Origin of the sequence: Nocardioides aestuarii (assembly GCF_039527245.1) — a bacterium.
In the GTDB taxonomy this organism is placed as follows: Bacteria; Actinomycetota; Actinomycetes; order Propionibacteriales; family Nocardioidaceae; genus Nocardioides; species Nocardioides aestuarii.
In genome coordinates this window covers 562,870-620,258 of record NZ_BAAAJT010000002.1, presented here as the reverse complement: position 1 = coordinate 620,258, position 57,389 = coordinate 562,870, and the positions used below count along the sequence as shown (strand labels likewise).

The following is a 57,389-nucleotide window of genomic DNA, read 5'->3' as shown; positions in this document are numbered from 1 at the left end:
GCCACCGTCTCGGGTGCGGTGACCTGGCCCGTGCCGTCGACCTCGGCCAGCGGGGGCCGTCGGTCCTGGCCGAGCACCACCGGCACGACCGTGACGGCGACGATCGCCGAGAGGGCGACACCGGCGACGGCCGGGGTCCACGCGAACCGGTCGAGGTACGCCGAGCGCCGGATCGGCGTCTCGAGGACCTGGTAGGACAGTGCCGCGATGGCGGTGCTGATGGGCACCGCGATCGCGGCCACGACGACCGGGCGGGTCGTGACGGTCTCCTCGAGCAGCTTGATGACCGGCCAGTGCCACAGGTAGGTGCCGTATGAGATCTTTCCGAGGTAGACCGGGACCGGGTGGCTGAGCACCTTCGTCAGCCGGCCCTCCTCGGCGAGCACGACGCCGCAGACCAGGGCGCCGGCCGCGACGGTCGCGATCATCCCGCGCCACGAGGGCGACATCGGCACCAGACCGGTGCACAGCAGCAGGAAGACCGGGAGCGCGACCGCGGTCGCCGCCCCCCACCGGACATGGGCCATCCGGTGGCCGCGGCCGAAGACGAGCAGGGCCAGCAGCGAGCCGGCCAGCGGCTGGTAGATCCGGGCGTCGGTGCCGTAGTAGGCGTGGGTCGGGTCGGCCTGGGCCCAGTAGAGCTGGGCGGCGACGGACGCGAGCAGGATCGCCAGCAGCACACCTCCCGTCGTACGACGGCCGCGCTTCATCAGCAGCCAGAGCAGGACCGGGAAGACGACGTAGTACTGCTCCTCGATCGCGAGCGACCAGAAGTGGAGGAACGGGCTCTGCTCGGCGTCGGCGGCGAAGTAGTCGCCCGACTCGGCGAGGAAGTGCCAGTTCGCGACGTAGAGCAGCGCGTGCTGGGCGTCGGAGATCAGCGAGACCCGCTCGGTGACGGGCAGCACCAGCACGAAGGCGATGCAGGTGACGACGATGGCGACGAGGGCGGCGGGCAGCAGGCGGCGTACGCGACGGGCGTAGAAGGAGCCCAGCCGGAGCCGGTCGGTGCGGTCGATCTCGGACAGCAGGACGCCGGTGACCAGGAAGCCGGAGAGGACGAAGAAGAGGTCGACGCCGAGGAATCCGCCCGACGCCCACGGGTGACCGGTGTGGAAGAGGACCACCGCATAGACCGCCACCGTGCGCAGGCCGTCGAGGGCGGGGCGGTAGGACCAGGTCACGGCCGCGAGAATAGGCCCGACCACCGAGTGACGTCGCGTCGAGGACGCTCCATAGGATGGCGCCCATGCCTGAACCCTCCGGTGCGTCCATCACCCGGGAGCAGGTCGCCCACCTGGCCGACCTGGCCCGGATCGACCTCTCCGACGCCGAGCTCGACCACCTCGCCCCGCAGCTGAGCGTGATCCTGGAGTCGATCGCCTCGATCCAGGGTGTCGCGGGTGAGGACGTGCCGCCGACGTCCCACCCGGTGCCGCTCACCAACGTCTTCCGCGAGGACGTCGTCGTGCCCGGGCTGACCCCGGAGGAGGCGCTCTCCGGCGCCCCCGAGTCCGAGGAGCAGCGCTTCAGCGTCCCGCGGATCCTGGGGGAGGAGGCATGAGCCACCCGCGTACGACGGCCGCCTCGCTCGCCGACGACCTCGCCGCCGGCCGGGTGACCTCCGTCGAGGTCACCCAGAACCACCTCGACCGGATCGCCGAGGTCGACGACCGGGTCCACGCCTTCCTCCAGGTCGACACCGAGGGGGCGCTGGCCGAGGCGGCCGCCTCCGACGAGCGACGCGCCGCGGGCCGGCCGTTGTCCGCGCTCGACGGCGTGCCGATCGCGGTCAAGGACGTCCTCGCCACCCGCGGCCTGCCCACCACGTGCGGGTCGAAGATCCTCGAGGGCTGGGTGCCGCCGTACGACGCGACGGTGGTGCGCAAGCTGCGCGAGGCCGGGCTGCCGATCCTCGGCAAGACCAACATGGACGAGTTCGCGATGGGCTCCTCGACCGAGCACTCGGCCTACGGCCCGACCCACAACCCGTGGGACCTCGACCGGATTCCCGGCGGGTCCGGCGGCGGCTCCGCCGCGGCGGTGGCGTCCTACGAGGCCCCGCTCGCGCTCGGCACCGACACCGGCGGCTCGATCCGCCAGCCCGGTGCCGTGACCGGCACGGTCGGCGTGAAGCCGACCTACGGCGGCGTGAGCCGCTACGGCCTGGTCGCGCTGGCCAACTCCCTCGACCAGGTCGGTCCCGTGACCCGGACGGTCGAGGACGCCGCGCTGCTCCACGAGCTGATCGGCGGTCACGACCCGCTCGACTCCACCTCGATCGACGCCCCGGTCGGCGACCTCGTCGGCGCGGTGCGGGCCGGCCAGTCGGGCGACCTGTCCGGCGTGCGCATCGGCGTGGTGAAGGAGCTCGGCGGCGAGGGCTACCAGCCCGGCGTCCTCGCCCGCTTCCAGGAGTCGGTCGACCTGATGGTCGGGGCCGGTGCCGAGGTCGTCGAGGTGTCCTGCCCGAGCTTCGTCCACGCGCTCGCGACCTACTACCTGATCCTGCCCGCCGAGGCGTCGTCGAACCTCGCCAAGTTCGACGCGATGCGCTACGGCCTCCGCGTCGTGCCGGAGGGCAGCCCGAGCGCCGAGGAGGTCATGCGCGCCACCCGTGACGCCGGCTTCGGCGACGAGGTCAAGCGCCGGATCATCCTCGGCACCTACGCGCTGTCGAGCGGCTACTACGACGCCTACTACGGCCAGGCCCAGAAGGTCCGCACGCTCATCACGCGCGACTTCGACGCCGCCTTCGGCCAGGCCGACGTGCTGGTCTCGCCGACCGCGCCGACGACCGCGTTCAAGCTGGGCGAGAAGCTCGACGACCCGCTCGCGATGTACCTCAACGACCTCGCGACCATCCCTGCCAACCTCGCCGGCGTCCCCGGGATCTCCGTCCCGAGCGGCCTCGCCGACGAGGACGGGCTGCCGGCCGGTGTCCAGGTGCTCGCCCCGGCGCTGGCCGACGACCGGGTCTACCGCGTCGGCGCAGCGCTGGAGAAGCTGCTGACCGACCAGTGGGGCGGCCCGCTGCTCGACCGCGCGACCGGACTGGAGTCCTGAGATGACCGACCTGCTCTCCTACGACGACGCGCTGGCGGCGTACGACCCGGCGCTCGGGCTCGAGGTCCACGTCGAGCTCAACACCGCGACGAAGATGTTCTGCGGCTGCCCGGCCACCTTCGGCGGCGAGCCGAACAGCCAGGTCTGCCCGGTCTGCCTGGGCCTGCCCGGCGCGATGCCGGTCGTCAACCGGATCGGCGTCGAGTCGGCGATCCGGATCGGGCTCGCGCTCAACTGCTCGATCGCCGAGTGGTGCCGCTTCGCCCGGAAGAACTACTTCTACCCGGACATGCCGAAGAACTTCCAGACGTCCCAGTACGACGAGCCGATCGCGTTCGACGGCTGGATGGGCGTGGAGCTCGACGACGGTGAGACCGTCCGGGTCGAGATCGAGCGGGCCCACATGGAGGAGGACACCGGCAAGTCGCTCCACGTCGGCGGCTCCACCGGCCGGATCCACGGGGCGTCCCACTCGCTGGTCGACTACAACCGCGCCGGCATCCCCCTGATCGAGATCGTCACCAGGCCGATCACCGGCGTGGGGGAGCGGGCACCGGAGGTCGCCCGGGCCTACGTCCAGCAGCTGCGTGACCTGATCGTCGCCCTCGACGTCTCGGAGGCGCGGATGGACCAGGGCAACCTGCGCGCCGACGTGAACCTGTCGCTGGCGCCGAAGGGCTCCGGCACGCTCGGCACCCGCACCGAGACCAAGAACGTCAACTCGTTCCGCTCCGTGGAGCGGGCCGTGCGCTATGAGGTCCAGCGCCATGCGGCCGTCCTCTCCGGCGGCTCGTCGATCCTCCAGGAGACCCGCCACTGGCACGAGGACACCGGGATCACCACCTCGGGCCGCGAGAAGTCCGACGCCGAGGACTACCGCTACTTCCCCGAGCCCGACCTGGTGCCGGTCGCGCCCTCGCGCGAGTGGGTCGAGGAGCTGCGGGCGACGCTGCCGGAGAACCCGACCGCCAAGCGGGCGCGGCTCCAGGCCGCGTGGGGCTTCTCCGACCTCGAGATGCGCGACACCGTCGGTGCCGGCGCGCTCGGCCTGGTCGAGGAGACGATCGCCGCGGGCGTCGCGCCCCAGGCCGCGCGCAAGTGGTGGCTGGGCGAGCTGGCGCGGCGCGCCAACGACACCGGGGTCGACCTCGCCGACCTCGGCGTCACCCCGGCCCAGGTCGCCGAGGTGCAGGGCCTCGTCGACGCCGGCACCCTCAACGACAAGCTGGCCCGCCAGGTCTTCGACGGCCTGCTGGCCGGGGAGGGGACGCCGCAGCAGATCGTCGAGGGTCGCGGCCTCGCCATCGTCTCCGACGACGGTGCGCTCTCGACCGCCGTGGACAACGCGATCGCCGCCAACCCCGACGTGGCCGACAAGATTCGCGACGGCAAGGTCGCGGCCGCCGGCGCCCTCATCGGCGCGGTCATGAAGGAGATGCGCGGCCAGGCCGACGCCGCCCGGGTCCGCGAGCTGATCCTCGAGAAGCTCACCTGACCGGGCACTTCCCGGCCCTGTGAACCCGTCGACCGGGCACTGTCCGGCCCGCAAGGGCCGGGGAGTGCCCGGTCAGTGGTCTGGGTGGGTCACCGAGTGCCCGGTCGGCGGGTTAGGGTGAGGCTGCTCAACCACTCACATCCACATCACGCGTGTGGTCGGGGGAAGCCGGTCGAAGTCCGGCGCTGACCCGCAACCGTAGGTGGGAGCCCCGATCGGACCCTGGTCCGGCGAGGGTGACCACGAGCCGGAGCACCCGCCACTCGTCGTCCCAATGAACGCTGTCGAGGAAGAACGGCGGGGACCCAGCGAGCGCTGGTCCGCCGTGTGCAGCGGGAAGGACCCACCATGTCCACGTTCAGGCGCACGTTCCTGCGCCCGGTCGCCGTCGTCGCGGCCGGACTTGTCACCGCCACCATGCTCCAGGCGCCCGCCGGGGCGGCTCCCGTCGACGACGGGGCCACGTGGCTCACCACCCAGCTCGACGAGAACTCGGTCGTCTACAACGAGCAGTTCGGCGGCTTCGAGGACCTCGGCCTGACCATCGACGTCGGCCTGGCCCTGCAGCGCGTCGGCGGCCACGACTCCGACGTCGCGGCCGTCCGCGACGCGATGAGCACCCGCGTCGACGCCTACACGACCTTCGGCGACGACGTCTACGCCAACTCCGCGGCGAAGCTGATGACGTTCGCCCAGCGCACCGGGAACGGTGCCGGGAAGAAGTTCGGCGGCGTCAACCTGTTCCGGCGCCTCAACCGCCTGGTCCTGAAGGGCGACCGCCTCGCGGGCCGCATCGCCGACCGGTCGTCCACCGACTACGCCAACACGCTCGGTCAGGCCTTCGCGGCCGAGACCCTCGCGAAGGCCGGCTCGCGCAAGGCGGGCGACGTCCGGAGGTTCCTCCTGCAGCAGCAGTGCGGGCGCGGCTGGTTCCGCCTCGGCTTCTCGGGTCGCAAGGCGGCCGAGCAGGGGTGCCGCGGCAAGAAGGACCAGCCCGACACGGACGCGACCGTCTTCGCGATCGACGCGCTGCGTGCGCTGCCGAAGAAGAACAAGGTCACCCGGGCCGCGATCCGCGAGGGTCTCGACTGGCTCGAGCGCAGCCAGGCCGCGGACGGCGGCCACGGCGGTGGCGTGGCGACCGAGGCCGCCAACGCCAACAGCACCGGCCTCGCCGCGATGATCCTCGGCGACGCCGGGCGCTGCGACTCGGCCACCGACGCGGCCGCATGGGTGGCGGACCTCCAGGTCGCCGGTGACCAGGGCGGCACGCCGCTCGAGGGCGAGGAGGGAGCCGTCGCCTACGACGCGGCGGCCTACGCGGCGGGTCAGGCCGACGGCATCACGGTCGAGACCCGCGACCAGTGGCGTCGTACCAGCGCCCAGGCCGTCCCCGGGCTGCGGTACGTCGCCGGGTGCTGACCGTGCGTCCGCTCCTGCGCCCCGCTGCCGCGGCCCTCGTGGTCGCGGCAGCAGGGCTGGTCTGGACGCCGTCCCCGGCCGGCGCGGCCGCCTGCACCTCGCAGTCGGGCGTCACCGTCGTCGTCGACTTCAAGCAGCTCGGCGGCGGCATCGACCAGGCCTGCGTCTCCGACCAGGGCCAGGCCGACGACCTGTTCGTGGCTGCCGGCCACGCCCTGGAGAACGTCCAGGGCCAGGCCTTCGTGTGTCGTGTCGACGGTCTGCCGTCGGCCGACGACGAGTCGTGCGCGCGGACCCCGCCGGCGAACAAGTACTGGGGCCTGTGGTGGTCCGACGGCACCGACGGTGCCTGGACCTACTCCAGCCAGGGCGCCTACTCGCTCGATGTCCCCGACGGAGGTGCTGTCGCGTTCGCGTGGAACAACACCTCGACCGCGGCCAAGCCGGGCGTCGCCCCGCCGGACCACGACGGCAGCACCAGCTCCCCCGAGCCGAACAACCCCAAGCCCGGCGGCAACGGCGGCGGAGGCGGTGGTGGCCAGGGCGGCGGCACGTCGTCGGGCGACTCGACCGGCACGCCCTCGACGGCGCCGGCCGAGTCCCCGTCCGCCGACGGCGACCGGGAGCGGTCCCGTGACGGCGACGACACGAAGGCCGGCGACGCGAAGAAGAACGAGAAGAAGGACCGCGACGGCACCAGCAAGAAGCGTGACCGGGACGCCGACCCGACCGAGGAGCCGAGCGCCACGTCGAGCGCCGACGCCGACCAGGCTCCGGTGGCGGCCGAGCCGCCGGCCGACGCCGGCAGTGACGGACTGCCCGTGTGGGTGGGCCCGTCGGCGGCCGGTGGTGCGCTCGCGATCGCCGGGCTGGCGGCCTACCTGCGCCGCCGGGCCGCCTGACCGGTCGATGGTGCGTGGGACGGCGCGGCTGCCGAGGGACCTCCATCCCGTGGCCTGGTGGGCCTGGGCCCTGGGCCTGGCGGTCGCCGCGTCGTCCACCACCAACCCGCTGGTGCTGCTGATGGTCGTCGGGGTCGCCGCGACGGCGGTGGCCCTGCGACGCTCCGACCAGCCGTGGGCCGACTCGTTCCGGCTCTACGTCGTCCTCGGGGTCGTGATCGTCGTCGTCCGCGTCGCCTTCCGGCTGCTGCTCGGCACCGGGGTGCCCGGCACGGTCCTGATCGCCCTCCCGGAGATCCAGCTCCCCGAGTTCGCTGCCGGCATCGTGCTGCTCGGGCCGATCACGCGGGAGTCGCTCCTCGCCGGCCTCTACGACGGGCTGCGGCTCGCCGCGATCGTCATCAGCGTCGGCGCGGCCAACGCCCTGGCCAACCCCAAGCGGCTGCTGCGCTCGGTCCCGCCGGCGCTCTACGAGGTCGGCACCGCCCTCGTCGTCGCGGTCACGATGCTGCCGCAGTTCGCCGACAGCGCCCGGCGCGTGCGCGCCGCGCAGTCGCTGCGTGGCGGCGACACGGGCCGGGTCCGCGGGCTGCGCCGCTTCCTGGTGCCGGTCCTCGAGGACGCGCTGGAGCGCTCCCTCGCGATGGCTGCGGGCATGGACGCCCGTGGCTACGGCCGCGCCGGCTCCGCCGGCCGGGTCCAGCGCACCCGGACCGGCGCGCTCATGCTGCTCGGTCTGATGGGGGTCTGCGTCGGCACCTACGCCGTCCTCGACCCGACCGCGCCCCGCTGGCTGGCCCTGCCGATGCTGCTCGGCGGCCTGGCGGTCGCCTGCCTGGGCCTGGTCAGCGCCGGCTCGCGCGTCCAGCGCACCCGCTACCGCCCCGACCGGTGGCAGTGGCCGGAGCTCGTGGTCGTCGCCGGTGGCCTCGTGGCGGCGTACGCCGGGTGGCGGGTCGCCCACGACCGGCTGACGCTCGCCTACCCGCCGCTCGACGCCGTCCCGCAGGTGAGTGCCCTGACCCTCGTCGCCCTGGCGCTCGCCCTCGGCGCCGCGCTGTGCGCCCCCGACCAGCGGCGGGCGGTGGGCGCGTGATCGAGCTGCGCGGGGTCACCTTCCGCTATGACCTCACGACCGTCCTCGACGCCGTCGACCTCGACCTCGAGGAGGGCGAGCTGGTCGTGGTCGCGGGCCGCACCGGCGTCGGGAAGTCCACGCTGCTCGGCGTCGTCACGGGACTGGTGCCGCGCTTCACCGGCGGTGAGCTGATCGGCTCGGTGCTGCTCGACGGCACCGACATCACGCGGACGCCGCCGCGGGAGCGCGCCGACCGGGTCGGCTACGTCGGGCAGGACCCGGCCGCGGGCTTCGTCACCGACACCGTCGAGGAGGAGCTCGCCTACGGGATGGAGCAGCTCGGCCTCCCGCCCGACACCATGCGGCGCCGGGTCGAGGAGACGCTCGACCTGCTCGGCATCGCCGACCTGCGCGCCCGCGACCTCCGGACCCTGTCGGGCGGACAGCAGCAGCGGGTCGCGATCGGGTCGGTGCTCACGATGCACCCCCGGGTGCTCGTCCTGGACGAGCCGACCTCCGCGCTCGACCCGACCGCCGCCGAGGAGGTGCTGGCGACCCTCACCCGGCTGGTCCACGACCTCGGCCTCACCGTCCTGGTCGCCGAGCACCGGCTCGAGCGCGTGCTGCCGTTCGCCGACCGGGTCTGCCGGCTCACCGGCGACGGAGGCCTCGTCGTGGGGGACCCCGCGTCGGTGCTGGCCGACGCACCCGTCGTACCGCCGATCGTCGAGCTGGGCCGCGCCCTCGGCTGGTCGCCGCTGCCGCTGGCCGTGCGCGAGGCCCGCCGCGCCGCCCGGGGCCTCGACCTCGCGCCGCCCACCGACGCCGCGTCGGCCGCAGGGGACGAGCGGGTCGTCGCCTCCGGTCTCACCGTGCGCCACGGCACGACCGTGGCCGTGCGCGAGGTCGACCTCCGGTTGCGCGCCGGGACGGTGACCGCGCTCATGGGCCGCAACGGCTGCGGCAAGTCGAGCCTGCTCTGGACCCTCCACGGCCGGGAGCGGTACGCCGGCCGGCTGGCCGTCGACGGCAGCGATCCCGCGACGCTCGACGCGACGGGTCGTCGTGGGCTCGCGGGCCTGGTGCCGCAGGTGCCGTCGGACCTGCTCTACCTCGAGACCGTGGCCGAGGAGTGCGCCGCCGGTGACGGCGGCGACGGGCGCTGCCGCGCCCTGCTGGACCGGCTGGCCCCCGGCATCCCCGACGACGTGCACCCGCGCGACCTCTCCGAGGGCCAGCGGCTCTCCCTCGCCCTGGCGCTCGTGCTGGTCGGCGCCCCGGGCCTGCTGCTCCTCGACGAGCCGACCCGGGGCCTCGACTACCCCGGCAAGGCCGCGCTCGCTGCCGTGCTGCGCGAGCTCGCCGACGACGGCCTGGCCGTGCTGGTGGCGACCCACGACGTCGAGTTCGTCGCCCAGGCCGCCGACCGGGCGCTGGTCATGGCGGAGGGCGAGCTGGTCTCCAGCGGACCGGTGCGCGAGGTCCTCGCCCAGTCGCCGGCCTTCGCCCCCCAGGTCACCAAGGTGCTCGGCCCGCCCTGGCTGACCGTGGACGACGTGGTGGGGGCCCGATGAGCAGTCCGGCTGCCGTCCGGCTGACGCCGCGCTCCGCGCTGGTGCTGGGCCTCGCGTCGTTCGCGGGCCTGATGATGTTGTGCTGGCCGCTGCTGCTCCAGGCCTCGCCCGGCCAGCGGATCGACCCGCCCTTCCTCTTCCTCGCGCTGCTGCCGCTCGTCGTGATGGTGGTCCTCGCCGAGATCAGCGAGGGCGGCCTCGACCCGCGGGTGCTCGCGATCCTCGGGGTGCTGAGCGCGGTCAACGCCGTGCTGCGCGCGCTCTCGCCCGGCCTGGCCGGAGTCGAGCTGACCTTCTTCATGCTGGTCCTCGCCGGCCGCGTCTTCGGTCCGGGCTTCGGCTTCGTGCTGGGCTGCACGTCACTGTTCGCGTCGGCGTTGCTCACCGCAGGGGTGGGGCCGTGGCTGCCCTTCCAGATGCTCGTCTCGGCGTGGGTCGGCATGGGTGCCGGCCTGCTGCCGCGACGACTGACGGGTCGGGCGGAGATCGTCGTGCTCTGCGTCTACGGCGTCGTGGCGGCGTACGCCTTCGGGATCCTGATGAACCTCTCCGGCTGGCCCTTCGTCGCTGGCATCGCCGTCCCTGGCGAGGAGCGGTCGCTGTCCTACGTCCCCGGGGCGCCGCTGATGGAGAACCTCCACCGGTTCGGCCTCTACACGCTGCTGACCTCGACCGGCGGCTGGGACACCGTCCGCGCCGTCACCAACGCCGTCGCCATCGCCGCGCTCGGCCCGGCGGTGCTCACGACGCTGCGCCGCGCCTCCCGCCGCGCCCTGGTCCGCCCCGCCGACGGTTGAGTGGTGGGGTTGTGACCGTCGAGTCGCGGGACTGTGACGTCCCCCGTGTCACGGACGCGCGACTCGCTTGTCACCAACCCACGACTCACCCCGTCCCGGGGTCGACGAGGAGGATCCGGTCGTCGGAGTCGGAGGGGGCGCCACGGCCGTCGCGGTTGGAGGTCGTCACCCAGAGCATCCCGTCGGGCGCGGTGACCACGGTGCGGAGGCGGCCGTACTCGCCGACGAAGAAGTCGGTGGGGTTCGAGGCCCGGCCGCCGTCGACGTCCACCCGCCAGAGCCGTACGCCGCCCAGCGCTGCCATCCAGAGCGTGCCGTCGACGTAGGTGAGCCCCGACGGGGAGGCCTCGCCGGTCGACCAGACGACGCGGGGGTTGGTGAACGACTCCTCCTGGCTGCGCCCCTCGGCCTCGGGCCAGCCGTAGTTGGCGTCCGGCTCGATCAGGTTGAGCTCGTCGTAGGTGTTCTGGCCGAGCTCGCTGGCCCACAGCCGGTCGTCGTCGTCGAAGGCCAGGCCCTGGACGTTGCGGTGGCCCAGGCTCCAGACGGGGGAACCGGGGTCGGGGTTGCCGGGGGCGGGCTCGCCGTCGGGGGTGATCCGCAGGATCTTGCCGCCCAGCGAGTCGGGGTCCTGGGACAGCTCACCCACGCCGGTCTCGCCGGTGGAGACGTAGAGGAACCCGTCGGGACCGAACGCGAGCCGGCCGCCGTCGTGGATGCCGCCGAGGGGGATGCCGTCGAGGACGACCTCCCGCTCGCCGAGCACGTCGTCCTCGAGCGTCGCCCGCACGACCCGGTTGTCGGTGTCGGTCGAGACGTAGAGATAGATCGTGGAGTCGCGCCGGAAGGACGGAGAGACCGCCACGCCCAGCAGGCCCGCCTCGCCCTGCGGGGCGGCCTCGTCGACGGTGCCGGCCACGACGGGGTCGCCGCCGTCGGGGTCGACCACCAGCACCCGGGCGCTGTCGCGCTCGGTGACCACCGCCCTCCGGTCGGGGAGGAAGTCGAGCCCCCACGGCACGGCCAGCCCGCTGGCGACCGTCCCGACCACCTCGGGCGGGCGGCGCTCGTCCGGCTGGTCGGACTGCTGCGACGGGCTGGGTTCCGACGTCGTGGCGGTGACCGTCGCGGGCCCCGGGCCGGCGTCGGGGTCCTCGCCGCAGCCCGCGAGCAGCGCGAGGGGGAGCGCCAGGGCCACGAGCCGTCGCAGGGGCATCAGCCGACCCGCTCGAGGAACTCCAGCAGCAGCGCGTGGACCTCGGCGGGACGCTCCATCTGGACGAAGTGGGAGCCCCGAAGCTCGACGTAGGTCGCGTCGCGCATCCGCTCGGCGGCGGTGAACATGTCGCGCGACCCCGAGAGCACGTCCCAGCGGCCGGCGACGAAGAACGCCGGGACCGTGAGGCCGCTGAGGCTGACCCGCGCGTGGCGGGAGGTCGAGAGCGCGAGGTGGAAGTACCAGTCGATCGGCGTCGTGAGGAACTCCGCGACCGCTCGGGCAGCCAGGTCCGGGTCGGCCACGGGGAGCATGAAGCCGGTACGGCCGAGAGCGGCCACCGCGCGGCGGCCGACCGGGAGCCGCCGGGCGATCGGCGTGAGTGCGCAGCCGCCGTGCTTGAGCGCCCGGGAGGCGTTGACGGTGACGGTCCGCGCGACGGAGCGGGGGAGCCGGAACGGCGCGAGCATCGTCGCGAAGGTGTCGCCGGGAACGCCCGCGACGGCGAAGAGCCCCCGCACCCGTTCCGGGTGGGTGGCGGCGAGCTCGAACATGGTGTTGACGCCCATCGACCACCCCAGGAGCACGGCCGCGTCGACGTCGAAGTGGTCCATGACCGAGAGGGCGTCCTCGACGAACTCCTCGATCCGCACCCGCGACGGGTCGGTGGGCCGGTCGGAGCCGCCCACGCCGCGGTGGTTCCAGCTGACCACGCGGACGCCGCAGTCGGGGTCGAGGAGCGCCGGCCAGGCCCACGGGTTGGTGCCGAGGCCGTTGCAGAGCACGACCGTCGGCCCGTCGATGCTGCCGTCGGGGTCGTTGGTCCAGGCGCGCAGCCGGGTGCCGTCGTCGGACAGCACGTCGGTGAACGCGAGCCGGGCGTGGGTGGTCTCGCGGGCAGCGGGGGAGGCCATGGCGCCGATTGTGCCCGAGCGACCCCGGCGGAGAGGTCAGGCTGTGGGGGACGTCACCGGCCGACGGCGACCTGGTGGACCACGACCTCGTCGACGGTCGACGCCGTACGCCGGGCAGTCGCGGCGGCCACGTAGGCGGCCGCCTCCTCACGCTCGGCGCGGCGGCGGACGGCCTCGGTCGCGGCGACCATCGCGTTGCGCCGGGCGGCCTGCTGGGAGGCCCGGGCCCAGCGGTCGAGGTGGCGGAGGAGCAGCATGCGGCCATCCTGCCGCGTCAAGGCTTTCCGACACGTCAAGCGTGCGTGACGAGTGTGTGAACTTCCGCCCGTGCCTCGGACGCGCCTAGTCCGGCGCGGGCTCGCCGATGACCTGGCGCTGGCCCGACCGGGTGGCACCGACCGAGGCGACGACGACGCAGGCGACGGCCAGCCACTGGGTGAGGGTGAGCAGCTCGCCGAGCACGACGATCGCCGCCAGTGCGGCCGCGGCCGGCTCGAGGCTCATCAGGATCGAGAAGACGGCCGGGCGGATCGAGCGGAGCGCGACCATCTCGAAGGAGTAGGGGACGACGGAGCTGAGCAGACCGACCGCGGCGCCGAGGCCGATGATCCGTGGGTCGAGCAGCGCCTCGCCCGAGACCAGCAACGCTCCCGGGGTGAGCAGGAGGGTCGCCACGATGCTCGCCACGGCGAGCCCGTCGAGGCCGGGCCAGCGGGTGCCGGTCCGGGCGCTCAGCAGGATGTAGGCCGCCCAGGCCGCGCCGGCCAGGAGCGCGAACGCCACGCCGGCGAGGGTGACGTCGCCGGGCTGGAGGCCGAGGGCCAGCACGCCGGCGGCCGCCAGCCCCACCCAGAGCAGGTCGCGCGGCCGGCGGGAGCCGAGGACGGCGAGGGTGAGCGGCCCGACGAACTCGATGGTGACCGCGATGCCGAGCGGGATCCGGGCGAAGGACTGGTAGATCGCCCAGTTCATGACGCCGAGGGTGACGCCGAAGCCGATGACGACCAGCCAGTCCTCGCGGCTGCGACCGCGGAGGGCGGGACGCGCCAGGAGTCCGAGGACGACGGCGCTGGTGACCAGGCGGAGCCAGACCATGCCGGTCGGGGGGACCTCGCCGAACAGCGTCTTCGCGACCGCGGCGCCGAGCTGGACCGACGCGATCCCGCCGAGCACGAGCCAGACGGGGGACAGCCGGCTCAGCGTTCCTCCTCGCGCAGTCGGTCGAGCACGTGACGGGTGATCTCGGCCTCGCTGTCGAAGTGGGCCAGGCCCCAGTCGGCGACCAGCGAGGGGTGGTGGAAGGGCTCGCCCGGGGCGTCGGCCCCCTCCAGGGAGGAGCGTACGTCGGCGAGGTCGGCGCGCGCGGAGGCGACCTCCCCGGCGTACTCCTCCAGCATCCGCTCGAGGGTCGCGTGGTCGGCCAGGTGGCCGACCATCAGCCGCAGCGCGACGGGGTGCTTGAAGACGGGGAAGCCGGCGGGGGTCTCGCGCATCCACTCCTCCAGCGCGGCTCGCCCCGCGTCGGTCAGCGACCAGCGGGTGCCGCGCCCCCGGCTGTCGGACGGGCCGTCGGGCGCGACGAGGCCGGCGTCGTGGAGGCGGCGGAGCTCGGTGTAGACCTGCGACATCGCGGGGGAGACCCAGTAGAAGCGCAGCGTGAAGTCGGCGCGCTGCTTGAGCTCGTAGCCCGTCATCCCGACGGCGTCCTCGCCGTCGAAGGAGAGCAGGCCGAGCAGCGCCCAGGAGGTGATCGGCAGGTCTTGACTCATCGCTCCCCGAGACTACTGTTCCTAGTAGGAACAACGGGAGGGGTTCACCTGATGGCTGGCACCGTGCTGATGGTCGGCACCAAGAAGGGGATGTGGCTCGGACGGTCCGACGAGGGCCGTACCGACTGGGAGTGGAGCGGCCCGCACTTCGAGATGCAGGGCGTCTACTCCGTGATGGTCGACAAGCGGGGCGGCTCGACGCGGCTGCTCGCCGGCTCGGCCTCGAGCTGGTTCGGCCCGCAGGTCTACCGCTCCGACGACCTCGGCCAGACCTGGGACGAGACCGCCAACGGCGCGATCCGCTTCCCCGAGGACACCGGCGCCTCGCTGGCGTCGGTCTGGCAGCTCCAGCCCGGCTCGGCCGCCGGCGACGACGGCGTCGTCTGGGCCGGCACCGAGCCCGGCGCCGTCTTCCGCTCCACCGACCGCGGCGAGACCTTCGAGCTCGTGCGCGGCCTCTGGGACCACCCCCACCGCACCGAGTGGAACGAGGGCTTCGGCGGCCAGGCCTTCCACACGCTGCTGCCCCACCCCACCGACCCCGACCGGGTGCTGGCGGCGATCTCCACCGGCGGCTGCTACGCCTCCACCGACGGCGGTGAGACCTGGGCGCCCTCCAACACCGGCATCAAGGCCGAGTTCATGCCCGGCGAGCGCTCCTTCCCCGAGTTCGGCCAGTGCGTCCACAAGGTCGCGCGCGACGCCGCCGACCCCGAGCGGCTCTACCTCCAGAACCACGGCGGGGTCTACCGCTCCGACGACGGCGGCGCCTCGTGGAACGACATCGCGCCCGGGCTGCCGACCGAGTTCGGGTTCGCCATGGTCGCCCACCCCCACCGCGCCGACACGGCGTACTCCTTCCCGATCAGCGGCGCCGGCGCCCGCTGGCCGGTCGACGGCAAGGCGCGGGTCGCGCGTACGGCGGACGCCGGCGCCAGCTGGGAGCTCCTCGGCGACGGCAGCCTCCCGGACGCCTACTACGCCGCGGTCATGCGCGACGCGATGTGCGCCGACGACCACGCCACCGCCGGGCTCTACGTCGGTGGCCGCAACGGCTCGGTCTTCTGCTCGCCCGACGAGGGCGAGACGTGGAACGAGATCCACCGCGACCTGCCCGACGTCCTGGTCGTCCGCGCCGCCGCGGTCTGACGGGGTCGGAGGTCTCGACACTCTCCCTCGCCGGGGGCTCGGTCGGCTCGACCACCTCCCGGACCGCGCGGCTCGGTCGGCTCGACCACCTCCCCAGCCAGGTGGTCGAGCAGCGAGCGCCAGCGAGCGGTTGTCGAGACCTCCGGTCGCGCGGAGACTTCACCTTCCTGTCACCCGGCCGACGCCACGGTCGGCTGGTGTGGCGCCATGACCTCTCTCGGGACCGACCGCCGTACCCTGCTCCGCGGCTCCGCCGCCCTCACCGCGTTCCTGCCGGCCAGCGTGCTGGTCGACGCGCGCCCCTCGGCCGCAGCGACCCCGCTGCGCCGGGACCCGTTCACGATCGGGGTCGCCAGCGGCGACCCCGCCCCTGACGGCTTCGTGATCTGGACCCGGCTCGCGCCCGACCCGCTGGCCGAGGACGGCCGGGGTGGGATGCCGGCCAAGGACGTCCAGGTCGGCTGGCAGGTCGCGACCGACGAGGCGTTCACCGACGTCGTGCGGGCCGGCTCGTCGCGGGCCGTGCCGGCGTGGGGCCACTCGGTGCACGTCGAGGTGACCGGCCTCGAGCCGGGACGCGAGTACTTCTACCGCTTCCGCCAGGGCGGCTGGAGGTCGCCGGCGGGCCGCGCGCTCACGACGCCGGCGTACGGCGCCGCGGTGACGTCGCTCGCCATGGCGTTCGTGTCCTGCGCGAACTGGCAGGCCGGCTGGTTCACCGCCTACCGCCACCTCGCCGACGAGCGTCCCGACGTGATCCTCCACCTCGGCGACTACCAGTACGAGGGGCCCGGCAACAGCTTCGACCGTGCCCACGTGGGTGGTGAGACGGTCACCCTCGCCGACTACCGGCGCCGCCACGCGCAGTACCGCACCGACCCGGACCTCCAGGCGGCCCACGCGGCCGCGCCGTGGCTGGCGGTGTGGGACGACCACGAGGTCGACAACAACTACGCCGACGAGGTGAGTGAGAAGCCGGCGGAGCAGGCGGGCTTCCCGGCGCGGCGCGCAGCGGCCTACCGGGCCTACTACGAGAACATGCCGTTGCGACGTGCCTCCGTGCCGAGCGGGCCCGACCTCCAGCTCTACCGGCGCGTGCCGTGGGGGAGCCTGGCGACCTTCCACATGCTCGACACCCGGCAGTACCGCGACGACCAGGCCTGCGGCGACGGCTACAAGAACTGCCCCGACGCCGCCGCGCCGGGCCGCAGCCTGCCCGGCTGGCAGCAGGAGCAGTGGCTGCTCGACGGCTTCCGTGACTCGACCGCGACCTGGGACCTGCTCGGCCAGCAGGTCTTCTTCGGCCGCCGCGACAACAACCCCGACCCGGCCGCGACCGTGGTGTCGATGGACGCGTGGGACGGCTACGCCGCGTCGCGCGACCGGGTCGTCGGCGGCATGGTCGAGCACGGGGTGCGCAACCCGGTCGTCCTCACCGGGGACGTCCACGCCCACTGGGCCTCCGAAGTCTTCCGTGACCAGGACGACCCCGACTCGGGCATCGTCGCCTCGGAGTTCGTCACCTCCTCGATCACCAGCGGCGGCGACGGCTACGACCAGGCGGACGGGCAGCACCCGTGGGCGGCGTGGAACCCGAACCTGCGGTTCTGGACCAACCTGCGCGGCTACGTCTCGACCACCATCACCCCGTCGGAGATGACCGTCGACTACCGCTGCGTGAACTACGTGACCTCGACCGGAGCGCCCGTCTTCACCCGCGCGCAGTACGTCCTCGAGGACGGGGCGCGAGGGATGCAGCAGACGTCCTCCGACCCGCTTATGGCGGTGCGCCGCCAGGCCCCGTCCGACGCGCGGATCATCGCGGACACCCTCCGCGAGGAGACCGGCGACGAGCAGGGCTGAGCGGGTCTAGATTGTCGGCCATGGCCGACTTCTCGATGTCCCGTGCGACGACGGTCGACGCTCCGCCCGAGCGCGTCCATGCGCTCGTCGACGACTTCCACGAGTGGCAGCGGTGGTCGCCGTGGGAGGGGCTCGACCCCGAGCTGCGGCGTACGTTCACCGGGCCCGAGAAGGGGGTCGGCTCCCACTACGCCTGGGCCGGCAACAAGAAGGCGGGGGAGGGGACGATGGAGATCACCTCCTCGACCCCGACCCACGTCGAGGTCGACCTGCGGTTCCTCAAGCCGTTCAAGGCGACCAACGTGACCCGCTTCGACCTCGCGCCGCTCGACTCCGGCACCCGCGTGACCTGGACGATGACCGGCGAGCGCAGTGCGGTCATGTCCCTGATGGGGAAGCTGTTCTTCGACAAGGCCATCGGCGCCGACTTCGAGAAGGGGCTGGCCTCGCTCAAGGCCGAGGCCGAACGCACCGCCTGACGGCGAGACGCGGCGTACGCCGGGAGGGGCGGGGCATAGGCTCGGCCCCATGTCTGAGGTGCCCGACCTGAAGCCCCGTTCGCGCGACGTCACCGACGGCCTCGAGAGGGCCGCGGCGCGGGGGATGCTCCGGGCAGTAGGCATGGGTGACGACGACTGGGAGAAGCCCCAGATCGGCGTGGCGTCGTCGTGGAACGAGATCACTCCCTGCAACCTCTCGCTCGACCGGCTCGCGAAGGCGGTCAAGAACGGTGTGCACGCGGCCGGCGGCTACCCGCTCGAGTTCGGCACCATCTCGGTCTCCGACGGCATCTCGATGGGCCACGAGGGCATGCACTTCTCGCTCGTCAGCCGCGAGGTCATCGCCGACTCGGTCGAGACCGTGATGATGGCCGAGCGCCTCGACGGCTCGGTCCTGCTCGCCGGCTGCGACAAGTCGCTGCCCGGGATGATGATGGCCGCTGCGCGACTCGACCTCAGCTCGGTCTTCCTCTACGCCGGCTCGATCATGCCCGGCCAGGTCGACGGCGAGGACGTCACGATCATCGACGCCTTCGAGGCCGTCGGCGCCTGCCTCGCCGGCAAGATCACGCGCGAGGAGGTCGACCGCGTCGAGCGCGCGATCTGCCCGGGCGAGGGTGCCTGCGGCGGCATGTACACCGCCAACACGATGGCCGCGGTCGCCGAGGCGATCGGGATGTCGCTGCCCGGCAGCGCCGCCCCGCCGGCCGTCGACCGCCGCCGCGACGGGTTCGCCCACCGGTCGGGCGAGGCGGTGGTCAACCTGCTCCGCAAGGGCATCACGGCCCGCCAGATCATGACCCGCGAGGCGTTCGAGAACGCGATCACGGTCGTGATGGCGCTCGGCGGCTCGACCAACGCCGTCCTCCACCTGCTGGCGATGGCGCGGGAGGCCGAGGTCCCGCTGACGATCGACGACTTCAACCGGGTCGGCGACAAGGTGCCCCACCTCGGCGACCTCAAGCCTTTCGGCAAGTATGTGATGTACGACGTCGACAAGGTCGGCGGCATCCCCGTCGTCATGCGGGCGCTGTTGGAGGAGGGCCTCCTCCACGGCGACACGCTCACGGTGACCGGCAAGACGATGCGCGAGAACCTCGACGACATCGCGCCGCCGCCGCTCGACGGCGACGTGATCCGGAAGTTCACCGAGCCGATCCACGCCACCGGCGGACTGACGATCCTCAAGGGCTCGCTCGCCCCGGAGGGTGCGGTCGTGAAGTCGGCCGGCTTCGACGAGTCGGTCTTCGAGGGCACCGCCCGCGTCTTCGACGGTGAGCGCAAGGCCATGGACGCTCTGGCCGCCGGCCAGATCGGTGCCGGCGACGTCGTGGTGATCCGCTACGAGGGACCCAAGGGCGGTCCCGGCATGCGGGAGATGCTCGCCATCACCGGCGCGATCAAGGGCGCGGGGCTCGGCAAGGACGTGCTGCTGCTGACCGACGGCCGCTTCTCGGGCGGGACGACCGGCCTCTGCGTGGGCCACGTCGCCCCGGAGGCGGTCGACGGCGGACCGATCGCGTTCGTCCGCGACGGCGACCCGATCCGGCTCGACGTCGCCGGCCGTACCCTCGACGTCCTCGTCGACGAGGCCGAGCTCGAGGCCCGCAAGGAGGGCTGGGAGCCGCTGCCCCCGAAGTACACCCGCGGCGTCCTCGGCAAGTACGCCAAGGTCGTGCAGTCCGCCGCGCACGGCGCCGTCTGCGGCTGAGGAGGCGGTAGTCCGGTTGATTTGTGTCCTTCTCGGGCTCGGAACCGACACAGATCAACCGGACTACCTCACTCGTGCAGGTGGTCCTGCCAGTCGGCGGGCACGCGGCCGACGGGGCCGGGGACGGACTGGCCGACGGGGCGCGACGTGGGCGGAGCCAGCGTCGGGACGATGACGCCGACCGAGCGCTCGTAGTCCCACGCCCAGTCCTCGCCCGGCTCGAAGCTCTGCACCACCGCGTGGCCGGTGCCCTGGAAGTGGGCGGTGGCGTGCTGGCCGGGGGAGGTGTCGCAGCAGCCGACGTGGCCGCAGAGGGCGCAGCGCCGCAGGTGCACCCACCAGCCGCCCGCCTCCTCGCACTCGAAGCACCCCGTGCCGCTGGGAGGCACAGCCGGGTCGACCTGGTCTCTGGAGGTTGCCATGTGAGGCAGTGTGGCGCACCGGTGGTCGTCTGCCAGAGTGGCGCCCGTGACCGCCGCCGACCTCGACGCCGCTGACCCCCTCGCCCACCACCGCGACCGGTTCGTGGGGGCGGAGACCGACCTCGTCTACTTCGACGGCAACAGCCTCGGTCGGCCGCTGAAGGTCACCGCCGAGCGGCTCGCCGAGTTCGTCACCGGGACGTGGGGCGGGCGGCTGATCCGCGGCTGGGACGAGGGCTGGTTCGACCTCCCGCTCACGCTCGGCGACACCCTCGGGCGCGTGGCCCTCGGCGCCGGCCCCGGACAGGTCACCTTCGGCGACTCGACGACCGTGCTGCTCTACAAGGCGATGCGCGCGGCCGTCGCCGCGCGTCCCGGGCGCACCGAGATCGTGCTCGACCGCGACAACTTCCCGACCGACCGTTACGTCGCGGCCGGGGTCGCCGAGGAGTGCGGGCTGACCCTGCGCTGGATCGACGTCGACCCCGCCGAGGGCGTCCGGCCCGAGCAGGTCGCCACCGTGGTCGGCGAGCAGACCGCGCTGGTGGTGCTCAGCCACGTCGCCTACCGCTCCGCGTGGATCGCCGACGCCCCGACGATCACCGCTCTCGCCCACGACGCCGGGGCCCTCGTGCTGTGGGACCTCTCCCACTCGGCCGGCTCGGTCGTCGTCGAGCTCGACGCCTGGCAGGCCGACCTCGCGGTCGGCTGCAGCTACAAGTACCTCAACGGTGGGCCCGGCGCGCCGGCCTTCCTCTACGCCGCGCAGCGCCACCTCACGACCCTCACCCAGCCCGTCCAGGGGTGGATCGGCGGCGCCGACCCGTTCCTCATGGGCCCGACCTACACCCCGGCCGACGGGGTCCGCCGGTTCCAGTCCGGGACCCCGCCGGTGCTCGCGCTCGGCCCCGTCCGGGACATGCTCGAGCTGGTCGAGGAGGTCGGCATCGAGGCGGTGCGGGAGAAGTCGGTCGGCCTGACCGAGCACGCGGTCCAGCTCGCCGACGAGCTCCTCGCCCAGCTCGGCGTCGAGGTCGCCAGCCCTCGCGACCCCGCGCTCCGCGGAGGCCACGTCACCCTGCGGCACCCGTCGATGAAGGCCGTGACCGAGCGGCTCTGGCAGCGCGACGTCATCCCCGACTACCGCGACCCCGGCGGGCTGCGGATCGGCCTCTCGCCCCTCTCCACGTCGTACGCCGAGGTCGAGCGTGGTCTGGTCGCCGTGCGCGAGGTGCTGGCGCAGCTGGGCTGACCGGGCGCACCATGGAGCATGCGCGCCCCAGGGGTCGCGCTCGTCGCGACGGCCCTGCTCACGGTCGGCTGCACGGGGGAGGGAGGATCCCCGGCGGCCGGTCCGTCCCCGAGCGCGACGACGGGTGGGACCCCGACCGCGTCCGCCCCGCCGGCCGTGGAGCTGCCGGACCCGCTCTCGCTGCGTCGCGTCGACGGCACGGACATCGACGCCGAGCCTTTCGCCGACTTCGCTGTCGCCGCCGGTGACGGGATGTGGGTCTCCGGCGTCGACCCGGGGGCGGTCCGGTACGACGGCCGCACAGGTCGGGTCACCGCGCGCATCCGCCTGGACGGCGCCGTGGAGCAGGCGCTCGAGCAGAGCGGCGGGAGAGTCTGGCTGCCGACCTCCACGCCGGAGCTGGTCGAGGCCGACGCCACCACCGGGGAAGTGCTCTCACGCGTGCGGCTGCCGGGCCGGCCGATCGGCGAAGGCGGCCTGGGCGCGGTCGGCGACGTCGCCTACGTGCTGGTCGCGAGCCGCGGCCCCACGATCGTGGTCGTGTCCGACGGCCGGGTGAGCGACCGGATCCCGGCGCCCCGGTCGGCCGTCGCGGTCCGCGCCGGGTACGGCGCACTGTGGGTGCCGACGGGTCGGGACACCGTCGAGCGCTACGACCTCGCGACGGGTGAGTGGAGCACCATCGAGAGCGGACCGGGTCCGCGATTCCTCGACGTGGGCCTCGGCGCGGTGTGGGTGATGGACCAGGGCGACGGGTCGGTGACCCGCATCGACGCCCGGACCGGCGAGCCGGAGGTGCTCGCGGCCTACTCCTACCCGATCCGCGGGGGCGACCTGACCACCGGCGCGGGTGCGGTCTGGCTGCGCACCGACGACTCGGTGCTGCGACTCACGCGCAGCGGCGAGGTGACTCACGTGCTCGAGCTGCCTCCCGGTAGCGGCAGCGTCGCCGCGACGGGGGATGCGGTGCTGATCACGAACCACGACCACGTCGTCGTCCACCGGGTCCCGCTGCCGTTGCCGCGCTGAGGTGCGGCAGGCTGGTGACATGGAGCTCCGCTTCCCCGCGCCCCTCCGACCGGGCGACACGATCGGCGTCACCTCCCCCTCGGCCGGGGTCGAGGGAGCCGGAGCACGGCGGATCGAGTTCTGCGTGTCGTGGCTGCGGGAGCGCGGCTACGAGGTCGTGGTGGGCGACTGCATGGACGGCAGCGGCCACGTCAGCGCCCCGCGCGAGCAGCGCGCCGCCGAGCTCACCGCGATGCTCACCGACCCCGCGATCCGGGCGGTCGTCCCGCCGTGGGGCGGCGTCACCGCCATCGACCTGGTCGACCTCCTCGACCACGACGCGATCGCGGCGGCCGAGCCGACCTGGGTCGTGGGCTACTCCGACTCCTCGACGTGGATGCTGCCGCTCCTGCTGCGCAGCGGCCTCGCCACCATCCACGGCGACAACCTCGCGGACACGCCGTACGCCGTGCCGCCGGGCCTGGCGCACTGGCTCGACCTGGCCACGGCGACGGGTCCGGTGACCCAGCGCTCCTCCGGAGTGGTGTCGAGCTGGTGGCGGTTCGAGGAGGACACCGAGGCGACGACGTGGCAGCCGGCAGGGCACGGTCGGTGGTCGGTGGTCGGCGGCGGTGGCGTCGACCTGACCGGCCGCCTCGTCGGCGGGTGCGTCGAGACGCTCGGCCCGCTGGCCGGCACGCCCTACGGCGACGTGCGGGCCTTCGGCGAGGAGCACGGTCCGCTCCTGGTCTACGTCGAGGCGGCCGAGGACGACGCCCCCACGATCTGCCGGCACCTCCACGGGCTGCGGCTCGCCGGCTGGTTCGACCACGCCGTGGGGATCCTCGTCGGACGCACGAGCGCCGCTGACGTCGACGGCTTCACCCAGCGCGACGCCGTCGTGGACGCACTCGGGATGCTCGACCTGCCGATCGTCCTCGACCTCGAGATCGGCCACGTCCCGCCCCACCTGCCGCTGGTCAACGGCGCGACCGCGCGCGTCGTCGTCGACGGGCAGCACCAGGAGATCACCCAGGAGTGGTCGTGACCCGGACCAACGAGCACGGCCAGCCGATCGGCGACGCGCTCGACTGGACGGCCCGGGAGGAGCCGTCACCGGTCACCCTCACCGGTCGGCACGTGGTGGTCGAGCCGGTGGCCGAGCGCCACGCCGTCGACCTCCACGCCGCGCTGTGCGGACCCGACGACGCGTCGCTGTGGACCTACCGGCCCGACGACGCGCCCGGTGACGAGTCCGCGATGCGGGCGCGCTGCCGGCAGTGGGCGGCCCAGCCGGGCTGGTGGACGTTCGCGCTGGTCCCGCGCGGCTCCGGACGCGCTGCCGGGCTCGCGAGCCTGCTGCGGGTCGACGCGGCCCAGGGCAGTGCCGAGGTCGGCGCGATCCTGTTCGGTCGCTCGCTCCAGCGCACCCCGGCCGCGACCGAGTCGATCGTCCTGCTGGCGGCCCACCTCTTCGACGACCTCGGCTACCGCCGTCTCGAGTGGAAGCTGGACAGCCTCAACGCGCCGTCCGCGGCCGCCGCACGACGGCTCGGGTTCACCTACGAGGGGCGCTTCCGCAAGGCCGTCGTCTACCAGGGCCGCTCGCGCGACACCGACTGGTTCGCGATGACCGACGACGACTGGCGCGCGCTGCGCCCGGCGTACGACGCGTGGCTCGACCCGGCGAACCTCGACGACGACGGCCGTCAGCGCAGCCGGCTCTCCGACCTGACCGCCTCAGCGCTACCGCGACCCTGAGAGGCTGGGCGGGTGCGCCGCCGGACCCGTGACCCCCAGCGGCCGCCGATCCCCGGCGAGATCCTCGTCCTGGTCGCGTCGGCGTTCGTCATCGCGATCGGCTACGGCCTCGTCTCGCCCGTCCTCCCCGCCTACGCCCGCAGCTTCGACGTCGGCGTCGCGGCGGCCTCGATGGTGGTCTCCGCCTTCGCCTTCTTCCGACTCGTCTTCGCGCCCGCCGGCGGGTGGCTCGCGACCCGGCTGGGGGAGCGACCGGTCTACCTGACCGGCCTGCTGATCGTCGCCGCGTCGTCGCTGGCGACGGCGTTCGCGCAGTCCTACACCCAGCTCCTCGTCGTCCGCGGCCTCGGCGGCATCGGCTCGACCATGTTCACGGTCTCGGCGATGGCGCTGCTGGTCCGGCTCGCGCCGCCGGAGATCCGCGGCCGGGTGTCCTCGGCCTACGCCAGCGCCTTCCTCGTCGGCGGCATGCTCGGCCCGGTCCTCGGCGGCCTGCTCGCCGGCTTCGGCCTCCGCCTGCCCTTCATCGTGTACGCCGCCGCGCTGGTCGTCGCCGCGACGGTGGTCGGGCTGCGGCTGACCGGTGCCCGGCTGCGCCCCGCAGGGACCGGACCGGCGCAACCCCCGATGCGGTTCCGGGAGGCGCTCGGCGACCGGACCTACCGCGCCAGCCTGGCCTCGGCCTTCGCCAACGGCTGGTGCAACTTCGGGGTCCGGGTCGCCGTGCTGCCGCAGCTGGCCGTGGCCCTCCACGACGACACCTGGGTGGCCGGCGTCGCCCTCGCCCTCGCGGCGCTCGGCACGGCGCTCACCCTGCAGGTCGCCGGCCGGGTGTCCGACACGGTCGGTCGGCGCCCGCTCGTGCTCGGCGGGCTCGTCGTGACGGCGGTCGGCCTCGGCCTGCTGGGCCAGAGCGGCTCGCTGGCCGTGCTGCTGGTGCTGTCGGTCGTCTCGGGCGTCGGGGCGGGCCTGGTCAACCCCGGTCAGCAGGCCGCCGTGGCCGACGTCATCGGCAACCAGCGCAGCGGTGGCACGGTCCTCAGCGGCTTCCAGATGGCCCAGGACGCCGGTGCGATCCTCGGGCCCGTCCTCGTCGGGCTGGTCGCCGACGCCGCCGGCTTCGGGTGGGCCTTCGCGCTGACCGGGGCCGTGGCCCTCGTGGCCGCGCTCCCGTGGCTCACCGCCCCCGAGACGCTGCACCGACCCGTGGCAGGGTGAAGCGCATGGAACAGCGCGTCTCGTTCATCACCCTGGCCGTGGCCGACCTCGGCGCCACCCGGCGCTTCTACGTCGACGGACTGGGCTGGGAGCCCGAGCTCGAGGCCGACGACGTGATCATGTTCCGCGTGGCCGACAAGGTCGTCCTCTCGCTGTGGGCCGAGTCGGGCTTCGAGCAGGAGGTCGGCCCGGTCCGGCGGGGGAGCGGCCTCGTCCCGATCACGCTCGCCCACAACCTTGCGACCCCGGACGAGGTGGACGCGGTCCTCGCCGACGCCCGGGCGGCCGGTGCCACCGAGGTGTCGGCCGGCGAGCAGCGCGAGTGGGGCGGCTACACCGGCTACTTCGCCGACCCCGACGGCTTCCGCTGGGAGGTCGCCTTCAACCCCGGCCCGATCGGCCGGACCGTCCTCTGACCATCCATTTGCTGGGATTCGCGTCCCATCATCTGGGACGGTTGGCAGGGTGGGCTGACGGCCCGACGAGCCGGGGCGTACTGTGACGGCATGCACGAGCTGCTTCTTGTACGCACCGGACGCGCCGACTGACCAGTCCATGAGCTGACCAGCCGCCGCGTCCACCCCTCGTTGCCTCCGCAACCGAGGGGTTTTTTTGTGGGGCTCCACCCCGGGGCGAGGCGGGACCAGACCGACACGAAGGACACACCACCCGATGAGCGAGATGACAGGCGCCCAGAGCCTGATCAGGTCTCTGGAAGCGGCCGGGACCGAGACGATCTTCGGCATCCCCGGCGGCGCCATCCTCCCGGCGTACGACCCGCTGATGGACAGCTCGATCCGCCACATCCTGGTCCGCCACGAGCAGGGAGCCGGCCACGCCGCCCAGGGCTACGCCGCCGCGACCGGTCGGGTCGGGGTCTGCATGGCCACCAGCGGGCCCGGCGCGACCAACCTGGTGACGCCGCTCGCCGACGCCCACATGGACTCGGTGCCGATGGTGGCCGTGACCGGGCAGGTCGCCGCCAACGCGATCGGCACCGACGCCTTCCAGGAAGCCGACATCCGCGGCATCACGATGCCGGTGACCAAGCACAACTTCCTGGTCACCGACCCCGCCGACATCCCGCGCACCGTGGCCGAGGCCTTCCACATCGCGAGCACCGGCCGCCCCGGCCCGGTCCTCGTCGACGTCGCCAAGTCCGCCCTCCAGGCGACCACCACCTTCGCGTGGCCCTCCGAGCTGCTGCTCCCGGGCTACCGGCCCGTGACCCGGCCCCACTCCAAGCAGATCCGCGAGGCGACACGGCTGCTGCTCGAGGCCCGGCGTCCGGTCCTCTACGTCGGCGGCGGCGTCATCCGCGCCGGTGCGAGCGCCGAGCTCGCGCGGCTCGCCGAGCTGACCGGCATCCCGGTCGTCACCACCCTCATGGCCCGCGGTGCCTTCCCCGACAGCCACCCGCAGCACCTCGGCATGCCCGGCATGCACGGCACCGTCGCCGCGGTCGCGGCGCTCCAGAAGAGCGACCTGATCGTCAGCCTCGGTGCCCGGTTCGACGACCGCGTGACCGGAAACCTCGACACGTTCGCCCCCGGCGCCCTCGTCGTCCACGCCGACATCGACCCCGCCGAGATCGGCAAGAACCGCCACGCCGACGTCCCGATCGTGGGCGACGCGAAGGAGGTCATCTCCGACCTCCTCGTCGCGCTGCAGACCGAGTCCGACGCCGGTCACACCGGCGACTACGAGGCGTGGGTCGAGTTCCTCGCCGGGGTGAAGAGGAAGTACGCCCTCGGCTACGACCAGCCCGCCGACGGGTCGCTCGCCCCGCAGTACGTCATCGAGCGACTCGGGGCGATCGCCGGCCCGGACGCGGTCTATGCCGCGGGTGTCGGACAGCACCAGATGTGGGCCGCCCAGTTCATCGGCTACGAGAAGCCGAACACCTGGATCAACTCGGGCGGGCTCGGCACCATGGGCTACGCCGTGCCGGCGGCCATGGGCGCCAAGGCCGGCCTGCCCGACACCACGGTGTGGGCGGTCGACGGCGACGGTTGCTTCCAGATGACCAACCAGGAGCTCGCGACCTGCGCGATCAACGACATCCCGATCAAGGTCGCGGTGATCAACAACGAGTCGCTCGGGATGGTGCGCCAGTGGCAGACGCTGTTCTACAGCGAGCGCTACTCCAACACCGACCTGCACAGCAAGCGGATCCCCGACTTCGTCAAGCTCGCCGAGGCCTACGGCTGCGTCGGGCTCGCGTGCGAGACACCGGGCGACGTCGACGCGACGATCCAGAAGGCGATGGAGATCGACGACGTCCCGGTCGTGGTCGACTTCCGCGTCCACCGCGACGCCATGGTGTGGCCGATGGTCGCCGCGGGTGCGAGCAACGACGACATCAAGTACGCCCGCGACCTGGCCCCCGACTTCGACGAGGACGACGTCTGAGATGACCACGCACACCCTGTCCGTCCTGGTGGAGAACAAGCCCGGCGTCCTGGCCCGGATCGCCGGCCTGTTCAGCCGCCGCGGCTTCAACATCCACTCCCTCGCGGTCGGGCCGACGGAGCACCCCGAGGTCTCGCGGATGACGATCGTGGTCAACGTCGAGGAGTCCCCGCTCGAGCAGGTCACGAAGCAGCTCAACAAGCTGGTCGAGGTGATCAAGGTCGTCGAGCTCGACACCGCCGCCTCGGTCAACCGCGAGCTGCTGCTGGTCAAGCTCCGGGCCGACGCCACGACCCGCGGACAGGTGCTCGACGCCGTCCAGCTCTTCAAGGCCCGCGTCGTCGACGTCGCCCCCGACTCGGTGACCGTCGAGATCATCGGCAACACCGACAAGCTGGCCGACTTCCTCAAGGTCGTGGAGCCCTTCGGGATCCGCGAGCTCGTCCAGTCCGGGATGGTCGCGATCGGTCGCGGCTCCCGGTCCATCTCCGAGCGCAGCCTGCGCCCGGTCCCGATCCCCGCCCCGCCGGCCGCTGCTCCGCAGCGCGCCGGGGCGTGACACCCAACAGAACCCGAAGAAGGAGAGCCACCAGTGGCTGAGATGTTCTACGACGACGACGCCGACCTCGCCCTGATCCAGGGCAAGAACGTCGCCGTGATCGGCTACGGCAGCCAGGGCCACGCCCACGCCCTCTCGCTGCGCGACTCCGGTGTCGACGTCCGCGTCGGCCTCCAGGAGGGCAGCCGGTCGCGCGCCAAGGCGGAGGCCGAGGGGCTGCGGGTGGTGACCCCGGCCGAGGCCGTCGAGGAGGCCGACCTCGTCGTGATCCTCGCGCCCGACCAGGTCCAGCGGAACCTCTACCGCGACGAGATCGAGCCCCACCTCGCCCCCGGCGACACCCTGGTCTTCGGTCACGGCTTCAACATCCGCTTCGGCTTCATCGAGCCGCCCGAGGGCGTCGACGTCTTCATGGTCGCCCCCAAGGGTCCCGGTCACCTCGTGCGTCGTGAGTACGTCGACGGTCGCGGCGTGCCCGTGCTCGTCGCCGTCGAGAAGGACGAGTCGGGCAAGGCCTGGGACGTCGCGCTGTCCTACGCGAAGGCGATCGGCGGCCTGCGCGCCGGCGGCATCAAGACCACCTTCGCCGAGGAGACCGAGACCGACCTCTTCGGTGAGCAGGCCGTCCTCTGCGGCGGCGCCTCCCAGCTGGTGATGTACGGCTTCGAGACCCTCATCGAGGCCGGCTACCAGCCCGAGGTGGCCTACTTCGAGTGCCTCCACGAGCTCAAGCTGATCGTCGACCTGATGTATGAAGGCGGCATCGCCAAGCAGCGCTGGTCCGTCTCCGACACCGCCGAGTACGGCGACTACGTCTCCGGCCCGCGGGTCATCACGCCCGACGTGAAGGCCAACATGCAGACGATCCTCGCCGAGATCAAGGACGGCACCTTCGCCAACCGCTTCATCGCCGACCAGGACAACGGCGGCACGGAGTTCGCCGAGCTCCGCGCGAAGGGCGAGCAGCACCCGATCGAGAAGACCGGCCGCGAGCTCCGCAAGCTCATGGCGTGGGTGAAGTCCCACGACTCCGACTACGTCGAGGGCACCGCCACCCGCTGACACTTCGCACCGATAGTCCCTAACGAAACCGTCGAGGACGCCGTCCGTTCGGAACGGTTTCGTTGGGGACTATCCGATTTCCGAGAGGTTCCACCATGGCGCGCTACACCCACGGGCACGCGGAGAGCGTGCTGCGCTCCCACCGGCGGCGTACGGCGGAGGACTCGTGCGGCTACCTGCTGCCCCACCTGCGCCCCGGCGACCGGCTGCTCGACGTCGGGTCCGGACCGGGCACCATCACCGCCGACCTCGCGGGGCTGGTGGGGGAGGTGGTCGCCCTCGAGGCGACCGAGGAGGCGGCCGCGCTGACCGCGGCCGAGCTCGACCGGCGGGGCGTCACCAACGCGACCACGGTCGTCGGCGACGTCCACGCGCTCGACCTCCAGGACGACGGGTTCGACGTCGTCCACGCCCACCAGGTCCTCCAGCACGTCGCCGACCCGGTCGGCGCGCTGCGGGAGATGGCCCGGGTCTCGCGACGGGTGGTCGCCGCCCGCGACAGCGACTACCAGTCCTTCGCCTGGCACCCCGACCTGCCCGTCCTCGACCGCTGGCTCGCGCTCTACGACGCCGCGGCCCGTGCCAACGGCGGTGAGCCCCAGGCCGGCCGCCGGTTGCTGGCGTGGGCGCACGCCGCAGGGCTCGACGACGTCACCCCGTCGTCGTCGACGTGGTGCTTCGCGACGCCGGGGGACCGGGAGTGGTGGGGTGGCATGTGGGCCGACCGGATCCTGACCTCGGCCCTGTCCGACCAGCTGCTGGACCAGCGGATGGCGACCGCTGCGGAGCTGGAGCAGATCGCCGACGGGTGGCGGGCGTGGGCCGCCGACCCGGACGGCTGGATCTCGCTCCACCACGGAGAGGTGCTGGCCCGGGTCGACCGGTGACCGGTCGACCCGGGCCCTGCGGCACGGACCCCCACCCGTGCCGCGTGGCGCGCCCTCCCCCCGGTGGGCGCGGCCGGCCCGGGAGATCCCTCGGCCCGGGCGGCTCGTGGGTCAGGAGCGGTCCGGGACGCGGGCTGATACCTCCCGCCGCGAGAAATCACTAGAGTGACCGGCGGGGCGGCGGCACACCGGGTGCCGTCGGGGAGGTATCAGGGCTGTGGGCTGCTGCCTCCTCCCCGCATGACCGTGGTACTCGAGGACCGCATGGCCGTTCATGAGCCTGCTGCAGCGCCGCCGACGACGGGGGCGCCTTCGTCGCGCGCGACGTGGGACCAGGCGGCTGCGCTGTGCCGCCGCTGGCTCGACGGCGACGACGTTGCGCTCGACGGCCTCGTGCGGCTGATGACCCCCGTGCTCTGGCACGTCGGACGGGCCTGCTCGCTGTCGGAGCAGGAGGCGGAGGACGTCGTCCAGACCACCTGGGCGGCCTTCGTCCGCTCCGGTGACCGGCTGCGCGACCCGCAGGCCGTCGGGGGTTGGCTCACGACGACGGCCCGTCGCGAGGCGTGGCGGGTCTCGCGGGCCGGTGGCCGGGCGTCACTGACCGAGGACGACGTCCTCGACCGGGTGGCCCCGCCGCAGGCGTCCGCGGAGAGCGAGGCCGTGGCGCACGACGAGGACGACCGGCTCTGGGGAGCCGTGCGGGCCCTCGACCAGCGCTGCCAGACCCTGCTGCGCATCGTCGCCTTCGCCGACCGACCCGACTACGCCGGCATCGCCGCCGACCTCGGGATGCCGGTCGGCAGCATCGGCCCGACCCGGATGCGGTGCCTGCGCAAGCTGCGCGCACTGCTGGACGAGAGGAGCGAGCGATGAGCGCCGACGTCCCCGAGCGCGACCCCCTGCTCGACGAGCTGGCGGCCGCCTTCGAGCTCCACGACCCCGCGCCCGACGGGCTCGCGGAGCGGGCCCTGCAGTCCGTCCACGCCGCCCTCGAGGCCGACGACCTCGACCTGGAGCTCGAGCTGCTCGTCCTCCTCGACCGCAGCACCGAGCTGGCCGGCACCCGCGCCGGCGCGGGCCCGGTGACCCTGCAGTTCGCGGCCGACGAGCTCCAGCTCCTGCTCCGCGTGACCCCGGTCGATGCCGGCCGCTGCCGCGTCGACGCCTGGCTGACGCCCGAGGAGGGCTGGTCGGTCACCGCGGTGCAGGGCCGGCGGCACACGCCCGCCGTCGTCGCCGCTCCCGGCCGCTTCGAGTTCCCCGACCTCGCCCGCGGGGCCACCCGGCTGGTGGTCACGGCCACGGGGACCGATGTACGACTCCTGGGCACCAGCCCGTTCGACCTCTGAGGGAGGCTCCATGCGTCCGATCGACCCCGCGCGGGACCGGCACGAGCTCGTCGTCGAGCGTGAGCCGCTGCTGCCCCCGCCCGACGCCCTACGAGGCACCGGCGGCCGCGCCCTCGACCCCGAGTCGGCGGTCAGCCTTCCCGACCGCGGCGAGGGCAACGGCCCTGTCGACCCTCGCCCCACCGTCTACGTCGCCAACCGGCTGCTGGTCAACGTCGAGGCCGCGCAACGCGTCGTACGTACCGACGATGGGACCGAGCTCCCGCTGGTCGAGTGGCTCGACCGGGAGGTGGCGCGCAGCTTCGGCTGGACGCTTGTCTTCGACGGCGGCTACCCGCTGCGCCAGACGTCCCGCGACGGACAGGTCGTGGGGCTCACCCGCTACGAGATCGTCGTCCGGACCACGGAAGGCCAGGGGCCGGCCGAGCGCGACCAGCCCCTCGTGCCCAAGCAGGAGGCGCCGCTGCTGCTCACCCCCGATGCGTGGCGACTGCTCCAGCAGGCCCGGCTGCTCCGCGGCAACCAGACGCTCGCCGGCGTGGCCCTCGACCACCTGCTGACCGGGATGGTCGGGCTGTCCGCATCCCCGTTCCACTCCTCCAACCCGTTCCACTCGTCGAACCCCTTCCACTCCTCGAACCCGGTGGCGGGTTACACGAGCGTCGACGGTGGTCGTACGCCGGTGGCGTGGACCGGCAGCGCGCCGGCCCGGCGCGAGGACAGCGAGGTGAAGGGCCGACGGCCGGCCGTCGGGATCCTCGACACCGGCTGCGGGAGCCACCCCTGGCTCGACGCCGTCGTCACCCGCGACGTGCCGCTGGACGACGACACGATCGGCCACGCGTCCGTCGTGGACCCGCCGCGGCCCGAGATCGGCGGCGACTGGGTCGGGCCGCTCGACGGCGTCCTCGACGCCCTGTCGGGACACGGCACCTTCATCGCCGGACTCATCCACCAGGCCTGTCCCGACGCCGACCTCTACACCTGGCGGATCGTGCCCTCGGAGGGGCCGATCGTGGAGAGTGACCTGGTGCTCGCGCTCACCGGCATCGCCGAGCTCGTCCGCCGTGACGGTGCGGGCGAGGAGGGTGGGCTGCGGCTCGACGTGCTCAACCTCTCGATGGGCTACTACCACGAGACGCCCGACGACGATGCCCTCTTCGACTCCACGATGCTCGACCTGCTGCGCATCCTCGGCGAGAACGGCTGCGCCGTGGTGGCCTCCGCCGGCAACGACGGGATCGCACGCCCGCAGTTCCCGGCGGCCTTCGCCCCGTGGACCAACGGCGCCACCGGCCCGGTCCTCGATGACCCCGCACGCGTGCCGGTCACCTCCGTAGGAGCCCTCAACCCCAACCTCGACTCCGTCGCGCTCTTCAGCAACACCGGCGACTGGGTGACCTGCTACGCCCCCGGCGCGGCGGTGGTCAGCACGATGCCGCCGTTCCAGGGCGGGCTCGAACCGAGCGCCCGGACCACGGCTTACGGCTGGGACCGAGAGGCGATCGACCCGGACAACTACGGCCGGCGGGGCGAGGACTACCGCGTGGGTGGCTTCGCCACCTGGAGCGGGACGTCGTTCGCCGGTCCGGTGCAGGCCGGACGCATCGCCCAGCAGCTGGTCGACCGGCTGCCGGAGCCCGGCCCGTCCGGTCGCTCGAGCCTGGTCGACCTGCTCCGGGACGCGCGCACGCAGGCGATGCCACCGGGGGCGCCGGGGGCCTGAGTGCTGGACGCCGAGGAGCTGAGCCGTCGCGGTCGCGCCGCGAGCACGGCGGGGCGGCACGCCGAGGCCGTCTCGTTGCTGACGCGCGCGGTCGAGCGGGCCGCGGACGATCGTCAACGGGCAACGGCGCTCCAGTCGCTCGCCCACGCGACGGCCGAGCGGGGTTCACCCGACGACGGCATCGCGCTGTGCCGCGAGGCACTCAAGCTCAAGGGCCTCGACGCCACCGTGCTCGGCACCGTCCACTCCCAGCTCGGGCTGCTGCTGATGCGGCGCGGCGAGGTCGAGGCCGCGCTCGCGGAGATGGCCACGGCGCTGCCGCTGGTCGCCGACCAGCCCGACCTCCGGGGCCGGCTTCACCTCAACCGCGGCAACATCCACCTCCAGCGGCGTGACGCCGACCGGGCCGCCGCCGACTTCGAGGATGCCCGGACCCGGACCCAGGACGCGGTCGACCGGGCGATGGCGACCCACAACCTGGGCTACGTCGAGCTGATGCGGGGCGAGCTGGTGGGCGCCCTGCGCCTGATGGACGAGGCGGCCCCGGTCCTGGCCCCGTTGTCCCCGGTCTCGGAGGCCGTCGTCGAGGTCGACCGGGCGGAGGTGATGATCGCCGCCGGGATGCCGCGGGCCGCTGCGGACGCGCTCGACCGCGCCGTGCGCACCTACGCGAGCCGGCGCCTGCGCCAGTTCCAGGGCGAGGCGCTCGTCGTGCGGGCCCGGGCGCTGCTGCTGGTCGACCCGAACGCCGCCCGGGCCGACGCACGCCGGGCCGCCCGGGTCTTCGAGGCGCGCGGCAGCACCACCTGGGCGCTGCGGGCCGAGGCGCTCGCTCTCTGCGCCGACGTACGCCGCCACGTCGGTCGACCGCTCCGGGCGACCTCCTGGTGGGAGCGGACCCTCGTCGCGGGGAAGGACCTCGCCGATCGCCTGGCCGCACGGGAGATGCCCGAGCGCACCGAGGTGCTGCTCCACCTCGCGCTGGCGTCCGAGCAGGTGACCGGAGCCGTCCCCGTGCCCGCGCCCCGCGCGCCGCGCCGCGGTGAGGAACCCGTGGGCGTCCGGCTGCTCCGGCAGGAGGTCCGGGCGCGTGCGGCCTGGCGTGCCGGCCGCCGCGCTGCGTCCTTCGGCCTCGTGCGCGACGGGCTGGCCGACCTGCACGCCTGGCAGTCGTCCTACGGCAGCCTCGACCTCCAGTCCTCCCTGGTCGGGCACGGTCAAGCGCTGGCCAGGGTCGGGCTGCGGCAGGCCGTGGCCGACGGGCGACCCGACGTCGTGCACGAGTGGTCGGAGCGGGCGCGCGCCCTGGTGGCGCGGGTGCCTCCGGTCAGGCTGCCGGCGGACCCGGACGCCGCCGCGCGGATCGCCGCGTTGCGCACCCTCCCGGCTGACGCGACGGACGACGCCGCCCGGCTGCGCGACCGGGTGCGCGAGGACTCCTGGTACCGCCCGGGTGCGGGCACGGTCCTCGAGCCGCTGCCGCTCGACCGTGTGAGGGAAGCACTGGGCGACGCCACGCTCGTGAGCTACCTGCTCGCCGACCGGGTGCTGCACGCGCTGGTGGTCGGACCGGACCGGGTGGTCCTCCGCCGGGTGGGCCCGGTCGCGGCGGTCGACGCGGCGCTGCCGGGCCTCGCGGCGGACCTGGACCTGGCGGCCACCACCGGGCTCCCCGACGCACTCGCTGCGGGCGTCCGCGCCGGGCTCACGGCCCGGCTCGCGGCCCTGCAGGAGCACCTGCTCCGACCCGTCGCCGGCGACCTGGGGGAGGGACGGCTCGTGGTCGTGCCCTGCGGTCGGCTGGCCGCCGTCCCGTGGTCGATGCTGCCGGCCCTCGTCGGCCGGCCGGTCACGGTCGCCCGCTCCGCCTCGATGTGGGCCGCGGCGGCGCCGCCGGACGCGGTCGCCCGGGTCGGCCTCGTCGCGGGCCCCGGCGTACCCCGGGCGGAGGAGGAGGCCACCGCCTGCGCCGCCGCGTGGGTCGGCCGCGCGAGGGTGCTGGGAGGGCCTACGGCGACGGCCGCCGCGGTCTCGTCCCTGACGTCCGACGTCGACCTCCTCCACGTCGCGGCCCACGGCCACCACGCCGACGAGCAGCCGCTCTTCTCGGGTCTCGAGCTGGTCGACGGACCCTGGTTCGGCTACGACGTCGAGCTGCTGCCCCGGTTGCCGTCGCTGGTGGTGCTCTCGGCCTGCGAGCTCGGGCGCTCGACCGTCCGCGCTTCGGAGGAGCTGGTCGGCATGACCGCCGCCTGGCTCCACGCCGGCGTCCGCTGCGTGGTCGCCTCCCAGGCGGCGCTCTCCGACGACCTCGCGGCCACCGTCCTGCCAGGCCTCCACGCGGGTCTCGCCGCGGGTCGGGCACCCGCCGACGTCCTCGCCGACCTCGCGCCCGCCGACGGCCTTCCCCTCACCTGCTTCGGCGCCGGCTGGTGATGCGCAGCGTCATACGGTCCGGTCGCCATGGCGACCGGACCGTATGACGTCAGAGGCCTACTTCACCTCGGAGCGGTGGAGCATCACCAGGCCGACCGCGAGGGGGAGGGCCAGCCAGGGGAGGGCGGAGACGCCCAGCTGGGCCCAGTTCTCCGCGTCGGGGACCCGGTCGTAGAGCATCGTCTGGTTGTACTGGAAGTCGACCCACGGCTGCAGGTCGCGGAACCAGTCCTGGAAGGCCGCGAGCATCCCGAAGGCGGTCGGCAGCAGCAGGGAGTAGACGAAGTAGCCGACGATCGCCGCGGCCGAGCTGCGCAGCACGACCCCGAGGGTGAAGCCGACGACCATGCCCAGCACGGTGGCGAGCACGATGCTGGAGAACTCCGCGACGGAGACGTCCCACGTCGTCGGGGCGCCGCTGATGGCGGTGCCGACGATGTTGCCGAGCGCGCCGATGCCGAGGGCGAGGAGCATCGACACCACGCCGATCCCGATCGCACCGACGGCCTTCGCCGCGATCACGCGGCCCCGGCTCGGGACGAGGGTGAAGGTGGTGAGCCCGCTGCGCTGGCTCCACTCACTCGTGACCGAGAGGATCGCGACCATCGGCAGCACCACGGCCATCGGGAAGCCGATGGCGGCGGCGAAGTTGCCGTAGGTCTGGGCCTCCTCGGGCGCGAAGGCGATCGTCGCGCCGGTGGCGAGGAGGGCGAGGATGCCGATGCTCATCACGAGCCAGAAGCCCGAGCGGGTGTCGAACATCTTGCGCAGCTCCACGGCGAGCACCCGGGTCGCGGGGATCGGGGCGTGGGCCTGTCGTTCCCGTCGTACGACGGGAGCCGGGGAGGTGGCGGTCAGGGTGCTCATGCTGCTGCTCCTTCGTGGATGCGGTCGCGCTGGGACTCCGCGGTGAGCTGGAGGAACATCTCCTCCAGGCCGGCCCCGTCCGCGGCGCGGAGCTCGGTGAGCGGAACGCCGGCGGCGTGCGCGACACGGCCGACCTCCGCGGCCTCGGCGTCGGCGTGCAGGGCGCCGCTGCCCGAGACCTTGCTGGTGATGCCGGCTCCGGAGAGGGCGCTGGCGAGGGCGCGGGTGTCGGCGGCCGCGCACACGGTGCCGGCCCCGGCGAGGAGCTCGGCCTTCGTGCCCTGGGCGACGATCCGGCCGTTGCCGATCACGACCAGGTCGTCGGCGACGACCTCGATCTCGTGGAGGAGGTGGCTGGAGAGCAGCACGGTGCCGCCCTGGTCGGCGTACTCGCGCAGCAGGTCGCGCATCCACCGGATGCCGGCCGGGTCGAGGCCGTTGGCGGGCTCGTCGAGGATCAGCACGTCGGGGTCGCCGAGCAGTGCGGTGGCGATGCCGAGCCGCTGCCGCATGCCGAGCGAGTAGCCGCGGACGCGGCGGTCGGCCTCCTTGCCGGTCAGCGAGACGCGGGCGAGCATCTCCTCGACCCGCTCGGAGCGCAGGCCCATGGTGCGGGCGGCGACGGTGAGGATCTCGCGCCCGGTGCGGCCGGCGTGCTGCGCGGAGGCGTCGAGCAGGACGCCCACCTCGCGGCCCGGGTTGGGCAGGTCGGCGTAGCGGCCGCCGAGGACCTCGGCGGAGCCGGAGGTGGGCGGGGTGAGGCCGACCAGGATCCGCATCGTCGTCGACTTCCCGGCCCCGTTGGGTCCGAGGAAGCCGGTGACGCGGCCCGGCCGGGCGGTGAAGGAGACGTCGTCGACGGCGGTGACGCCGCGATAGCTCTTGGTCAGGTGGTCAGCGGTGATCATGCCGAGAAGCCTCGCGGCACACGGGCACACCTGACATCGGGGAGCGACCCTGACCCGACCCCGGAGGTGACCCCGAGGTCCCCCGACGGCAGGCCCTCCTCTGGGAGCATCGGGGCATGAGCACCCTGGAGGAGACCCGGCGCCTCGGCGTGGAGACGACCGGCATCGAGATCGTCGAGGAGTCGGAGCGCACCGCGCGCCCGGCCGACCTCTTCTGGCCGTGGTTCGCGGCCAACGTCAGCGTCTTCGGGATGAGCTATGCCGGCTTCATCCTCTACTTCGGCATCTCCTTCTGGCAGGGCGTGCTCGTCGCGCTCGTGGGGATCGTCGTGTCCTTCGCGCTCTGCGGGGTGATCGCGATCGCCGGCAAGCGGGGGTCGGCGCCGACGATGGTCCTGAGCCGGGCCGCCTTCGGCGTCACCGGCCAGAAGGTGCCCGGCGTCATCTCGTGGCTGGTCTCGATCGGGTGGGAGACCTTCCTCGCGATCCTCGCCGTCCTCGCCACGACGACGGTCTTCACCCGCCTCGGGTGGGCCGCCGGCACCGGGACCCAGGTCGTCGCGACGGTCCTGGTCGCCGCACTGATCGTCGCCGCCAGCGTCGCGGGCTACCACGTCATCATGACGCTCCAGTCGTGGCTGACCTGGATCACGGGGGCGGTGACGCTGGTCTACGTCGTCCTCACCGTCGACGAGATCTCGTGGGACGCGGTGACGGCAGTGCCCTCCGGCTCGAGCCAGGCCGTGATCGGCGCGCTGGTCATGGTGATGACCGGTTTCGGCCTCGGCTGGATCAACATCGCCGCCGACTGGTCGCGCTACCAGTCGCGCGACGCCTCGGGTGGCGCCATCGTCGGATGGAACACCTTCGGCGGTGCGATCGCGCCCTGCCTCCTCGTGGTCTTCGGCCTCGCGCTGGCCAGCTCCTCCCCGGAGCTCCTCGACGGCATCGCCGCCGACCCGATCGGCACCCTCTCGACGCTGCTGCCCGACTGGTTCCTGGTGCCCTTCCTGCTCGCCGCGATCCTCGCCCTGGTCAGCGGCGCCGTGCTCGGCATCTACTCCTCGGGGCTCACCCTGCTCTCGCTCGGTGTCCGGATCCCGCGGCCGGCCGCAGCGTTCGTCGACGGTGTGATCCTCACGCTCGGCACCATCTACGTCGTCTTCTTCGCCGAGGACTTCCTCGGGCCCTTCCAGAGCTTCCTGATCACGCTCGGCGTGCCGCTCGCGGCGTGGGCCGGCATCATGATCGCCGACATCGCCAGCCGTCGCCGCGACTACGACGAGCCGGCGCTCTTCGACGCCCGGGGCCGCTACGGCGCCGCCGACGTCGTCTCGCTGGGCACCCTCGCCGCCGCGTCGCTGGTGGGGTGGGGCCTGGTCGTCAACACGTTCTCCGACGCCGCCTCCTGGAACAACTGGCAGGGCTACCTGCTCGGCCCCCTCGGCCTCGGCGGCCGCGACGGCGCGTGGGCCTTCGCCAACCTCGGCGTCCTCGCCGCCCTCGTCATCGGCTTCGTCGTCACCTTCCTCGCCCGTCGCGGCACGATCCTCCGCCAGGAGTCCGGCACCGTCGCCTGACCAGACGTCAGCCTCGGGGGCGCTCGCCCAGGGCCGACTTCTCGGCGACGTCGTCGACCCGGCGGGCCCGGGTGGCGGGCTGCTTGGCCAGCACGATCCAGGCCAGCGCCTGCTTGCGCACCGACGGCGGGAAGGCGTCCCAGTGCCCGCGGGCGTCGGGGCGCGCGTCCAGCGCGGCCGCGAGGTCGTCGGGCACGACGAGGTCCTCGACGTCGTCCATCAGGGTCCACATGCCGCTCTCCTGCGCCGACGCCACCGCTGCGGCGCCGGCGGGCTCCATCAGGCCGGCGTTCTCGAGGTCGGCGACGCGGCGCTTGTTGTTGCGGGTCCACACGCTGCCGGGCCGGCGCGCGGCGTACCACATCATCGAGCGGTGCTCGTCCACGCCGCGTTGCGTGGAGTCGACCCACCCCCACCGCAGTGCCTCCCGGACCGCCGCCTCGTAGTCGAAGGCGGGGGAGGACGAGGCCTTGCGGGTCACCAGCCACACGCCCGGGGTGTCGGCGTGGTGCTCGCGCAGCCACGCCGACCACGCGGCCAGGTCGTCGGGCTCGAAGCGCTCTGCGTCGTCCATCACACCCATGTCCCCATGGTGCCCGGAACAGGCGACCGCCCCGCGCTGTTGGGCCGGGCATGCAGATCGAGATCTGGTCCGACGTCGTGTGCCCGTGGTGCTACATCGGGAAGCGTCGGCTCGAGCGCGCGCTGGCCGAGTTCCCCCACGCCGATCAGGTCGAGGTGACCTGGCGCTCCTACCAGCTCGACCCCGGCGCCCCGACCGAGCCGACGGAGGGCACAGCGGTGATGCTCGGCCGCAAGTACGGCCAGTCGCCTGCCGGTGTCCAGCAGATGCAGGACCGGGTCGAGGCCCAGGCGGCCGAGGAGGGGCTCGTCTACCGGTTGTCGGAGACGCTGCACCTCAACACCGTCGACGCCCACCGGCTGATCCACCTCGCCCATGAGCAAGGCGGCAACCGGCTCCAGGGCCAGGTGAAGGAGGCGCTGCTCGCGGCGTACTTCACCGAAGCCCGGAACGTCGCCGACCGCGCCGTGCTGCGGGACGTGGCGATCGCCGCCGGGCTCGACGCGACACGCGTCGACGAGGTGCTCGGGGGAACCGAGTTCACCGCCGAGGTACACGCCGACATCGAGCAGGCCCAGGCGTTCGGGGCGACCGGCGTCCCGTTCTTCGTCGTCGACCGGAAGTACGGCGTCTCCGGGGCCCAGCCGGTCGAGGTGTTCGCCCAGGTGCTCGACCAGGCGTGGGCCGAGGCCCACCCGCAGCTCCAGGTCGTGCCGGGCGCTGCGGACGCCGATGCCTGCGGCCCCGACGGCTGTGCCGTCTGACGAACCACGATCTGACCCGGTGACGGTCGTCGGTTACGCTGATTGGGCACAGCGTCGTGCGACCTCAGACCCCCTTGATCGAGACCCTTCGAGGACCCCGCTGTGACAACTGACAAGCCTGTCGTGCTCATCGCCGAGGAGCTCAGCCCCGCGACCGTCGAGGCGCTGGGACCGGACTTCGAGATCCGCCACGCCAACGGCGCCGACCGTGCCGAGCTGATCCCTGCGATCGCCGACGTCGACGCGATCCTGGTGCGCTCGGCGACCAAGGTCGACGCGGAGGCGTTGGCCGCCGCGCAGCGGTTGAAGGTGATCGCCCGCGCGGGCGTCGGGCTCGACAACGTCGACGTCAAGGCGGCGACCCAGTCCGGCGTCATGGTCGTCAACGCGCCGACCTCCAACATCGTCAGCGCCGCCGAGCTCGCCGTCGCGCTCATGCTCGCCGCCGCCCGCCACGTGAGCCCGGCCCACGCCGCCCTCAAGAACGGCGAGTGGAAGCGGTCGAAGTACACCGGCATCGAGCTCTACGAGAAGACCGTCGGCATCGTCGGCCTCGGCCGGATCGGCGTGCTCGTCGCCCAGCGCCTCAGCGCCTTCGGCATGAACGTCATCGCCTACGACCCCTACGTCCAGGCCGGTCGCGCCGCCCAGATGGGGGTGCGCCTCGTCGATCTCGACACGCTGCTGGACGAGGCCGACTTCATGAGCGTCCACCTGCCGAAGACCCCCGAGACGGTCGGCCTGATCGGCGCCGACGAGCTCGCCAAGGCGCGCCCCCACCTCGTCCTGGTCAACGCTGCGCGCGGCGGCATCGTCGACGAGGCCGCCCTCTACGACGCCCTCAAGACCGGCCGGATCGCCGGCGCCGGCCTCGACGTCTTCGCCAGCGAGCCGTGCACCGACAGCCCGCTCTTCGAGCTCGAGAACGTCGTCGCGACGCCCCACCTGGGTGCGTCCACCGACGAGGCGCAGGAGAAGGCCGGCATCGCGGTCGCGAAGTCGGTGCGGCTCGCCCTGTCGGGTGAGCTCGTGCCCGACGCCGTCAACGTCCAGGGCGGCGTGATCGCCGAGGACGTCCGTCCCGGCCTCCCGCTCACCGAGAAGCTGGGCCGGATCTTCACCGGCCTCGCCGGCGAGGTCGCCCAGCAGCTCGACGTCGAGGTGCGCGGCGAGATCACCGAGTACGACGTCAAGGTGCTCGAGCTGGCTGCCCTCAAGGGCGTCTTCTCCGACGTCGTGGAGGACGCCGTCTCCTACGTCAACGCTCCGCTGCTCGCGGCCGAGCGCGGCACCGCCGTCCGGCTCGTGACCGAGGGCGAGAGCCCCGACCACCGCAACCTGATCACGCTGCGCGGCACCCTCGCCGACGGCTCGCAGGTCTCGGTCAGCGGCACGCTCGTCGGCATCGCCCAGAAGGAGCGGCTGGTCGAGGTCAACGGCTTCGACGTCGACCTCGAGCCGACCGACCACCTCGCCTTCTTCACCTACGAGGACCGGCCCGGCATGGTCGGCACCCTTGGCGGCATCCTCGGCGACGCCGCCGTCAACATCGCGGGCATGCAGGTGTCGCGGTCGGCCCGTGGCGGTGCCGCCCTGGTGGCGCTGTCGGTCGACTCCGCCATCCCGGCCGACACCCTCACCGAGATCCAGGGCGCCATCGACGCCACCGCAGTGCGTCACGTCAACCTGGTCTGAGTGAGCCTCACCGACCTCGGCCCGGTCGCCCAGCTGCGTGCGGGGCGGCTGGGCCGTCGGTTGACCCAGCTCTACGCCGGCCTGGTGCTCTACGGCGTCTCGCTGGCGCTGATGGTGCGTGGCGAGCTCGGCCTCGCGCCCTGGGACGTCCTCCACTCCGGCTTCATCCGGCACGTGCCGATCACCCTCGGTCAGGCGGTCGTGCTGTTCAGCTTCCTGGTGCTCCTGCTCTGGATCCCGCTGCGCGAGACCCCCGGGCTCGGCACGATCTCCAACGCCGTCGTCGTGGGCCTCGCCGCCGACGCGACGCTCGCGCTGCTCGACGCCCCCGAGGCCTGGGCGTGGCGGATCCTGCTCATGGTCTGCGGCGTCGTCCTCAACGGCCTGGCGACGGCGATGTACATCGGGGCCCAGTTCGGGCGGGGGCCGCGTGACGGGCTGATGACCGGGTTGGCCCGGCGCACGGGCGGCTCGCTGCGTCTGATCCGCACCGGGCTGGAGGTCGGCGTCGTCGTGGTCGGACTCCTGCTGGGTGGCGCCCTCGGGGTGGGGACCGTCCTCTACGCCGTCGCGATCGGTCCGTTGACCCAGCTGATGCTCCCCGGCTGGACCGTTCCGGTGACGCCGCCGCCGGCGCGACGGGGGACAGGCCGGCCCTGACGCGGACCTGTCCGCTATCCGTGATCCAGGTCACGGTGTGGTAACGATGCGGATTTCTCCTACGGAACATCTACCGCGAAACGGGGTACCGGACGTAGGTATGTCCTGCCCCGGCCCACTCCTGGACCGGGTCTTCTCACGTGTCCGATCGGGCACGCGTGACGAACGAGGGAGCATTGTGAAGAACAGACTCTTCAGTCCCAGGACCCCGGTGGCGCTGGCCGCCGGCGCCCTGGTCATCTCGGGCCTGGCGGTCTCCGCAACCGCTGGTGCCACCCCGCCGAGCGACTCGGGTGTCCCCGGGCCCCGTGGTCTCGACAAGTCGAGCCTCGGCCACGAGCCGGAGCACCCGCTGCCGATCAAGGCCAAGCAGGACGCCATCAAGCAGAAGGCGCTCCAGCGCGTGCTCGAGGGCAAGCGGCCCTACGCCCGCGGTGCCGACGACACCACCGAGGTGCCGCTCGAGGTCGAGGGCAGCGACCGGATCTTCACGATCCTCGTCGAGTTCGGCAAGAAGGAGTACGACGACAGCAACCTGCCGTCGAACGTCGCGCCCGGCACCTTCGACGACGACGCCGAGGTCCCCGACCCGCAGCCGATGCGCTTCAACGGCCCGCGCCACAACCAGATCCCGGCTCCTGACCGGTCGGTCGACAACTCGACGATCTGGAAGAAGAACTACAGCAAGAAGCACTACAAGGACATGTACTTCAACCGGATGAAGGCGTACTACAAGCGCCAGTCGTCCGGCCGTTACACCTTCACCGGAGACGTGCAGGGCTGGGTGCGGGTTCCCTTCAACCAGGCTCTCTACGGCCGCGACTACTGCGGTGGCATCGTCTGCGGCTCGACCCAGGCGCTCGTCCGTGACGCCCTGGCCGTCTGGGTCCAGGACCGGCTCGACTCCGGCATGAAGATGCGTGCGATCCGCAAGTACCTGCGCTCCTTCGACCAGCAGGACCGCTACGACATCGACGGCGACAACAACTTCGACGAGCCGGACGGCTTCATCGACCACATGCAGATCGTCCACGCCGGTGGCGACGAGGCCGCGGCCGACCCGATCTACGGCTCCGACGCGATCTGGTCGCACCGCTGGTACGCCGCGCTGCAGAACACCGACACCCCCGGTTTCCCGGGCGTCGACATCGGCACCCGCCGGGGCGCGTTCTCCAGCAAGAAGATCCCGAACAACTCCACGGGCATCTACGCGGGTGACTACACCATCCAGCCGGAGAACGGTGGCCTCGGTGTGTTCGCCCACGAGTACGCCCACGACCTGGGCCTGCCCGACCTCTACGACACCTCCGGCAACACCGGCGGTGCCGAGAACAACACCGCGTTCTGGACCCTGATGTCCTCCGGCGCCAACATCGGCGACGGCGGCAACACCACCGGTGACGACCCGACCGACATGGGTGCCTGGGAGCTCTTCCAGCTCGGGTGGCTCAACGGTCAGGGCGACAACGGCCGGTTCTACGACGTCTACCTCCCCGGTGACGACACCAGCGGCACGCTGTCGCGCAACGTCCCGGCCACCAACGAGGGCGCGCAGGCCGCGTTCGTCGTCCTGCCGGACAAGGCCGTCTCCGAGCAGATCGGTGAGCCCTTCGAGGGCAACGGCATGTTCTGGTCGGGCTCCGGCGACGACCTGCGCAACACGATGACGAAGACCGACGGCATCACCGCCGGCCAGCTCACCGCCAAGGTCGACTACGAGATCGAGGAGGGCTGGGACTACGCCTACGTGGAGGCTTCCTCCGACGGCGGCCAGACCTGGACCAAGCTCGACACCAACCTGTCGACCGACGAGGACCCCAACCAGCAGAACGAGGGCAACGGCATCACCGGCTTCAGCGAGGGTTGGGTCGACCTGACCGCCACCCTGCCGGCCGGCACCAACGCGCTGCGGTTCCGCTACTGGACCGACGTCGCCGCCGTGGAGCGGGGCCTGCTGGTGGACAACATCGCCATCGGCGGTACCCCGATCGGGACCGCCGAGAACGAGACCGAGGGCTGGGTGTTCGACGGCTTCAAGATCACGTCGGGCACCGAGGAGAACGACTACTTCAACGCCTACGTGCTGGAGAACCGCCAGTACGACGGTGACGACGACTCGCTCGCCACGGCCTACAACTTCTCGTTCCCGTTCTCGAAGCCGGACTTCGTGGAGACCTACCCCTACCAGAACGGTCTCCTGATCTCCTACTGGAACGAGCAGTACGCCGACAACAACGTGGGCGACCACCCGGGCGGCGGGGAGATCCTGCCGGTCGACGCCCACCCGGAGCTGGCCGACCTCCACTGGCCCAACGGTGACCTCGCCCGTCCGCGGATCGCGTCGTTCGACTCGACCTTCGGGCTGGAGAACACCGACCAGGTCACGCTGCGTCGCGAGATCTCCGACGGCGAGGGTGGCTACGAGACCGAGAAGCTGGTCATCCCGACCCGCGACGCCACGTCCACCTTCGACGACACGATGGACTGGTGGATCGGCGACGACGGTGACCTCGACGGTGAGGGCAACCACTCCGGGCGCTACCAGCCCGGCTGGTACAGCGTCGACGTCCCGAAGACCGGCACGACGATCGAGGTGACGGAGACCGACGGTTCCTTCATCTCCTTCAACGTCGTCGTCGGTGAGGGCATCAACTGACCTGAGGGTCTGACGCACCACTGAACACCCGCACGACACAGCACGACACCACGGCCCGCCCGGTCCTCCGGGCGGGCCGTGGTGCGTCGCGGCCACGACGGTGCCTGTCTCCGGCGACCGGCATGATGGCCCCGTGGCCCTGGACGTCGAGCTCGCCGAGATCCGTGACTTCCTCGCGTCCCACCCGCCCTTCGACCACGTGCCGGTCGAGGAGCTGACGCCGCTGCTCTCGCGGCTCAGCATCGACTACCGACGTCGCGGCAGCCTCGTGCTGGCCGGGGGCAGCGAGGTCTCCGAGCTGCTCGTCGTGCGCTCGGGCGCGGTCGAGCTGCGCGACGCTGCCGACCGGCTGGTCGAGCGGGGCGGGGCGGGGACCACGGTCGGGGGCGAGGCGCTGGTCACTGGTGCCCCGCAGAGCGGTGACGTGACGGCGATCGAGGACACCCTCCTCCTCGTGGTCCCGGCCGACGTCCTCGCCACCCTGCGCGGGGCACACCCCGCCCTCACGACGTGGTTCGCCAGCCAGGCCGGCTCGCTGCTGCGCCAGGCGGTCGCCCGGCCGGCCCCGGGGACGACCGGGTCGACGGGGGAGGTGCTCCGCACCCGGGTCGGCGACCTCGTCGGCCGACCGCCCGTCACGGTCGGGCGTGACACCACCGTGCGCGACGCCGCACGTCTCATGGACCGCGAGCGGATCTCGTCGGTGCTCGTCACCGACGGCCCGCGCCTGGTCGGGATCCTCACCGACCGTGACCTGCGCAGCCGGGTGGTCGCCCGGGCGCGGGAGCTGACGACCCCGGTGTCCGAGGTGATGACGCCCGACCCGGTGACCGGCAGCCCCGACCAGCTCGCGCTCGAGGTGCTGCTCGAGCTGGTCCGGCGCAACATCCACCACCTGCCGCTCGTCGACGGCGGGGTCCCGGTCGCGATGGTGACCTCGACCGACCTGCTGCGTCTCGAGCAGGCCGATCCCGTCCACCTCGTGGGCGAGGTCGCGAAGGCGGCCGACACCGAGGCCGTCGCCGCCGTCGCCCGGCGGCTCGAGCGCGTGGTCGCCGGACTCGTCCGCCAGGGCACCTCCGCCCACGACACCGGCCGCGTGGTGACCAGCGTCGGCGACGCCGTCGAGCGCCGGCTGATCGAGCTCGCCGAGGCCGAGCTCGGTCCCGCCCCGGTGCCGTGGGCGTGGCTGACGCTGGGCTCGCGGGCGCGGTTCGAGCAGGCCCTCGGAGGAGACCAGGACCACGCGCTGGTGCTCGCCGACGACGCCGTCCGCGACGGTGGTGTCGACCCCCACGTGGCGGCCTGGTTCGCGGCCCTGGCCGAGCGGGTGACCGCCGGGCTCGAGACCGCGGGCTACCCCCGGTGCCGTGGCGACAAGATGGCGACCAACCCCCAGTGGCGAGCCCCGCTCGCTGCGTGGCTCGACCACGTCGACCGCTGGGTGTCGGCCCCGGCTCCGGCCGCCGTCCTCGACGCGTCGGTCTTCTTCGACCTGCGTCACCTCGCCGGCGACCCCGACCTCACCGCGACGTTGCGCGACCACCAGGTGCGGGCCGCGCGCGGCTCCTCGCTCTTCCTCGCCCACCTCGCCGGGGCGGCCGCGACCCGCAACGTCCCCGTCGGCTTCTTCCGCAACCTCGTGGTCGAGCGGTCGGGTGACCACCGCGACACCCTCGACCTCAAGAGGGGTGGCCTGCTCCCGCTCGTCGAGGTCGCCCGCCTGCACGCGCTGGCCGCCGGCTCGGCCGAGACCGCGACGCTGGCGCGGCTCGACGACGCCGTCGCCGACGGCCGTCTCAGCGCCCCGCTGGGCGCCGACCTGCGCGACGCCTGGGAGTTCCTCTCCCTGCTGCGGCTGCGCCACCAGGCCGGCGAGGTCGCCGCGGGCCGCGCGCCGGACAACCACGTGGCTCCGTCCGGGCTCAGCTCCTTCGAGCAGCGGCACCTGCGTTCCGCCTTCGGTGTGATCCGTCAGGCCCAGTCGGCCCTCGCCCAGCGCTATCCCGTGCGCGCGGTGACATGACTCCCGACGACCGCACACCGGTCGCCGACCTGCCGCTGCTCGCCGTCGACCTCGAGACCACCGGGCTCTCCTTCGCCCACGACTCGATCCTCTCCGTGGGGGTCGTCCCCGTCGACGGCGGTCGCATCGACCTCGGCGGTGCCCGCCGCTGGCTGGTCGCCCACGACGAGCCCGGCGACGCGGTCACCGTCCACGGACTCACCCACGACGACCTCGAGGGCGGTCGCCCCTTGCCCGAGGTGCTGGCCGACCTCCGCGAGGCGCTGGCGGGACGCGTGATGGTCGCCCACCACGCGCCGTTCGAGACCGGGTTCCTCCGCACCGCCTGGCGTCGCATCGACGAGGAGCCCCCGCCGCTGACGGCCGTCTGCACCCTGCGCCTCCAACGTCGCGTCCTCGCCCGCGCGGGCGTCCACGAACCGCCGCGAGGGGCGCTGCGCCTCTGGCAGGCGCGAGCACGGTTCGGGTTGCCCGCCGTGCGGGCCCACGACGCCCTCGGCGACGCGCTGGCCAGCGCCGAGCTCTACCTCGCCCAGGTCGCCGAGCTGGGGGAGGGGCGGTCGCTGGTCCTCGGCGACGTCCGGCTCCGTACGCCGCCGCGCTGGCGTCGCCGGCTGCGGCGCTGGTGGTGGCGGCTGCGCCGACGGCTCAGCGCCGGGTCGCGATGAGGGTCGAGGCGTCGGGCGCCACCATGACCTCGACGGTGGTGAACCGGTCGTCGGTCAGCCACTCCTCGCGCAGCGTGTCGACCCGGCCGTAGGTGATCGGCGGCCAGATCTCGCAGGGGGTGAAGTCGTCGAGGACCACGATGCCGCCCTCCTCCACGAGGTCGGCGACGGCGTCGACGCGCACCGAGTCGGGGTCGCCGGAGTCGAGGTAGAGGAGCGAGAACGGAGCGGCGTCGGTGAGCGTGGCCCAGTCAGCCGCCCTCACCTCCACCTGCGGGTCGTCCTCGAAGATCCGGGCGGCGGCCCCGGCGAGCTCGGCGTCGAGCTCGGCGGTGAGGATGTGGGCGTCGTCGCGCACGCCCGAGCGCAGCCAGGCGGTGCCGACCCCGGTGCCGGTCCCGAACTCGGCGAGGGTCCCGGACCGGGTCGCAGCCAGCGTCGCGAGCAGCCGGCCGGTCTCGTTGCGGCAGAACGAGGCGTAGCCGGCCTGGCGGGAGACGTCGAAGGCGCGGCGGACGACGTCGGGCAGCTCCGGTGGGGCACTCATGGGGCGGAGTCTCGCATCCGGCGGTCTTCCATTCCGGTACGGGCGTCTCGCATTCCGAACGGGTCGGGGAAACCGGTCGCACCCGACCGCGACACGACGTACCGTTCATCCATCATGCGGAGCGTGTTCGTACTTATCGACTGCCGCGGCGAGGCCTGACAGCGGGCCACCTCGCCGCGGTGTCGGCGTTGCGGGCCCACTGACTCATCTGTTCCAGCCTCGTTCGACCACTCTCCGCGGCGGGCTCCGGTATCAACGCGTGACCCGCACTCTCCTGGACGACGTCAGGTCCACCCGCGCGACCCGCGGCACGACCGACGCACCCGCCGCGGGGACGGCCATCACTCATCACCGTCACCAGGAGATCCACCATGTACGAGATGTACCCCGACTGGGGCCCGTCCAACCACGACCCCGACAACCCGCACAGCCACGAGGCCGTCCAGGCGTCTCTCGACCTGCGGGACAACGGCGGCCAGCGGCCCGACGACAACTAGCCTCGCGCCCCATGACGAGTTCTCACCGGATCGCGGTCATCGGCGGCGACGGCATCGGGCCCGAGGTGACCGCCGAGGCGGTCAAGGTGCTCGAGGCCGCGTCCGAGGCCACCATCGAGCAGACCCGCTACGACCTGGGGGCCGAGCGCTACCTCGCCACCGGGGAGGTGCTGCCCGACAGCGTGCTGGAGGAGATCCGCACGCACGACGCGATCCTGCTGGGGGCCGTCGGCGGCAAGCCGGGTGACCCGAACCTGCCGCCGGGCATCCTCGAGCGCGGCCTGCTCCTCAAGCTCCGGTTCGCGCTCGACCACTACGTGAACCTGCGACCGTCGCGGATCTTCCCCGGCGTCGAGACCCCGCTCTCCGAGGCGGTGCTGGCGAAGGGTGACGTCGACTTCGTCGTCGTCCGCGAGGGCACCGAGGGCCCCTACACCGGCAACGGCGGTGCCGTCCGGGTCGGGACGCCGCACGAGATCGCCACCGAGGTCTCCCTCAACACCGCGTTCGGCGTCGAGCGGGTCGTCCGCGACGCCTTCGCCCGCGCCCAGGCGCGGCCGCGCCGCAAGCTCACCCTGGTCCACAAGACCAACGTCCTCGTCCACGCCGGCGCGGTCTGGAGCCGGGTCGTGGGTGAGGTCGCGCAGGAGTTCCCCGACGTGGAGGTCGACTACCTCCACGTCGACGCCGCGACGATCTTCCTGTCGACCGACCCGGCGCGGTTCGACGTCGTCGTGACCGACAACCTCTTCGGCGACATCATCACCGACCTCGCGGCGGCGGTGACCGGAGGCATCGGGCTCGCGGCGAGCGGCAACGTCAACCCGGACCGCACCGCGCCGTCGATGTTCGAGCCGGTCCACGGGTCGGCGCCCGACATCGCCGGCCAGCAGAAGGCGGACCCCACCGCGGCGATCCTGTCCTCGGCCCTGCTGCTCGACCACCTCGGTGAGTCCGATGCGGCGGCGCGGGTGGAGAAGGCCGTGCTGTCCGACCTGGCCGAGCGAGTACCGGGCACCCCCCGTCGTACCGCCGAGGTCGGCGACGCCATCGCGTCGCGGCTCTGAGCGCGGGTCGGCGGGGGGTGCGACCGCCCCTGTGAGCCCGCCCACGCTTTCGTTAGGTTGACCCCATGCAGATCAGCACCACCGCCAACACCACCCCGGTCGACGACGCCCGGCTCGCCGAGATCCTGGCCAACCCGGGGTTCGGCACCCACTTCACCGACCACATGCTGACGGTCGAGTGGACGCCGGAGGAGGGATGGCACGGTGCGCGGGTCGAGCCCTACGGCCCGCTCACGCTCGACCCGGCCACGGCCGTCCTGCACTACGCGCAGGAGACCTTCGAGGGCATGAAGGCCTACCGCCACGGCGACGGCTCGGTCTGGACCTTCCGCCCGGAGCGCAACGGCGAGCGCATGGTGCGCTCCTCCCAGCGGCTCGCCTTCCCGGAGCTGCCGGTCGACGACTTCGTCGCGTGCGTCGACGCCCTGGTCGAGGCGGACCAGCGCTGGGTGCCGGACTCGGCCGGCGAGAAGTCCCTCTACCTGCGGCCGTTCATGTTCGCGTCGGAGACGTTCCTGGGCGTGCGACCCGCCCAGCACGTCACGTTCATGGTCATCGCCTCACCGGCGGGCGCCTACTTCAAGGGCGGCGTGAAGCCGGTGAACCTGTGGCTCTCGGAGACGTTCACGCGCGCCGGCCGCGGCGGCATGGGCGCGGCCAAGACCGGCGGCAACTATGCCTCCTCGCTGGCCGCCCAGCGCGAGGCGATCGAGCAGGGCTGCGACCAGGTCGTGTTCCTCGACGACCAGGAGTTCCGCTACATCGAGGAGCTCGGCGGGATGAACCTGTTCTTCGTCCACGCCGACGGCCGCATCGTCACCCCCGAGACCGGCACCATCCTCGAGGGCATCACGCGGGCCTCGATCATCGAGCTCGCGGGCAAGCTCGGTCACTCGGTCGAGGAGCGGAAGTTCTCCATCGACGAGTGGCGCGACGGCGTCACCAGCGGCGAGATCACCGAGGTCTTCGCCTGCGGCACCGCCGCCGTCGTCACCCCGGTCGGCGAGCTGCGCTCGCCCCACGGCACCACCCCTGCCCCGACCAGCACCGACCTCACGATGCGGATCCGCGAGGCCCTCGTCGGGATGCAGTACGGCCGCGCCGAGGACACCTTCGGCTGGATGCACCGCGTCTGCTGAGGCTCGTCGCGCGGGAATCCGGGGCGCGAGGGGCCGCACGTCGTACCCTGCAACCGTGACGACAGCCCCTCGCCCCGAGCAGGCGCCGCCCGGGCTCCGGGTGGGTGGCTACACGCTGCTGGCGAGGCTCGGCGAGGGCGGGATGGGCGTGGTCCACCTCGCCCGTCGGCCCGACGGTCACCGGGTGGCGCTGAAGGTGATGCGCCCCCACATCATCGGTGACGAGGAGGCCCGCCAGCGGCTCGCCCAGGAGGTCAGCTCGCTCTCGCGGGTGCGTAGCCGCTGGGTCGCCGAGATCGTCGACTCCGACCCGTGGGGCGACATCCCCTTCGTCGCGACCCGCTACGTCCCGGGACTGAGCCTCCACGAGCACGTCGCGGAGGAGGGCCCGGTCGGCGGTGACGACCTGCGCTGGTTCGCCGAGTGCCTGGCCGAGGGCATCGCGTCGGTCCACGACGTCGGCGTGCTCCACCGCGACGTCAAGCCCTCCAACGTGCTGATGGAGGGCCGCACCCCGATCCTCATCGACTTCGGGCTGGCGCGCGTCGCGGACGACCCACGTCTCACCCACACCGGGTGGTTGCTCGGCACCCCCGGCTACCTCGCCCCCGAGATCCTCCACGGGGACGACGCCTCCCCGGCGTCCGACGTCCACTCCTGGGCCGCGACGGTCGCCTTCGCCGGCACCGGCAGGCCGCCCTTCGGACGCGGTCCGTCGATGGCGATCATGGACCGCGTACGCCGTGGCGAGCACGACCTGACCGGTCTGCCCGACGACCTCCAGCAGATCGTCCACGCCGCGCTCCACCCCGACCCGTCCCAGCGGCCGACGCTCGACGAGGTGCTCGACTGGCTCGTCGACGGCCCGCTCCCGGTCGTCGCCGATCCCGTGTCCCACGCTCCGGCCGACGACCTCTACACGGTCCCCCTCGCGCTGGCGGGCAGCGCCCACGAGCGCACCATCAGCTTCTTCGACGAGGACGAGGAGGGCGACGGCACCCGGCTGCTGGAGGAGGAGCCGCCGCCTCCGCGGGCGAGCCTCGCGGAGCGCTCCCGGCGCGGCGCGCTGTTCGTCGGCCTCGCCGTGGGTGCCTCCGTCGGGATGGCGGCCTACCCGTGGCTGACGCTGGTGCTGCTGGCGCTCGCCACCTGGTTCCTGCGCGGCGCCTCGCTCGCCGGTTCGGCCGCCGGTCTCCGGCGCTCGGTCCGAGGGGCGAAGTGGTACGACGGCCCGCAGCTGCTGCTGGCCTCGCCCTGGCACCTCGTCCAGGCGATCCCGAGAGCGCTGCTGCTCGTGCTCTGGAGCCTCGGGCTCGGCCTCGCGTGCGCCCTGATCTGCTACGCCCTCTCGGCCGCGCCCGAGGTGACCCTGCTGGCGAGCGGTCTGGTGACCGGGATGTCGCTGTGGCTCGGGCCCGGCGGCTCGCGGTTCCGGGGACCCGTCATCCGGATGGTCCAGCCGCTCGCGCGCCGGACCGGTCCGTGGCTGGTGGCGTTCGCGCTGGTGGTCGGCGGCACCGGAGCGGTCGGGGCGCTGCTGGCCCAGCACGGCACCCACTGGGAGCCGGTCGGCAACCCGGCCGAACGCCTGCCCTGACCGGATCGCGAGAAGCCGGTCTCGTCTCGCGGTCAGCGGTGGCACACTGACCACATGAGCTCACGCTCCCGCATCATCATTCGCTAGCGCGTCGACCCCGTCGACGCGCCCACCTCCTGCACCCACAGGAGGTTTTTTGTTGCCCCGACCAGCCCGACCTGAGGACCCCGATGGACCTGCACGGCGACTTCCACGTCTACGACACGACGCTGCGCGACGGCGCCCAGCAGGAGGGGCTCAACCTCTCCGTCGCCGACAAGCTGACCATCGCGCGCCACCTCGACGGGCTGGGGGTGGGCTACATCGAGGGCGGCTGGCCCGGGGCCAACCCCAAGGACACCGAGTTCTTCCGGCGTGCCCGGGAGGAGCTCGACCTCGGTCACGCGAAGCTCGCGGCCTTCGGTGCCACCCGGCGCGCCGGCGTGGCGGCCGCCGACGACCCGCTGGTCGCGGCCCTGCGCGACTCCGGTGCCAGCGTCGTCACGCTGGTGGCGAAGTCCCACGACCGCCACGTCGAGCTCGCGCTGCGGACCACCTTGGAGGAGAACCTCGCGATGGTGCGCGACACCGTCACCCACCTCCGCGAGGAGGGGCAGCAGGTCTTCCTCGACGCCGAGCACTTCTTCGACGGCTACCGCGCCAACCGCGACTACGCGCTCGAGGTCCTCCGCACGGCGTACGACGCGGGCGCCTCCGTGGTCGCGCTCTGTGACACCAACGGCGGGATGCTCCCGGGGTGGGTCGCCGACGTCGTGCACGACGTGGTCTCGACGACGGGGGTGCGGGTCGGCATCCACTGCCACAACGACACCGGCTGCGCGGTCGCCAACACGCTCGCGGCCGTGGACGCCGGCGCCAGCCACGTCCAGGGCACCATCAACGGCTACGGCGAGCGCACCGGCAACGCTGACCTGGTCAGCGTGGTGGCCAACCTCGAGCTCAAGCTGGGCCGGGAGGTGCTGCCGCAGGGGCTGCTGGCCGATGCCACGCGGGTGGCCCACGCGGTCGCCGACGTGACCAACTTCCCGCCGGCCAGCCGGCAGCCCTACGTCGGCACCAGCGCCTTCACCCACAAGGCGGGGCTCCACGCCAGCGCGATCAAGGTCGACCCGGACCTCTACCAGCACATGGACCCCACCGGTGTCGGCAACGACATGCGCCTGCTCGTCTCCGACATGGCGGGCCGGGCCTCGATCGAGCTGAAGGGTCGCGAGCTCGGCTTCGACCTCTCCGGCGACCGTGACCTGGTCACGCGGATCACCGACCGGGTCAAGACGCTCGAGCAGCGTGGCTACACCTTCGAGGCGGCGGACGCCTCCTTCGAGCTGCTCCTGGTCGAGGAGGTCGAGGGCCGGCGACCGTCCTACTTCGACGTCGAGTCGTGGCGCGTGATCACCGAGACCCGTCCCGGTGACGAGGCGCTCTCGGAGGCGACGGTCAAGCTGCGGGCCGACGACGTGCGCTACGTCGTGACGGGGGAGGGGAACGGTCCGGTGAACGCGCTCGACCAGGCCCTGCGCGACGCGATCGGCCAGGCCTACCCGGAGGTCGCGAAGTTCGAGCTGATCGACTACAAGGTCCGGATCCTCGACCAGGGCCACGGCACCGATGCCGTCACCCGGGTCCTCATCGAGACGACCGACGGCCAGTCGTCGTGGGTCACCGTGGGGGTCGGGGCCAACGTGATCGAGGCGTCGTGGGGCGCCCTGGTCGACGGCGTCACCTTCGGGCTGCGCCGGCACCACCAGGACTGAAACCACCGATCCCGGGTCCGACATCGCTTACCCTCGTGGGGCTCCCTCCTGTCGTCGACCTCTCGGACCCGTCGTGCTGCTTCATCGCCTCTGCGCCCTCGTCCTCCTGCCCCTCGCACTCCTCCTCGGAGGTGTCGCCCCGACGTCGCCCGCCCCGCCTGCCGTCGCGGCGCCGCTCGAGGCCCGTCCCAACGTCGTCGTGGTCATGGTGGACGACATGGCGGCCACGGATCTGAGGTGGATGCCGAGGATCCGCCGCGTGATCGGTGCCCGGGGTGTCACGTTCGCCGACGGGATCTCCCCGAACCCGATGTGCTGTCCGGCCCGCGCGGCGTTCCTGACCGGCGAGGAGTCCCACAACAACGGCGTGTGGTCGAACACCCAGCCCAACGGCGGCTACGCCGCACTCGACGGCGACCCGAGGCTTCCCGAGTGGTTGCAGGAGGTGGGCTACCGGACGGCCTTCTTCGGCAAGCACCTCAACGGCTTCAAGGCCGAGCAGGCGGCGTCCGAGCCGGGGTGGGACGTCCTCGACGCCCTCGTCCGCGGCGTCTACTCCTACCGCAACTTCACGACGTGGAACGACGGCGACCCCGTCGACGTACGCCGCGGCTACGTGACCGACCACCTGAGCGACGCGGCGCGCCGCACCGTGCGCCGGTTCTCACGCCAGGACGCCGACGCTCCCTTCTTCCTGTGGATCTCCCACGTCGGGCCGCACAACGCGCGGACCACCCGCTGCGACCCGGGCTGCTGGGACCCGCCGATCCCCGCTGCGCGCGACCGAGGCGACCTCGCGGGTGTGCGCTCGCCCACGCGCAAGCTCCCCAGCTTCAACCGGGCGAACGGTGAGGACGCCCCACCCTTCCTGCGCGGTCTCGAACGCAGCTCGAGGCGTTCGATCGACACGCTGCACCAGCGTCGGGTCGAGACCTTGAGGTCGGTGGACCGCTCCGTCGTCCACCTCGTCCGTACCCTGCGGAGGACCGACGAGCTCGACGACACCGTGCTCGTGTTCACGAGCGACAACGGCTACCTCCTGGGGCAGTACCGCTACGTCGGCAAGCGACTGCCCTACGAGGACGCAGTGCGCGTTCCGCTCCTGGTGCGCGGGCCGGGAGTCCCGGCCGGTCGCGAGGTGACCGGCACCGCGACGACCGCCGACCTGAGTGCGACCGTGGTCGACCTGGCGGGCGCGCGGCCTCCTGCGCCGCTCGACGGGACCTCCCTGGTGCCGGCCTTCGCCGACGGCGTCACCTCACGCGAATCAGCGCTCGTCCAGACCGGTGCCAGCATCCAGGGCGAGGGTGACGGCGAGGTCGGCCAGGAGCCGGGACTCCGGGGTTGGCTCTACCGCGGCTACCGCGACGAGCGATGGACCTACGTCCGCTACCCCGATCCGGCCGGCCCGGACACGCCGGCGTTCGAAGAGCTCTTCGACCGGCAGCAGGATCCGTTCGAGCTGGAGAACCTGGCCTCGAGCGCGCGTCACGCCGACACGCTCGCCGAGCTGCGCAGCCGCGCCCGCCGGCTCGAAGGCTGCTCGGGATCGTCCTGCCACCCGGTGTGGGGTCCGGTGCCGAGCCCCACCGGATGATCAGGCGCCGACGACCCGGCGCGCGAGGTCGGCCCACCCGGCGTAGACCCGCTCGACGTCGAGTCCCTCGACGGTGACCTGCTGGTCGAGGACCGGCAGCTCCAGCGGCGCCATCAGGGCCACGGCGAGCAGCGGCAGGTCGCCCTCGACGCCGAGCCCGCCGAGCAGGTGGCGGACGTGCGCCATCGCGAACGAGTAGGCCGCGAACGACCGTGTGCCCGCGCGACCCGCGTTGCGGATCAGGTCGGCGTGCAGCAGCGTGGTCTCGAGCCGGCTGCGGCCGAACGCCATCAGCCGGTCCCAGGGGTCCGCGCCCGGCCCGAGCGGGGGAGGTCCGGACATGACCGAGGCCTGCCACTGCGTCTCCGACCGGTTGAGCAGCGCGCCCATCAGGCCCTCCCGCGACTCGAACCGCCGGAACAGCGTCCCCTTGCCGACGCCGGCCGCCACGGCGACGGCGTCCATCGTCAGGCAGTCGGCCCCGCGCTCGTCGACCAGCTCGGCCGCCGCGGCCAGCACCCGCTCCCGGTTGCGCGCCGCGTCGGCCCGCTCGGGGGCGGGCTCGTCGGCGAGCGGGAGCAGGTGGGGCACTCGGTCAGGGTAGTGACACAGATCCCCCCGGGCACCGGAATAGAAACGGACCGCAGTCCGTTTAGACTCGCATGACTACCCCCATCAGTGTCCTCGTCCTGCTCGGCAGTCTCCGGGCCGACTCGCTCAACCGCCGCATCGTCGGGCTGCTGGCCGACCGTGCGCCTGAGGGCGTCACGGTCACGATCGCCGAGGGTCTCCACGAGATCCCCTTCTACAACGAGGAGATCGACGGCGACTCCGTCCCTGCGGCCGCCGCCCGCCTCCGCGAGCAGGTCGCCGCGGCCGACCGCGTCCTGGCGGTCACGCCCGAGTACAACGGCACGATGCCGGCCGTCCTCAACAACGCCCTCGACTGGCTCTCCCGCCCCTACGGCGCCGGCGCCATCGTGGGCAAGCCGTTCGCGGCCATCGGCGCGACCCCCACGCCGTACGGCGGCAAGTGGTCCCACGACGACGCCCGCCGCTCGGCCGGCATCGCCGGTGCCCAGGTCCTGGCCGACGTCGTGGTCTCCCAGTCGGCCCTCGAGGTCGACGTCCTCACCGACGAGGAGGTCGTCGCCAAGCTCGTCGGCGCCCTCGAGGCCCTCGTGTCCGCCGAGGTGCAGCAGGCCGCCTGAGCTCGTCGGTCAGTCGCCCACG

52 protein-coding genes and 1 riboswitch (1 of these 53 running past the window's edge) are annotated in these 57,389 nt (G+C 73.0%); of the genes, 40 read left to right on the top strand and 12 right to left on the bottom strand.

Going from position 1 to position 57,389, the window contains the following annotated elements; genetic code table 11:
• A protein-coding gene (locus ABD091_RS03115) for an acyltransferase family protein (RefSeq protein WP_343915683.1) crosses the window boundary here: on the bottom strand, positions 1-1,184 show its 5' portion. It extends 805 nt beyond the left edge of the window; the window shows 1,184 of its 1,989 coding nt (coding positions 1-1,184); the start codon lies at positions 1,182-1,184; the stop codon falls past the left edge of the window.
• A 65-nt stretch (positions 1,185-1,249) separates the two neighbouring features.
• Here ABD091_RS03115 and gatC point away from each other — a divergent pair, with 65 nt between their 5' ends.
• The 8 genes from gatC (at position 1,250) to ABD091_RS03075 (ending at position 10,334) form a co-directional block, all read left to right on the top strand.
• Positions 1,250-1,564 (top strand): Asp-tRNA(Asn)/Glu-tRNA(Gln) amidotransferase subunit GatC, encoded by a 315-nt coding sequence (gatC, locus tag ABD091_RS03110; RefSeq protein WP_343915682.1) that lies wholly within the window; start codon positions 1,250-1,252, stop codon positions 1,562-1,564.
• Positions 1,561-3,066 carry an Asp-tRNA(Asn)/Glu-tRNA(Gln) amidotransferase subunit GatA gene (gene gatA, locus ABD091_RS03105; protein ID WP_343915681.1) on the top strand — a complete coding sequence of 502 codons (1,506 nt, stop codon included), beginning with the start codon at positions 1,561-1,563 and terminating at the stop codon, positions 3,064-3,066. Before gatC ends, gatA begins: the two co-directional genes overlap by 4 nt.
• A 1-nt stretch (position 3,067) precedes the next feature.
• Positions 3,068-4,561: an Asp-tRNA(Asn)/Glu-tRNA(Gln) amidotransferase subunit GatB gene (gene gatB / locus ABD091_RS03100; protein WP_343915680.1), complete on the top strand. Its 1,494-nt coding sequence runs from the start codon at positions 3,068-3,070 to the stop codon at positions 4,559-4,561.
• Positions 4,562-4,699: 138 nt separating this feature from the next.
• Positions 4,700-4,839: riboswitch (cobalamin riboswitch) on the top strand.
• A gap of 70 nt (positions 4,840-4,909) precedes the next feature.
• Positions 4,910-5,983, top strand: a complete 1,074-nt coding sequence (locus ABD091_RS03095; RefSeq protein WP_343915679.1) for a hypothetical protein — start codon at positions 4,910-4,912, stop codon at positions 5,981-5,983.
• 2 nt (positions 5,984-5,985) lie between these two features.
• A complete protein-coding gene (locus tag ABD091_RS03090) occupies positions 5,986-6,885 on the top strand; it encodes a prolipoprotein diacylglyceryl transferase (protein ID WP_343915678.1) in 900 nt (299 codons plus the stop codon).
• A gap of 7 nt (positions 6,886-6,892) precedes the next feature.
• A complete protein-coding gene (locus tag ABD091_RS03085; protein ID WP_343915676.1) occupies positions 6,893-7,981 on the top strand; it encodes an energy-coupling factor transporter transmembrane component T in 1,089 nt (362 codons plus the stop codon).
• Positions 7,978-9,537 carry an ABC transporter ATP-binding protein gene (locus ABD091_RS03080; protein WP_343915675.1) on the top strand — a complete coding sequence of 520 codons (1,560 nt, stop codon included), beginning with the start codon at positions 7,978-7,980 and terminating at the stop codon, positions 9,535-9,537. The genes ABD091_RS03085 and ABD091_RS03080 overlap by 4 nt, the downstream gene beginning before the upstream one ends.
• Entirely contained in the window at positions 9,534-10,334 is an 801-nt protein-coding gene (locus ABD091_RS03075; RefSeq protein WP_343915674.1) for an ECF transporter S component, read from the top strand. The genes ABD091_RS03080 and ABD091_RS03075 overlap by 4 nt, the downstream gene beginning before the upstream one ends.
• An 85-nt stretch (positions 10,335-10,419) precedes the next feature.
• Here the strand turns inward: ABD091_RS03075 and ABD091_RS03070 are convergent, their stop codons facing one another.
• The 5 genes from ABD091_RS03070 to ABD091_RS03050 form a co-directional block, all read right to left on the bottom strand.
• The gene (locus ABD091_RS03070) at positions 10,420-11,550 is read right to left on the bottom strand and encodes a PQQ-dependent sugar dehydrogenase (protein ID WP_343915673.1); all 1,131 of its coding nucleotides are present in this window, start codon (positions 11,548-11,550) and stop codon (positions 10,420-10,422) included.
• A complete protein-coding gene (locus tag ABD091_RS03065; protein WP_343915672.1) occupies positions 11,550-12,464 on the bottom strand; it encodes an alpha/beta fold hydrolase in 915 nt (304 codons plus the stop codon). Before ABD091_RS03065 ends, ABD091_RS03070 begins: the two co-directional genes overlap by 1 nt.
• A gap of 53 nt (positions 12,465-12,517) precedes the next feature.
• Positions 12,518-12,721: a hypothetical protein gene (locus tag ABD091_RS03060; protein WP_343915671.1), complete on the bottom strand. Its 204-nt coding sequence runs from the start codon at positions 12,719-12,721 to the stop codon at positions 12,518-12,520.
• Positions 12,722-12,806: 85 nt separating this feature from the next.
• Positions 12,807-13,637: an EamA family transporter gene (locus tag ABD091_RS03055; protein WP_343915670.1), complete on the bottom strand. Its 831-nt coding sequence runs from the start codon at positions 13,635-13,637 to the stop codon at positions 12,807-12,809.
• 23 nt (positions 13,638-13,660) lie between these two features.
• Entirely contained in the window at positions 13,661-14,233 is a 573-nt protein-coding gene (locus ABD091_RS03050) for a PadR family transcriptional regulator (protein ID WP_343915669.1), read from the bottom strand.
• A gap of 51 nt (positions 14,234-14,284) precedes the next feature.
• Here ABD091_RS03050 and ABD091_RS03045 point away from each other — a divergent pair, with 51 nt between their 5' ends.
• The 4 genes from ABD091_RS03045 to ilvD all read left to right on the top strand — a co-directional run bounded on the left by ABD091_RS03045 (position 14,285) and on the right by ilvD (position 19,456).
• Positions 14,285-15,382, top strand: coding sequence for a WD40/YVTN/BNR-like repeat-containing protein (locus ABD091_RS03045; RefSeq protein WP_343915668.1), 1,098 nt, complete (start codon positions 14,285-14,287; stop codon positions 15,380-15,382).
• A gap of 207 nt (positions 15,383-15,589) precedes the next feature.
• Positions 15,590-17,245 carry an alkaline phosphatase D family protein gene (locus ABD091_RS03040; RefSeq protein ID WP_343915667.1) on the top strand — a complete coding sequence of 552 codons (1,656 nt, stop codon included), beginning with the start codon at positions 15,590-15,592 and terminating at the stop codon, positions 17,243-17,245.
• A 20-nt stretch (positions 17,246-17,265) separates the two neighbouring features.
• Positions 17,266-17,724, top strand: coding sequence for an SRPBCC family protein (locus ABD091_RS03035; RefSeq protein ID WP_343915666.1), 459 nt, complete (start codon positions 17,266-17,268; stop codon positions 17,722-17,724).
• Between the two features lie 49 nt (positions 17,725-17,773).
• The gene (gene ilvD, locus ABD091_RS03030; protein ID WP_343915665.1) at positions 17,774-19,456 is read left to right on the top strand and encodes a dihydroxy-acid dehydratase; all 1,683 of its coding nucleotides are present in this window, start codon (positions 17,774-17,776) and stop codon (positions 19,454-19,456) included.
• A gap of 68 nt (positions 19,457-19,524) precedes the next feature.
• Here ilvD and ABD091_RS03025 read toward each other — a convergent pair whose 3' ends face one another.
• A complete protein-coding gene (locus tag ABD091_RS03025) occupies positions 19,525-19,878 on the bottom strand; it encodes a UBP-type zinc finger domain-containing protein (protein ID WP_343915663.1) in 354 nt (117 codons plus the stop codon).
• 46 nt (positions 19,879-19,924) lie between these two features.
• On the opposite strand from ABD091_RS03025, the gene ABD091_RS03020 reads away from it, so the two are divergent.
• From ABD091_RS03020 to ABD091_RS02955, 14 genes are all read left to right on the top strand, one after another.
• On the top strand, positions 19,925-21,130 hold the full coding sequence (locus ABD091_RS03020) for a kynureninase (protein ID WP_343915662.1): 1,206 nt from the start codon (positions 19,925-19,927) through the stop codon (positions 21,128-21,130).
• Between the two features lie 18 nt (positions 21,131-21,148).
• Positions 21,149-22,159 carry an outer membrane protein assembly factor BamB family protein gene (locus ABD091_RS03015; protein ID WP_343915661.1) on the top strand — a complete coding sequence of 337 codons (1,011 nt, stop codon included), beginning with the start codon at positions 21,149-21,151 and terminating at the stop codon, positions 22,157-22,159.
• Positions 22,160-22,178: 19 nt separating this feature from the next.
• Entirely contained in the window at positions 22,179-23,186 is a 1,008-nt protein-coding gene (locus tag ABD091_RS03010; RefSeq protein ID WP_343915659.1) for a S66 family peptidase, read from the top strand.
• Entirely contained in the window at positions 23,183-23,899 is a 717-nt protein-coding gene (locus ABD091_RS03005; RefSeq protein ID WP_343915658.1) for a GNAT family N-acetyltransferase, read from the top strand. The genes ABD091_RS03010 and ABD091_RS03005 overlap by 4 nt, the downstream gene beginning before the upstream one ends.
• Positions 23,900-23,911: 12 nt before the next feature.
• Positions 23,912-25,117, top strand: a complete 1,206-nt coding sequence (locus ABD091_RS03000) for an MFS transporter (protein WP_343915657.1) — start codon at positions 23,912-23,914, stop codon at positions 25,115-25,117.
• A gap of 5 nt (positions 25,118-25,122) precedes the next feature.
• A complete protein-coding gene (locus ABD091_RS02995; RefSeq protein WP_343915655.1) occupies positions 25,123-25,533 on the top strand; it encodes a VOC family protein in 411 nt (136 codons plus the stop codon).
• A gap of 256 nt (positions 25,534-25,789) precedes the next feature.
• Entirely contained in the window at positions 25,790-27,529 is a 1,740-nt protein-coding gene (locus ABD091_RS02990) for an acetolactate synthase large subunit (RefSeq protein WP_379189029.1), read from the top strand.
• A 1-nt stretch (position 27,530) separates the two neighbouring features.
• Complete coding sequence (gene ilvN / locus ABD091_RS02985; protein WP_343915653.1) at positions 27,531-28,088, top strand: acetolactate synthase small subunit; 558 nt, start codon at positions 27,531-27,533, stop codon at positions 28,086-28,088.
• Positions 28,089-28,121: 33 nt separating this feature from the next.
• Complete coding sequence (ilvC, locus tag ABD091_RS02980) at positions 28,122-29,150, top strand: ketol-acid reductoisomerase (RefSeq protein WP_343915652.1); 1,029 nt, start codon at positions 28,122-28,124, stop codon at positions 29,148-29,150.
• A 95-nt stretch (positions 29,151-29,245) separates the two neighbouring features.
• A complete protein-coding gene (locus ABD091_RS02975) occupies positions 29,246-30,037 on the top strand; it encodes a methyltransferase domain-containing protein (RefSeq protein ID WP_343915651.1) in 792 nt (263 codons plus the stop codon).
• 240 nt (positions 30,038-30,277) lie between these two features.
• Positions 30,278-30,913, top strand: a complete 636-nt coding sequence (locus ABD091_RS02970; RefSeq protein ID WP_343915649.1) for an RNA polymerase sigma factor — start codon at positions 30,278-30,280, stop codon at positions 30,911-30,913.
• A complete protein-coding gene (locus ABD091_RS02965) occupies positions 30,910-31,389 on the top strand; it encodes a hypothetical protein (RefSeq protein WP_343915648.1) in 480 nt (159 codons plus the stop codon). The genes ABD091_RS02970 and ABD091_RS02965 overlap by 4 nt, the downstream gene beginning before the upstream one ends.
• A gap of 10 nt (positions 31,390-31,399) precedes the next feature.
• The gene (locus tag ABD091_RS02960; protein WP_343915647.1) at positions 31,400-33,115 is read left to right on the top strand and encodes a S8 family peptidase; all 1,716 of its coding nucleotides are present in this window, start codon (positions 31,400-31,402) and stop codon (positions 33,113-33,115) included.
• Positions 33,116-35,551 (top strand): CHAT domain-containing protein, encoded by a 2,436-nt coding sequence (locus tag ABD091_RS02955; RefSeq protein ID WP_343915646.1) that lies wholly within the window; start codon positions 33,116-33,118, stop codon positions 35,549-35,551.
• A 57-nt stretch (positions 35,552-35,608) separates the two neighbouring features.
• Here ABD091_RS02955 and ABD091_RS02950 read toward each other — a convergent pair whose 3' ends face one another.
• The gene (locus ABD091_RS02950) at positions 35,609-36,418 is read right to left on the bottom strand and encodes an ABC-2 transporter permease (RefSeq protein ID WP_343915645.1); all 810 of its coding nucleotides are present in this window, start codon (positions 36,416-36,418) and stop codon (positions 35,609-35,611) included.
• Entirely contained in the window at positions 36,415-37,326 is a 912-nt protein-coding gene (locus ABD091_RS02945) for an ABC transporter ATP-binding protein (protein ID WP_343915644.1), read from the bottom strand. The genes ABD091_RS02950 and ABD091_RS02945 overlap by 4 nt, the downstream gene beginning before the upstream one ends.
• Before the next feature lie 116 nt (positions 37,327-37,442).
• Here ABD091_RS02945 and ABD091_RS02940 point away from each other — a divergent pair, with 116 nt between their 5' ends.
• Entirely contained in the window at positions 37,443-38,906 is a 1,464-nt protein-coding gene (locus ABD091_RS02940) for a purine-cytosine permease family protein (RefSeq protein ID WP_343915643.1), read from the top strand.
• Between the two features lie 7 nt (positions 38,907-38,913).
• Here ABD091_RS02940 and ABD091_RS02935 read toward each other — a convergent pair whose 3' ends face one another.
• Positions 38,914-39,489: a YdeI/OmpD-associated family protein gene (locus ABD091_RS02935; protein WP_343915642.1), complete on the bottom strand. Its 576-nt coding sequence runs from the start codon at positions 39,487-39,489 to the stop codon at positions 38,914-38,916.
• 50 nt (positions 39,490-39,539) lie between these two features.
• Here ABD091_RS02935 and ABD091_RS02930 point away from each other — a divergent pair, with 50 nt between their 5' ends.
• From ABD091_RS02930 to ABD091_RS02905, 6 genes are all read left to right on the top strand, one after another.
• Entirely contained in the window at positions 39,540-40,253 is a 714-nt protein-coding gene (locus ABD091_RS02930; protein ID WP_343915641.1) for a DsbA family oxidoreductase, read from the top strand.
• A gap of 102 nt (positions 40,254-40,355) precedes the next feature.
• Entirely contained in the window at positions 40,356-41,948 is a 1,593-nt protein-coding gene (gene serA, locus ABD091_RS02925; protein ID WP_343915639.1) for a phosphoglycerate dehydrogenase, read from the top strand.
• The gene (gene yczE / locus ABD091_RS02920; RefSeq protein WP_343915638.1) at positions 41,949-42,608 is read left to right on the top strand and encodes a membrane protein YczE; all 660 of its coding nucleotides are present in this window, start codon (positions 41,949-41,951) and stop codon (positions 42,606-42,608) included.
• 178 nt (positions 42,609-42,786) lie between these two features.
• Positions 42,787-45,264 carry an immune inhibitor A domain-containing protein gene (locus ABD091_RS02915; RefSeq protein ID WP_343915637.1) on the top strand — a complete coding sequence of 826 codons (2,478 nt, stop codon included), beginning with the start codon at positions 42,787-42,789 and terminating at the stop codon, positions 45,262-45,264.
• 133 nt (positions 45,265-45,397) lie between these two features.
• Entirely contained in the window at positions 45,398-47,290 is a 1,893-nt protein-coding gene (locus ABD091_RS02910; protein WP_343915636.1) for a putative nucleotidyltransferase substrate binding domain-containing protein, read from the top strand.
• Entirely contained in the window at positions 47,287-47,958 is a 672-nt protein-coding gene (locus ABD091_RS02905) for a 3'-5' exonuclease (RefSeq protein WP_343915634.1), read from the top strand. The genes ABD091_RS02910 and ABD091_RS02905 overlap by 4 nt, the downstream gene beginning before the upstream one ends.
• Here the strand turns inward: ABD091_RS02905 and ABD091_RS02900 are convergent.
• Positions 47,939-48,505 (bottom strand): O-methyltransferase, encoded by a 567-nt coding sequence (locus ABD091_RS02900; RefSeq protein WP_343915633.1) that lies wholly within the window; start codon positions 48,503-48,505, stop codon positions 47,939-47,941. The two genes, ABD091_RS02905 and ABD091_RS02900, sit on opposite strands and share 20 nt — an antisense overlap.
• A gap of 371 nt (positions 48,506-48,876) precedes the next feature.
• On the opposite strand from ABD091_RS02900, the gene ABD091_RS02895 reads away from it, so the two are divergent.
• The 6 genes from ABD091_RS02895 to ABD091_RS02870 all read left to right on the top strand — a co-directional run bounded on the left by ABD091_RS02895 (position 48,877) and on the right by ABD091_RS02870 (position 56,156).
• Entirely contained in the window at positions 48,877-49,002 is a 126-nt protein-coding gene (locus ABD091_RS02895; protein WP_343915631.1) for a hypothetical protein, read from the top strand.
• A gap of 11 nt (positions 49,003-49,013) precedes the next feature.
• Positions 49,014-50,069, top strand: coding sequence for a 3-isopropylmalate dehydrogenase (locus ABD091_RS02890; protein WP_343915630.1), 1,056 nt, complete (start codon positions 49,014-49,016; stop codon positions 50,067-50,069).
• 65 nt (positions 50,070-50,134) lie between these two features.
• Complete coding sequence (locus ABD091_RS02885) at positions 50,135-51,208, top strand: branched-chain amino acid aminotransferase (protein ID WP_343915629.1); 1,074 nt, start codon at positions 50,135-50,137, stop codon at positions 51,206-51,208.
• 55 nt (positions 51,209-51,263) lie between these two features.
• On the top strand, positions 51,264-52,805 hold the full coding sequence (locus tag ABD091_RS02880; RefSeq protein ID WP_343915627.1) for a serine/threonine-protein kinase: 1,542 nt from the start codon (positions 51,264-51,266) through the stop codon (positions 52,803-52,805).
• A gap of 170 nt (positions 52,806-52,975) precedes the next feature.
• Positions 52,976-54,559: a citramalate synthase gene (gene cimA / locus ABD091_RS02875; RefSeq protein WP_343915625.1), complete on the top strand. Its 1,584-nt coding sequence runs from the start codon at positions 52,976-52,978 to the stop codon at positions 54,557-54,559.
• A 73-nt stretch (positions 54,560-54,632) separates the two neighbouring features.
• Positions 54,633-56,156, top strand: coding sequence for a sulfatase-like hydrolase/transferase (locus ABD091_RS02870; RefSeq protein WP_343915624.1), 1,524 nt, complete (start codon positions 54,633-54,635; stop codon positions 56,154-56,156).
• Here ABD091_RS02870 and ABD091_RS02865 read toward each other — a convergent pair whose 3' ends face one another.
• Positions 56,157-56,747, bottom strand: coding sequence for a TetR/AcrR family transcriptional regulator (locus tag ABD091_RS02865; RefSeq protein ID WP_343915623.1), 591 nt, complete (start codon positions 56,745-56,747; stop codon positions 56,157-56,159).
• 71 nt (positions 56,748-56,818) lie between these two features.
• Here ABD091_RS02865 and ABD091_RS02860 point away from each other — a divergent pair, with 71 nt between their 5' ends.
• Positions 56,819-57,367 carry an NADPH-dependent FMN reductase gene (locus ABD091_RS02860; protein ID WP_343915622.1) on the top strand — a complete coding sequence of 183 codons (549 nt, stop codon included), beginning with the start codon at positions 56,819-56,821 and terminating at the stop codon, positions 57,365-57,367.
• Positions 57,368-57,389 lie beyond the last annotated feature (22 nt).

Coding starts and splice junctions, on each gene's coding strand:
- gatC (WP_343915682.1), top strand. CDS start 1,250: ATGCCTGAACCCTCCGGTGCGTCCATCACCCGGGAGCAGGTCGCCCAC.
- gatA (WP_343915681.1), top strand. CDS start 1,561: ATGAGCCACCCGCGTACGACGGCCGCCTCGCTCGCCGACGACCTCGCC.
- gatB (WP_343915680.1), top strand. CDS start 3,068: ATGACCGACCTGCTCTCCTACGACGACGCGCTGGCGGCGTACGACCCG.
- ABD091_RS03095 (WP_343915679.1), top strand. CDS start 4,910: ATGTCCACGTTCAGGCGCACGTTCCTGCGCCCGGTCGCCGTCGTCGCG.
- ABD091_RS03085 (WP_343915676.1), top strand. CDS start 6,893: ATGGTGCGTGGGACGGCGCGGCTGCCGAGGGACCTCCATCCCGTGGCC.
- ABD091_RS03075 (WP_343915674.1), top strand. CDS start 9,534: ATGAGCAGTCCGGCTGCCGTCCGGCTGACGCCGCGCTCCGCGCTGGTG.
- ABD091_RS03070 (WP_343915673.1), bottom strand. CDS start 11,550: ATGCCCCTGCGACGGCTCGTGGCCCTGGCGCTCCCCCTCGCGCTGCTC.
- ABD091_RS03065 (WP_343915672.1), bottom strand. CDS start 12,464: ATGGCCTCCCCCGCTGCCCGCGAGACCACCCACGCCCGGCTCGCGTTC.
- ABD091_RS03060 (WP_343915671.1), bottom strand. CDS start 12,721: ATGCTGCTCCTCCGCCACCTCGACCGCTGGGCCCGGGCCTCCCAGCAG.
- ABD091_RS03050 (WP_343915669.1), bottom strand. CDS start 14,233: ATGAGTCAAGACCTGCCGATCACCTCCTGGGCGCTGCTCGGCCTGCTC.
- ABD091_RS03045 (WP_343915668.1), top strand. CDS start 14,285: ATGGCTGGCACCGTGCTGATGGTCGGCACCAAGAAGGGGATGTGGCTC.
- ABD091_RS03040 (WP_343915667.1), top strand. CDS start 15,590: ATGACCTCTCTCGGGACCGACCGCCGTACCCTGCTCCGCGGCTCCGCC.
- ABD091_RS03035 (WP_343915666.1), top strand. CDS start 17,266: ATGGCCGACTTCTCGATGTCCCGTGCGACGACGGTCGACGCTCCGCCC.
- ilvD (WP_343915665.1), top strand. CDS start 17,774: ATGTCTGAGGTGCCCGACCTGAAGCCCCGTTCGCGCGACGTCACCGAC.
- ABD091_RS03025 (WP_343915663.1), bottom strand. CDS start 19,878: ATGGCAACCTCCAGAGACCAGGTCGACCCGGCTGTGCCTCCCAGCGGC.
- ABD091_RS03015 (WP_343915661.1), top strand. CDS start 21,149: ATGCGCGCCCCAGGGGTCGCGCTCGTCGCGACGGCCCTGCTCACGGTC.
- ABD091_RS03010 (WP_343915659.1), top strand. CDS start 22,179: ATGGAGCTCCGCTTCCCCGCGCCCCTCCGACCGGGCGACACGATCGGC.
- ABD091_RS02995 (WP_343915655.1), top strand. CDS start 25,123: ATGGAACAGCGCGTCTCGTTCATCACCCTGGCCGTGGCCGACCTCGGC.
- ABD091_RS02990 (WP_379189029.1), top strand. CDS start 25,790: ATGAGCGAGATGACAGGCGCCCAGAGCCTGATCAGGTCTCTGGAAGCG.
- ilvN (WP_343915653.1), top strand. CDS start 27,531: ATGACCACGCACACCCTGTCCGTCCTGGTGGAGAACAAGCCCGGCGTC.
- ABD091_RS02975 (WP_343915651.1), top strand. CDS start 29,246: ATGGCGCGCTACACCCACGGGCACGCGGAGAGCGTGCTGCGCTCCCAC.
- ABD091_RS02970 (WP_343915649.1), top strand. CDS start 30,278: ATGACCGTGGTACTCGAGGACCGCATGGCCGTTCATGAGCCTGCTGCA.
- ABD091_RS02965 (WP_343915648.1), top strand. CDS start 30,910: ATGAGCGCCGACGTCCCCGAGCGCGACCCCCTGCTCGACGAGCTGGCG.
- ABD091_RS02960 (WP_343915647.1), top strand. CDS start 31,400: ATGCGTCCGATCGACCCCGCGCGGGACCGGCACGAGCTCGTCGTCGAG.
- ABD091_RS02950 (WP_343915645.1), bottom strand. CDS start 36,418: ATGAGCACCCTGACCGCCACCTCCCCGGCTCCCGTCGTACGACGGGAA.
- ABD091_RS02945 (WP_343915644.1), bottom strand. CDS start 37,326: ATGATCACCGCTGACCACCTGACCAAGAGCTATCGCGGCGTCACCGCC.
- ABD091_RS02940 (WP_343915643.1), top strand. CDS start 37,443: ATGAGCACCCTGGAGGAGACCCGGCGCCTCGGCGTGGAGACGACCGGC.
- ABD091_RS02935 (WP_343915642.1), bottom strand. CDS start 39,489: ATGGGTGTGATGGACGACGCAGAGCGCTTCGAGCCCGACGACCTGGCC.
- ABD091_RS02930 (WP_343915641.1), top strand. CDS start 39,540: ATGCAGATCGAGATCTGGTCCGACGTCGTGTGCCCGTGGTGCTACATC.
- ABD091_RS02905 (WP_343915634.1), top strand. CDS start 47,287: ATGACTCCCGACGACCGCACACCGGTCGCCGACCTGCCGCTGCTCGCC.
- ABD091_RS02900 (WP_343915633.1), bottom strand. CDS start 48,505: ATGAGTGCCCCACCGGAGCTGCCCGACGTCGTCCGCCGCGCCTTCGAC.
- ABD091_RS02895 (WP_343915631.1), top strand. CDS start 48,877: ATGTACGAGATGTACCCCGACTGGGGCCCGTCCAACCACGACCCCGAC.
- ABD091_RS02890 (WP_343915630.1), top strand. CDS start 49,014: ATGACGAGTTCTCACCGGATCGCGGTCATCGGCGGCGACGGCATCGGG.
- ABD091_RS02885 (WP_343915629.1), top strand. CDS start 50,135: ATGCAGATCAGCACCACCGCCAACACCACCCCGGTCGACGACGCCCGG.
- cimA (WP_343915625.1), top strand. CDS start 52,976: ATGGACCTGCACGGCGACTTCCACGTCTACGACACGACGCTGCGCGAC.
- ABD091_RS02860 (WP_343915622.1), top strand. CDS start 56,819: ATGACTACCCCCATCAGTGTCCTCGTCCTGCTCGGCAGTCTCCGGGCC.